Here is a 56394-nt window from a genome sequence, read left to right as displayed (position 1 = left end):
CGGCTGGAAGCTTTGAGGCGCGGCACCTTGCAGCAGGTCCCTTTGAAGCAGGCAGCGCTATGAGCAGCGTCGCTGCCGCCTTCAGGCTCGCCAGGGCCGGCTGGGTGTTGGTCCGCGAGGGCGTCGTCGCGGCGCTGCCGGGCGAAGAGCTTTCCGGAATGCCGAAATTCGGCTGGCGCGTGGCGCGGCTTTTCACCCGCCGCCGGGCGCTGAGCTATCAGCGGGGCGACAGGCTGGCGCGGGCGGTGGTGCGGCTCGGACCTTCCTACGTCAAGCTCGGCCAGTTCCTGGCGACGCGGCCCGATGTCGTCGGCAACGACATGGCGCTGGACCTCGCGCTTTTGCAGGACAAGATGCATACCTTCCCGAGAGCGGAGGCGGTCCATGCGATCGAAGCCTCTCTCGGTCGCAGGATCGACGATCTCTATTCGAGCTTCGGCGAACCAGTGGCGGCGGCCTCTATCGCGCAGGTGCACGGCGCCGAAATCGTGCGCGAGGGTAGCGCTTCGCAGGTGGCGGTGAAAGTTATCCGGCCCGGCGTGCGGCATCGCTTCTTCCAGGATCTCGAAAGCTATTTCCTTGCCGCCCGCCTGCAGGAGAAATACATCCCCGCGTCGCGTCGCCTGCGCCCGGTCGAAGTGACCGAGACGCTGGCACAGACCACCAGAATCGAGATGGATCTGAGGCTCGAGGCAGCCGCGCTTTCCGAACTCGGCGAGAACACCAAGGACGATCCGGGCTTCCGCGTGCCGGCGGTCGACTGGGAGCGGACCGGCCGCGATGTCCTCACCATGGAGTGGATCGACGGCATCAAGATGAACGATCTCGCCGGTCTTGCCGACGCCGGCCACGACCTCAAGGCGATCGCCGCCAATCTGGTCCAGTCGTTCCTCAGGCACACGTTGCGCGACGGCTTCTTCCATGCCGACATGCATCCTGGGAATCTGTTCGTCGAGGCGAACGGCACCATCGTCGCGGTCGATCTCGGCATTGCAGGCCGGCTCGGCAAGAAGGAGCGGCGCTTCCTCGCCGAGATCCTCTACGGCTTCATCGTGCGCGACTATCAGCGCGTCGCCGAGGTGCATTTCGAGGCGGGCTACGTGCCGCGCCAACACAATGTCTCGGCCTTCGCGCAGGCGATCCGCGCCATCGGCGAGCCGATCCACGGCCAGTCGGCGGAGACCATCTCGATGGCGAAGCTGCTGACGCTGCTGTTCGAAGTCACCGAGCTGTTCGATATGGCGACGCGGACCGAGCTGGTGCTTTTGCAGAAGACCATGGTGGTTGTCGAAGGCGTCGCCCGCACGCTCGATCCGGCCTTCAACATGTGGAAGACGTCCGAGCCTGTGGTCAGCGACTGGATCGCGGGCAATCTCGGCCCGCGCGGCATGCTCACCGACGCGCGCGACGCGGGCAGAGCCCTTGTGTCGCTGGCAAGGCAGGCGCCGGATCTTGTGGCCCGCACCGAGCGGCTCTCGCGCGAGATCGATTTGATGGCGGAAAACGGCCTGCGCTTCGACGAAGCGACCGCGCATGCGATAGGGAGAGCAGAAGCGCGCCACACCCGCTCCGGCCGCGTGGCGCTGTGGGTGATCGCGCTGACGCTGATCTACATAGCGTGGAAATTGCTCTGACCGCCACACGGCTTGTCGCCGATTGATTGCATTGCTATCATTGCAAGCGCTACCTCATGCGAGTGCAATCACATGGCCAGCATCACGATCCGCAATCTGGATGACGGGGTCAAGGACCTGCTCCGGCAACTCGCGGCCGAAAATGGCTGCTCGATGGAGGAGCAGGCACGAGCGATGATACGCGCCGCGGTCGAAGGCCGGGCAGGGCAGGCCGACCGCATCGGTCAGATCGAAGAAAAGCTGCGTGCGCTGACAGGCTCAAAGGAGCAGGCGGCGCCAGTTGTCACCGCATCCGCGAAATCAGTTTCGCGAGGCTCGCTCTCCGGAAAGCGCATCCTGCTCATTATCGGCGGCGGCATCGCGGCTTACAAGGCGCTCGACCTCATCCGGCGGCTGCGCGAACGGGGCGCGTCGGTGCGGGTGGTGATGACGTCGGCCGCGCAGGAATTCGTCACCACGCTGTCGGTCGGCGCGCTTTCGGCCGACCATGTCTTCACCGAGCTGTTCGACTGCAATGACGAGCACGATGTCGGCCATATCAGGCTGTCGCGCGAGGCCGACCTGCTGGTCGTTGCGCCGGCAACCGCGGACCTGATGGCGAAGCTCGCCAACGGTCATGCCAACGACCTTGCCTCGACGGTGCTTCTGGCCACCGACAAGAAGGTGCTGATGGCGCCAGCGATGAACCCGAAGATGTGGGGGCATCCGGCAACGCGGCGCAATCGGGCCACCTTGCAGAAGGACGGCGTCGCCTTTGTCGGCCCCGCCAAGGGCGAGATGGCCGAAAGCAACGAAGCGGGCGAAGGCCGCATGGCCGAACCGCTGGAGATCGTCGCTGCGATCGAGGCTATGCTCGACGAGAAGCCGAAGCCGCTTGCCGGCCGCAGGATCATCGTCACCTCCGGGCCGACGCATGAACCGATCGACCCGGTGCGCTACATCGCCAACCGCTCCTCGGGCAAGCAGGGCCATGCCATCGCGGCCGCGCTGGCTAAGCTCGGCGCCGATGTCAGGCTTGTCTCTGGCCCGGTCACCGTCGCCGATCCGGCCGGTGTCGCGACCATTCACGTCGAAACGGCCGCGCAGATGAAGCAAGCGGTCGAGAGCCTGCTGCCGGCGGATGCCGCCGTGTTTGTTGCCGCCGTCGCCGACTGGCGCACGGAAAACGCCGCCGGCGAGAAGATTAAGAAGGTTGCGGGCAAGGGACCGCCTTCGCTGCGGATGGTCGAGAACCCCGACATCCTCGCCGGCATCGGCCATCACGCGGAGCGACCAAGCCTCGTCGTCGGCTTCGCCGCCGAGACGCGGGATCTGATCGCCAATGCCGAGGCCAAGCTCAGGAAAAAGGGCGCGGACTTCATCGTCGCCAATGACGTTTCGCATGAAAGCGGCATCGGTCCATCCGGCGTGATGGGCGGCGACCGCAACAAGGTGCGCATCGTCTCCAGGGCCGGCGTCGAGGAATGGCCGGAAATGGGCAAGGACGAAGTGGCGGCGCGGCTCGCCGCGCTGATTGCCGAGCGGCTGCAGCAGACTGTCGTCGTCTGAGCCCGAGCGGCAAGCCGGCGCCTCGGCCGCGGCCGCCGTGACATCCCCGTCAACCCGCTGCCAATCTCGCGCGGTTTGTCGCTGAAAATATCCTCAGCGCCGCCAGGCAGCCGAACACGCCGAGGGGCACGAAGGCCAGAAACAGCCAGCCGGCGACGCCTGCGGCCGCTTCACGGTTCAGACCTTCCGAGAAGCCGCTGGCATTGGCGACGATGCCGGCAAGCGCTGCGCCTACCGCATAGCCGATGCGCTGCATGGTCGGCACGGCGGCCGAGGCGATGGTCTGCTCACCGTCGCGGGCCGAGGCGACGATGACGCGCGTGAGGAAGGGCCAGCAAACGCCGAAGCCGCCGCCCTGCAAAAGGGCGCAGAGCAGGATCAGCGGGATCGAGCCTGCCGGGATTGTGTAGGCGAAGCCGGCGAGGCCAGAGGCGATCATCAGGGCGCCGACGACGATGATCAGCCTCTCGCGCTCCAGCGGTGCATTGGCGATGAGGATCGACAGGATCGACCAGGCGATCGATTCTGCGGCGATGATGTAGCCGGTGGTCAGGATCGGAATGCCGTGCAACGTGGTCAGAAGCAGCGGCCCGTAAATGGTGAAGGTGCAGGTCGCCACGGAGAAAGCCGCAACCATCGTCATGCCGCTGCCAAGCGGCGAGCGCCATGAAAACAGAGGCGACGGGAAGAGCCGGGATTGCGGTCTAAGCGCATCCACGCGGAAGAAAAGCGCCAGGCCGGTCAGGCCGAGGAAGAGGAGCAGCGACGAGCGCAACAGGGCGATATCGATGCCGGCGGCGGCGATCAGCACGACGCTGAGGGCGAGACAGGCAAGCGCGGGATAGGGAAAGGGCGGTGCCTTGCCGCCGCTCGCCTGCGGCTTCCTCGCTTCAGGCGTGTCGAGCACGACGAAGCTTGCCAGCGCCATCGCCGCGCCGCCGAAGGTGAATACGCCGAAAGCCCAGCGCCACGACAGGAATTCGGTCATGAGAGCGCCGAGCATCGGGCCGCTGAAGGCGGCGACGCCCCAGATCGCGGACATGATGCCGAAGAGCTGCGGCCAGATATTGCGTGGAAACAGGCGCTCGACCGAGACGAAAGCCAGCGATACCAGCGCGCCGCCGCCAAGCCCTTCGACCAGTCGCCCGACGAGGAACAACGGCATGGAAGGCGCTGCGGCGCAGATCAGCGCGCCGGTCGCATAGAGCAGGGCCGCGACCATCATGTTGGAGCGCAGGGCGACATAACTGACCAGCCGGCCGGCCGCGGCGCCGGCGACGATCGCGCCGAGCTCGTAGATCGCCAGCGACCAGCCGACCAGCTGCACGCCCGCCAGTTCGCCGACCATGGCCGGCATCACCGTTGCCACCATTGTTTCGTTGGTGGCATGCAGCAGGATGCCGAGGCTGACGAAGCAGAAGCGCGCCAGGTCGCCGCTTGCCCACAGCGCCCGCCAATCCACCCTCTTGCTGGCCACCCTGTTGCTGGCCACCTTGTTGCCGCTCGCTGCCGTCACGCCGATCTCCTGCTTGTTTTGCGCACCTCATCCGCGTTGCGAACGAGGGGCAAGATCCAGTTCGGCAGGGCTTGTAGAACCTCAAGCGCAGTTGAGCTCAAGAGGCTTTTTCGCGGATTTCGAGGCAAGCCACCATTTGCGTCGAAGCGATCCGGCGTTCCAAAGCACTCGGCCCGGAACAGATGTTCCAGGCCGAGTGCGGCGCAATGAATTTGAAAAGCCGAGGGCTCACTTGTAGGAGTGGACGAGGTCCAGCGACGCTACCGTGACGGCCAGGTTGAGGCCGGTCTGTGCCTGGACGCTGAGCGGCTCCAGCATGAAGGCGCTGTCCAAGCCGCCGACCAGGACGTTGGCGCCGCCGCCGGTCACCACGCTCGCCTCGGCGTTGACGCCGTAATAGCTGCCAGCGAGATCGCCCGCGTCATGGCTGCGGGTGGCGGCAAGCACCGCCCAGACGAGCTGGCCCTGATGCGTCTTGCCCACGTCCACGCCGAGCTTGGAGATCATCCCGGTATAAATCTCGGCCGGGCCGTGATGGGAGGGGCGGAAGACGCAGGAGACGCCCTTGTTCGACGTGATGACATAGCCGACACCGCCGTCGATGGTGCAATCGAGCGTGCCGAGCCGGAGCGTGCCGGCGCTGACCGGAGAAGCGAGGACCGTGGCGGCAAGCGCGGCAGCGGCACAGGCAAGTGTCTTGATCATTGGAAAGTCCCTTTCGCGAAAATCTTGGCCCCGGCTTAAACGATCGAGGTGCACGGAGCGTTCCGCCGAAACTTTGACGCGAACATGGCAAGGGTTAACGCATTGCCCTGGGCGGTTAACGGATCGCTATCGGCGTCTCCGCAGCGCATCATCGCGGCCGCCGACGGCGACTGGGAACGACGCCTAGGCGCCGTGCAATACACCCTTCCGGCGTCGGCTTGATCAGCTGGCGTTGCCGCCGGTGCGCGACAGACCGTCCTTGGCCGGCTGGTAGTTGGGGTCGAGGTGGACAGCCTCGCGGTAGGACTTCGCGGCCCTTCCCTTGTCGCCGCGCTTTTCGTAGATCAGCGCCTGGTTGGCCCAGGCCTCGGCGTTCTTGCCGTCGAGCTTGATGGCCATGTTGAAGTCGGAGAAGGCGTTGTCCTCGTCGCCTGTCGCCAGATAGGAGAGGCCGCGGCCGTTGTAGGGCTCGGCGGCGTCCGGCGCCAGCGAGATCGCGGTCGAGAAATCCTCGATGGCGAATTTGTGCTGGCCCTGGCTCTGATAGATCAGGCCGCGATTGTGGTAGGCGCGGGCATCGGTAGTGTCGAGTTGGATCGCCTTCTGGAAGTCGTTGAAGGCATCCTGGGTGCGGCCCGCCTTGCGGTAGAGATTGCCGCGGCCGATATAGGCTGCGTCGTAGTTGGCGTTGATCTGGATCGAGCGGTTGTAGTCGGCCAAAGCGGCTTCCTGATTGCCGAGGAAGCGCTGGATCAGCGCGCGATTCGAATAGGCCTGGTAGAAGTTCGGATTGAGCTGGATCGCCTGGTTGAAGTCCTTGAGCGCCGCCTGGTACTGGCCGCCGCGGCCATAGGCCGAGCCGCGCACGTTATAGCCCTCGGGATCCTGAGGATTGCGCTGGATGACCGCCGAAAGCGAGGAGATGTTCTCGTTCGACGCCTGCGCCTTGTCGATCGAGTTGAACTCGCCCGTCGGGGTCGTCTGGCATGCTGCAAGCGTCAGACCCGAAAGCAGGGCCGCCGTCAGGGCGAAGCCGCGAAAAGCGGTTTTGCGCTCCACGGTAATTGCGTTCATCTTTGTCCTCACTGCCGCAGCGCCGTCAGTCCGTTCCCTCTCCGAACCGGCTCCAATACATAAACAAAAAGGTGGCGGCGATTCCGCATCGCGCCACCTTCGGTATCCTTCGAAAAGGACGAAAAATAGGCGTTATGAGCGCGGCGAGCGCGATGCGCCGGCGGCACCAGCCGGAGCCGGGCGCGGGGTCATCGGCAGCAGGCCTTCGCGCTGGGCGCGCTTGCGGGCCAGCTTGCGGGCGCGGCGCACGGCCTCGGCCTTCTCGCGGGCACGCTTCTCGGACGGCTTCTCGTAGTGACCGCGCATCTTCATTTCGCGGAAAATACCTTCGCGCTGCATCTTCTTCTTCAGCGCGCGAAGCGCCTGATCAACGTTGTTATCGCGGACGAGTACCTGCACGGGCAATCCTGTCTTCGGGTTTGAAATCATTAGGCAAACAGCCATAGCTGACATGCCTCCGCGGCGAATTGCACCGCGAATTGTGGCGGCTGATAGCAGAATCAGGCTGGGATGTCCACCTCCGATTGCGCGAAACGGCGATCAAAAACCCGAGCGCTGCGCGCGCATGTTTGCTCGCGCTACGCGGTCGCCAGATGGTGGCGCGCAAAGTCCTCGAAAAACTCACCATAATCGCAGGTGATTTCCTCGCCTGCAGCGATGTCGCGAATGGCTGTGGCGCCGCCATACTGCGAGAAATCCGTGTTCGGCCGCTCCGAATGGTTCATGAAGCGGCCATTGTCCACCTCATAAACCATGAAGCCGGGCTTGTCCTGGCTCGGATAGGCATAGCGGTCGAGCAACTCGCGCAGATGCGGCGGCGCCGCCTCATATTTATCCATCGGGATCAGCCGGTCGAAATCCGGATCGAGGCGCCAGATCGAAGCGCCCTTACGGATCGGCTCGGCGGCGAAGACCCCGACCCCTTCGATGGCGCTCTGGGCAACATAGGTTCTGATCAGCAGCATCGTTCCGGTCCGATTTCGACGGAAACGAAAATCGTCAAAATGAACGGGAATGCAAGGCCGCATCGCAACATTTTGGCGGATGGGCATGTCTGTCGTCTGCCAAAATAGATCATGTCCGGTTGATCGAGACACCGCCATCGGCAAACAGCGCGGTTCCGGTGGTGAAGCTCGACGCATCCGAGGCAAGGTAAAGCGCGGAGCGGGCGATCTCTTCCGGCTGCGCCATGCGCTTCAAAGCATGAATGCCTTCGACGAAAGCGCGCGCCTCGGGCGTGGTCGTGGTTGCGCCGGGCGTGTCGGTGCCGCCGGGCAGCAGTGCGTTGACGCGCAGCCCTTGCGGACCGTATTCGGCAGCGAGCACCTGCGTCAGGCCGATCAGTCCGGCCTTGGCAGCGGCGTAGGCCGCCATGCCCGGCATGCCGGCGGTGTAGCCGACGAAGCTCGAGGTGAAGATCAGGGAGCCGCCGCCGCGCTCCAGCATGGCCGGTATCTGGTGCCTTGCGGCTAGGTAGGCGCTGGTCAGATTGGTGTCCATCGTCTCATGCCAGGTGGCTGGCGCCATATCGGTCACTGGTCCCATCACGCCGACGGCGCCGGCATTGTTGAAGGCGATGTCGAGGCCGCCAAACCTTGCGACGGCGAATTCGACGAGCGCCTTCGTATAGGCCTCGTCCCTTACATCGCCGGCAAGCGCGGCTGCCGTGCCGCCGGCCGCTTCGATCTCGCCGACGAGCACATCGAGCTCGGCCTGACGTCGGGCCGCGACGACCAGGGATGCGCCTTGCTCGGCAAACAGTTTGGCGGTGGCGCGGCCGATGCCGGAGCTCGCGCCGGTGACGATGGCGACCTTGTTTGTAAGGGTGAACATGTCTTTGCATCCTTCCTCTGTACCGGGCTTGCCGGCGGTTGGATGCTTGGTCGCAGATGAGGATTACGGCGGCCACCCGAAACCGGCAAAGGCGCCATTGCCCTACTGCCGCAACAGCCAAGCCAGCCGATCCAGCGAGAAGGCGTAGCTGAAGGCAATCAGCAGAGCCATGACGATGCCAATGGCCGCGTGACCGGTCAGATAGAATCCCGCGGCGCCGCCGCACAGGATGACGAGTTCCAGCGCCAGCCTGAGGGCGCCGGGCACAGGCACCGGAGCTCGACCCGACCGGCTCGGATCATCGAGCACGGCGAAAGTGCCCCACAGCACCGCTGCGACGAGCGGCAAGAATCCAACGGCTGAAATCGACGGCAAAGCTCCAGCCGACCATGCCGAGCCCAAGCAGCGCTGCAAGTTCCAGCAGGAAGCGCAGGGTCAGATTCCACCAGGCATTACCCATTGTCGTCCTCCAGCATCACGCGGCAGGAGTGTCGCCGAACGGAATCTCGGAAGCCAGAGCAGACGCTTCGTTTTGACCGTGGCGCAAAACGGCAAGCGCCGTCGCAAACAGCGCAAGGATGACATCGCGGTTTCGCTAGTGATACACCTCGCGTGACGGGAGAGGCCCGAACGACATCCGCGATTTTTGGCGCGAGGCTTAACGTGAAGAAATACTCGGTATTCGCCATTGCCCGCGAGGCGATGCGCGGCCACAGAGGCTGGGAAGAGCAGTGGACGTCGCCCGAGCCGAGGAAGGAATACGACGTCATCATCGTCGGCGCCGGCGGACACGGCCTGGCGACGGCCTATTATCTGGCGAGCGAGCACGGCATCACCAACATCGCGGTGCTGGAAAAGGGCTGGCTCGGCGGCGGCAACACCGGCCGCAACACCACCATCATCCGCTCCAACTACCTCTATGACGAAAGCGCCGGCATCTACGACCATGCGCTGAAGCTGTGGGACGGGCTCAGTCAGGAACTCAACTACAACGTCATGTATTCGCCGCGCGGCGTCATGATGCTGGCGCACAACGTGCACGACGTCCAGGTGTTCAAGCGCCATATCCATGCCAACCGCCTCAACGGCATCGACAATGAATGGCTGACGCCGGAAGAGGCGAAGGAATTCTGTCCGCCGCTCAACATCTCCAGGGACGCGCGCTATCCGGTGATGGGCGCCGCGCTGCAGCGCCGCGGCGGCACGGCGCGTCATGACGCGGTCGCCTGGGGCTATGCGCGCGGCGCTTCGGCGCGCGGCGTGCACATCATCCAGAATTGCGAGGTCACCGGCATCAAGCGCGCGGCCAATGGCGCTGTGAGCGGGGTAGAGACGACGCGCGGCTTCATCGGCGCCAAGAAGATCGGCGTGGTCGCCGCCGGCCATTCCTCCGTCATCATGAACATGGCGGGCGTGCGCATGCCGCTCGAAAGCTATCCGCTGCAGGCGCTGGTGTCGGAGCCGGTCAAGCCGGTGGTGCCCTGTGTGGTGATGTCGAACACGGTGCACGCCTATATCTCGCAGTCGGACAAAGGCGAGCTGGTGATCGGCGCAGGCACCGACCAGTATGTCTCCTATTCGCAAACCGGCGGCCTGCACATCTTGCAGCACACGCTCGACGCCATCTGCGAGATGTTCCCGATCTTCACCCGCATGAAGATGCTGCGCTCCTGGGGCGGCATCGTCGACGTGACCCCCGACCGCTCGCCCATCCTGGCGAAGACACCGGTCCAGGGCCTCTACGTCAATTGCGGCTGGGGCACCGGCGGCTTCAAGGCGACGCCCGGCTCGGGCAATGTCTTCGCGCATACGATCGCGAGGGACGAGCCGCACGCGATCAACGCGCCCTTCACGCTCGAGCGCTTCCGCACGGGGCGTCTCATCGACGAGGCCGCCGCGGCGGCTGTGGCGCACTGACGATGGGCCAAATGACCCTTAAGCCGCTTTGCGATCAACCGGCCGGCGCCTGCGTCGGCCATGGCGAGTTGTAGGATCCACCGAAAATGCTTCTCATCCGCTGCCCCTATTGCGAGGAAGAGCGCCCGGAACTCGAGTTCCGCAATGCCGGCGAGGCGCATATTGCGCGCCCGACCAACATCGCCGCCGAGAGCGACGACGATTTCGAGAAATTCTTCTTCATCCGTGCCAACCCTAAAGGCGTCATCTATGAGCGCTGGCGGCACATGCATGGCTGCGCGCGGTTCTTCAACGCGGTGCGCGACACGGTCACCGACAGGTTCATCATGACCTACAAGGCCGGCGAGCCGAAGCCCGCGAAGCTGCCGGGAGCCTCAAAATGAACGCCGCGTTCCGCATTTCCGGCGCCGGTCGCCTCAGCCAGGCGAAGACTGCCTCCTTCAGCTTCGACGACAAGCCGTATATCGGCATCGAGGGCGACACGCTGGCCTCGGCGCTGCTCGCCAACGGCGTGCACCTGGTCGGCCGCTCGTTCAAATATCACCGTCCGCGCGGCTTCCTGTCGGCCGGCGCAGAAGAACCCAACGCGCTGGTGCAGATCGTGCGCGACGATGCGCGCAAGACGCCGAATGTGCGGGCGACAGTGCAGGAGCTCTATGACGGGCTGACGGCCAACTCGCAGAACCGCTGGCCGTCGCTTGCCTTCGACGTCGGCGCCGTCAACGACATCGCATCACCGATGTTTTCGGCCGGCTTTTACTACAAGACCTTCATGTGGCCGAAATGGGCCTGGAAGGATCTCTACGAGCCGAAGATCCGCGCTGCCGCGGGCCTCGGCGTTTCGCCGGACAAGCCGGATCCCGACCATTATGCCGCGCGCTATGCGCATTGCGAGGTGCTGGTGCTGGGCGGCGGCGCCGCCGGCATCGCGGCCGCGCTCGCCGCGGCCGAAACGGGCGTGCGGGTGATCGTCGCCGACGAGCAAGCCGAATTCGGCGGCAGCCTGCGCTTCGAGAGCGGCGCCAGGATCGACGGCCAGGACGGCTATGCGTGGGCGCAAGCGGCGATCGCGAAGCTCAAGGCGATGGACAATGTGCGCGTGCTGTCGCGCACGACCGCCTTCGGCTATTACGCGCAGAACTTCGTCGGACTGGTCGAGCGGGTCAGCGACCATCTCAAGAGCCCGGGCCGAGAGCTTGCGCGCGAGCGCCTGTGGCAGGTTCGCGCCAAACGCGTCGTGATCGCCACCGGCGCCATCGAGCGCCACATGGTCTTCGCCAACAACGACCGTCCGGGTGTGATGCTCGCTTCGGCGGCGCGCACCTACCTCAACCATTACGGCGTCGCGGTCGGCAGGAATATCGGCGTCTATACGGCCAACGATTCCGCCTACGCCGCCGCGATCGACCTCAAGAAGGCCGGCATCAACATCGCGGCGATCGTCGACCTGCGCGACAACCCGGCCGGACCGGTGATCGACGAGGCGAGAGCGCTCGGCATCGAGATCAATTTTGGCCGCGCGGTGGTCAGCGCCGGCGGCAAATTGCGTGTGTCGTCAATGAGCGTGCAGCCGAAGAATGGTGGCGGCGAGCGGACCATCCCGGTTGACGCGATCCTCATGTCGGCCGGCTGGACGCCATCGGTGCATCTGTTCTCGCAATCGCGCGGCAAGGTCGCCTTCAACGACGAGACCAAGCGCTTCGTGCCGGGCACCTACGCGCAGGACTGCGTCTCGGTCGGCGCCTGCAACGGTACCGACGGGCTGGCCGCCTCAGTTGATGAGGCTTACGCGGCGGGCGCCAAGGCGGCGAAGGAGGCCGGTGGCAAGGTTGGCAAGGGCGCCAAGCCCAAGGTCGACGCCGGCGAGAGCTGGTCGCGCGGTATGTTGGGGGCCGCGCCCGGTGCCGGCCCGGGCACGACGGTCAAGGCCTTTGTCGATTTCCAGAACGACGTCACCGCCAAGGATATCCGCCAGGCGGTGCATGAAGGCATGCACTCGATCGAGCATGTCAAGCGCTTCACCACCAACGGCATGGCGACCGACCAGGGCAAGACGTCGAACATGCATGGCCTGGCGATCGCCGCCGAGACGCTCGGCAAGCCGATCCCGCAGGTCGGCCTCACCACCTTCCGGGCACCTTACACGCCGGTGACGTTCGGCTCGATCGTCGGCCACGCGCGCGGCGCGCTGTTCGACCCGACCCGCCGCACGGCCACGCATGGCTGGGCCGCGTCGCATGGTGCCGTGTTCGAGGATGTCGGCCATTGGAAGCGCACCTGGTATTTCCCCAAGGCAGGCGAGGACATGCATGCCGCCATCAACCGCGAATGCGTGACGGTGCGCAAGGCCGCCGGCCTGTTCGACGCCTCAACGCTCGGCAAGATCGAGGTGGTCGGGCCGGACGCGGCGAAGTTCATGGAGCTACTCTACACCAATCCCTGGGAGAAGCTGGAAACCGGCCGCTGCCGTTACGGCATCATGCTGCGCGAGGACGGCTTCATCTACGATGACGGCGTCGTCGGCAGGCTGGCGCCGGACCGCTTCCACGTGACGACCACCACCGGCGGCGCGCCGCGCGTCATGAACCACATGGAGGATTACCTCCAGACCGAATTCCCGCATCTCAATGTGTGGCTGACCTCGATCACCGAACAATGGGCGGTGATCGCGGTGCAGGGGCCCAAGTCGCGCGACATCATCGCGCCGCTGGTCGAAGGCATCGACATGTCGGACGAGGCGATGCCGCATATGTCGGTGCGCGAGGGCAAGATCTGCGGCGTGCCGACAAGGCTGTTCCGCATGTCCTTCACCGGCGAGCGAGGCTTCGAGGTCAACGTGCCGGCCGATTACGGCGAGGCCGTGTGGGAAGCGCTGTGGGCCGAAGGCCAGAAGCATGGCGCGACCGCTTACGGCACCGAGACGATGCACGTGCTGCGCGCCGAAAAGGGCTACATCATCGTCGGCCAGGATACCGACGGCACGGTGACGCCGAACGATGCAGGGCTCGACTGGGCGGTCGGCAAGAAGAAGACCGATTTCGTCGGCATCCGCGGCCTGACCCGGCCGGACCTTGTAGCCAAGGGCCGCAAGCAACTGGTCGGCCTGAAGACCAAGGACCCGAAGGTCGTGCTGGAAGAGGGCGCGCAGATCGTCGCCGACCCGAAGCAGGCGATCCCGATGAAGATGATCGGCCACGTCACCTCCAGCTATTGGTCGGAGAATTGCGGTCGCTCGATCGCGCTGGCGCTCGTCGCCGGCGGCCGCGACCGCATGGGCCAGACGCTCTATGTGCCGATGCCGAACGGCACGATCGAGGTGGAAGTCACCGGCATGGTGTTCGTCGACGAGAAGGGAGAACGCCTCAATGGCTAAGGCCGCCGCCAAGACAAAAGCCGCTGCTGCTTCCGCCTCCGTCGAGCGTCGGCCCGCGCTTGCCGGCCGCACGCTGTCGGCGCCCGGCGTCAAGGTCGAGATGCTGCCGCCGGCTGAACGCATCTCGCTGCGCGCCCCCCAGGCGTCGCTTGCCGCGCTTTCCAAGGCGCTCGGCCTCACGCTGCCGACAAAGCCCAAGACTTCGGCGACCAAGGACGGGCGCACGGCGCTGTGGCTCGGGCCCGACGAATGGATGATCATCGACGAGGCGGGCAAGGATCCGCTCGCCGACTGCGCCAAGGTGACAATGCTGCATTCGGCGGTCGGCATCTCGCACCGCAATGTCGGGATTTCGGTTGTCGGGCCGGCGGCCGCAGCGGCGGTCAATTCGGGTTGCCCGCAGGACCTGTCGCTCGAGGCCTTCCCGGTCGGTGCTGCCTCGCGCACCATCCTCGGCAAATCCGAGATCGTGCTGCTGCGCAGCGCGGCCGATGCGTTCCGGGTGGAATGCTGGCGTTCCTTCTCGGACTATGTCTTTACTCTGCTGTCGGAAGCGGCGGGCGACGCGGCGAACTGAGCTTCGCGGCGTCGTTTCCAAGGAACCATCGCCAGTCCATGCCGTTTCTGCGGCTTGCGAGGGAGATTGCCGATGCCGCCCAAAACCGCGCCGAAGTCATCCAAGAAGACAGCTGCAGTTCGCTCGTTGGAGCAGGAGCGGCGCCATGAGGTCGAGGAAGAGGAACTCGAGGAAGGCCTCGAGGACACATTTCCGGCCAGCGACCCGGTATCGATCACCAGCACTTCCATCCCCGGCGGACCGGCAAAGCCGAGTAAGGCCAAGGCCGCGGCAGGAGCGAAACCGCGCAAGAAATAGTCTCGAGCAGGTCCTCAGGGGCGCGGGCAGAAACGAAAAAGGGCGGCCAAATGCCGCCCGTTTTCGTTCGAAGTCTTGCCAATCGTGCTCAGAGGCCGGGCACAAACCAGGGGCTGACATCGATGCCGAGCCGCGGGCTCTTCGTCGTCTTGTTGGCGTCGGCCTTTTCCACCGAACCGGTCGGGGTGCAGTCGAGCTTCACGCTCGCGTTGGTCTGAGCGCAAGCCGCGGGGGCATGCTTGGCCGGCTGGCTTGCGCCAGCGAAAGCGATACCCGAGAAAGCCAGCACGGTGGCGAGAGCAAGGATGGTGTTCTTCATTTTCCGTCTCCAGTCAATCTTTTCCGTACGCGTACGGTGCGATGTACAAATACGGTTAACGAAGTCGGAATTCAAGGAGGAATCTGTACGTGTACGACAAATTTTTTTGAACACAGGAATTCGCCGCCGCAAATCAGCGAAGCGATGCGAGCCGACGATCAAAGAGATCAGCAGTTGACGGGCGTTGCGGTCAGCGGCGGAATATCCTGCGCCTGCAATCCCGCCAGCGTGAAATCGCACATGCGCTTCACATAGGCCTGGGCGTCGCCGAACGGATAGAAGGGAAAGGTGATCAAGAGCGAGATCGTACCGTGGCCGACGGTCCACAGCATGGTGGCGATAGCGCGCGGGTCGCCCTTGAGCCTGCCGGCGGCAACGCAGGCCTCGACGCGTTTGATCAGCACCTTCATGGCCGGATTGCCTTCTTCCATGTCCGCGTAGCTGCGTCCTTCAGGCAGCTTGGTCTTCTCGGTCATGAAGACGGTGCGATATTCGTTGGGGTTGCCGAGCCCGAAAGCCGCGTATTCGGTCATCACCGCCTTGAGCGCCTCGATCGGATCGTCCGCGGGATGCTCCTCGATGCGCCGCGCGAGCGTTTCGAAGGCGTCTTCGGCGAGCGCGAACAGAATGTCCTGCTTGTCGGCGAAATAGGAATAGACCGACATCGGCGCGTAGCCGACCCGCTTGGCGAGCTTGCGGATGGTCAGGCCCTCATAGCCTTCTTGCTGGACCAGCTTGTGGGCCGCCGCGACCAGTTCGGAGCGAAGCTCCGCCTTCTGTTTTTCGCGGCGTTTCTGAACGCTCAGCGCCAATATACGCCTGCCTTTGTGATTGGTTGCCTGACGAAATTATATACGCTGTACGGAAACGGACAAGAGCGCCTCCGGTTCCCTTGCGTGCGCTCTCCGTTTTGACGCAATCCGGATGGAAACAGCTAAGGCCCTTTCCTGGAATCGCTCAGATCGCGCCAATGCCGCCGTCGAGCGCCAGAGCGTGGCCGGTCATGAAGGAATTGGCCGGGTCGGCGAGGAACAGGATGCCGGTGGTGATCTCGTCGACCTCGCCGACACGCTTCATCGGCACGCCGCGCGTGAGCTCGGCCAGCGCTTCAGCTTCGGGCGCTCCGGTGAAACGTACGAAGCCGTCGACCATCGCGGTTTGGGTGTGGGCCGGGCAGACCGCGTTGATGCGTATGCCCTTGCTGGCGTATTCCACGGCAGCCGAGCGCGTCAGCCCGACGACGCCGTGCTTGGCGGCGGCATAGACCGAAAGCTTCGGCGCGCCTGAGAGGCCGGCGACGGAGGCGATGTTGACGATGACGCCGCCCTTGCCGCTTTCCCTGAATTGCCGTTCCAACTGAGGAATCTGCTGTTTCATGGCATAGAAGACGCCGAGCAGGTCGACCTCCACCACGCGGCGCGCTTCCTCCGAGGTGACCTGCGGCAGGCGTACGAAGGAGTGGACGATGCCGGCATTGTTGACGGCAATGTCGAGCCGGCCTTTTGCACGGCCAGCTTCACCAGATCCTCCGAGAGCTTTTCGTCGGCGATGTTGCCGGCAAGGTGAGCCGTCTCGGCGTCGAGCGTTGCGGCGAAATCGCCAAGCGCAGACTCGTCGAGGTCGGACAGAACGAGCCGTGCCCCTTCCGCGGCGAAGGCCTTTGCCGCGCCGCTGCCGAGACCGCCGGTCGCGCCGGTGATCAGCACCGTCATCCTATCGAAACGGCCCATTGCCCGGCTTCTCCGCGTTCAGCTGTTCTCGTCAACCAGTTCCACCGCGAGCGCGGCGAGCAATTTTACCGCCTGGCCGTAGGTCCTTGCCTTTTCCGGATTGGAGGCGTTGCCGTCCAGCGCGCGGCGGTAGACGCCCTGGCAGATCGCCGCCAGCCGGAAGAAGGAGAAGGCGAGGAAGAAGGTCCAGTTGTCGATCTTCTCGATGCCGCGCCGTCTGCAGTAGGCCTCGACATAGGCTTCCTCGGAAGGCAGGCCGGCAGCGGCGCGGTCGATGCCGCCGAGGCCGCGAAAGCCCGAGGCGTGCGGCAGACGCCATTGCATGCATTGATAGGCAAGGTCGGCGAAGGGATGCCCGAGCGTCGACAGCTCCCAGTCGAGCAGCGCGATGATCTTCGGCGCGCCGGGCGCGAACATCATGTTGTCCAGCCGGTAGTCGCCATGGACAAGCGAGACCCGGCCGTCATCGGCCGGCATATGCCTTTCGAGCCACGCAATCAGCCTGTCCATGTCGGTTATGGTTTCGGTTTCGGAGGCCTTGTACTGGCTGGTCCAGCGCGCGAGCTGGCGCTCGAAATAGCTGCCGGGCCGGCCGAAATCGCCAAGACCGACGGCGTCCACATCGATATCGTGCAAGGCGGTGAGCGTCGCATTCATGGCATCGTAAATCGCGGCGCGCTCGTCATTGCCGGATGCGTCCGGCAGTGACGGATCCCAGAAGATGCGGCCGTCGAGATATTCCATGACGTAGAACATGCGGCCGATCGGGGAGTCCTCGCCGGACAGATGCAGCATGCGCGGCACCGGCACCGCCGTGCCGGCAAGCGCCTGCATCACCCGGAATTCCCGGTCGACCTGATGCGCGGATTTCAGCAACTGTCCCGGCGGCTTGGCGCGCAACACATAGCGGCCGCTGGCGGCGGTCAAAAGATAGGTCGGATTGGACTGCCCGGACTTGAATTTTTCAATCGCCGACAGGCCGGCAAAACCCGGGATATGCGCCTCGAGGTAGGGCGCAAGGGCCACCTGGTCTATGCCACCGGCCTCGCCGCTCATGCGTTCTCGGGTTGGCGCTCGATCAGCGTCAAGGTCAGCCAGCGCGCCGTCAGCGCCGGCTTCTTCGAGCCCTCGATCTCGATGGTCACGTCATGTGCCGTCTGCACCCAGCCGGACGGCCTGACCTTGACGTCCGCCAGCACGAAGCGGGTGCGGATGCGCGAGCCCGTCTTCACCGGCGCCAGGAAACGCAGCGTGTCGAAGCCGTGGTTGACGCCCATCTTGCTGTTTTCCAGCGGCGGCATGGTCTCGAAGGTCATTGCCGACAAAAGCGACAGCGACAGGAAGCCATGCGCGATGGTGCCGCCAAACGGCGTCTCGCGCGCGGCGCGCTCAGGATCGCAATGGATGAACTGATGGTCGTCGGTCGCATCGGCGAACTGGTCGATCATGCGCTGCGTCACCGTTCGCCAGGGCGAGACGCCGACCTCCTTGCCGACGCTTGCCAGAAGCGTATCGAGACTGATCGGTTCCACACTGATGTCCTCCGCAACCCGCCCGGATCGCGATTCCTCGAACCGGGCACCTTATTCCTTGAACAAAGTCATGCCATGCTGCACCGACTGGCCGCCGTCGATAGGCAGGATGGCGCCGGTGACATAGCTTCCGGCTCGGCTGCACAAATAAAGCGTTGCGCCGGCAATGTCATCCGCCACGCCGATGCGGCCGAGCGGAACATGGTTACCGACATGTTTCGCCTGCTCCTCGGTCGCGGTGGCAAAGGCCGTCATGCGGCTCTGGAAAGGACCGGGCGCAAAGGCGTTGACGGTGATGCGGCGGGCGGCGAACTCGATCGCCAGCGTGCGCGTCAAATGATGCACCGCCGCTTTCGAGGCGGCGTAGGAATAGGCGTCGTCGGCCAGCGGCTGGGTGCCCATCACCGAGCCGAGATTGATGACGCGGGCAGGATCCTCGTCGCTCGCGGCGGCATCGAGAAGCGGCAAGAGCTCCCGCGTCAAATGGAAGACGGCGGTGACGTTGACGCCGAACACCTTGGCCCAGGCATGGTAGGGGAAATCCTGCAGCGGCGCGCCCCAGGAAATGCCGGCATTGTTGACCAGGATGTGCAGGCGTTCCGTGCGTGCCTTGACCTCGGCGACCAGTGCCGCGATGCCAGCCTCGCTGGACACGTCGCCGGCAAAGCCCTCGGCATGGCCGGAGCCGCCGAGCGCGTTCAATTCGTTGGCGACTTTTGCGCAATCCTCGCCCTTGCGCGAGGCGATCATCACCTGAGCGCCGGCGCGCACCAGCCCGGTCGCCACCATGCGGCCGATGCCGGTCGCCGCACCCGTCACCAGCGCAGTCTTGCCGGCGACCGAGAACAGCTTGTCCAGATAGCTCATCGTGTTTCTCCGCATCCGGCCGGCCGGGACTCGCCCAAGGACTCGCGTTGACAAGGCTAGCCGAAGTACGGTCATCCTTGCCACGGGTAAAGGTTTATCTTCGGAAAGGCCGGAAGCGATGGCGGACATGAATCTCGGCATGACCGAGCGGCTGAAGCCGCTCCATCAGCGCGTGGCGGCGATGGTGCGCGACGAGATCGCGCCGCTCGGCGAAGAGTTCCTCGCCGAAGTCGGCAAGAATGGCGACCGCTGGGCCTATACGGCCAGGCAGACGGAAATCCTGGACGGCTTGAAGAAGACGGCGCGCGAGCGCGGCCTGTGGAACTTTTGGCTCACCGATTCCAAGCGCGGCTACGGCCTTTCCACCGTCGAATACGCCTATCTGGCGGAGGAGATGGGCAAGGCGCATCTCGGCGCTGAGACCTTCAACTGCTCGGCGCCCGACACCGGCAACATGGAGGTGCTGGAGCGATACGGCTCGGAAGCGCACAAGCGCGACTGGCTGGAGCCGCTGCTCGAAGGGAAAATACGCTCGGCCTATCTGATGACCGAGCCGGACGTGGCGTCCTCGGACGCCACCAACATTTCGATGCGCTGCGAGCGCCGCGGCGAGCACTATGTGCTCAATGGCGAGAAATGGTGGGCTTCCGGGGCGGGCGATCCGCGCTGCGCCATCTATATCGTCATGGTCAGGACCGGATCGGACGAGGAGCCGCAGCATCGCCGGCATTCGATGATCCTGGTGCCCTCGGACAGCAACGGCATCGCCAAGCTGCGGCCCATGCAGGTCTATGGCGATGACGACGCGCCGCATGGGCATATGCATCTGAGATTCGAGAATGTGCAGGTGCCGGCGGAGAATTTGATCCTCGGCGAGGGCAGGGGTTTCGAGATCGCGCAGGGGCGGCTCGGGCCTGGCCGCATCCATCATTGCATGCGCGCCATCGGCCAGGCCGAGATGGCGCTGGAGATGCTGTGCCAACGCTCGGTGCGGCGCGAGGCCTTCGGCCAGCCGCTGGCAAAGCTCGGCGCCAATTTCGACATCATCGCCGAATGCCGGATGGAGATCGAGATGGCGAGGCTCTTATGCCTCAAGGCTGCCTGGATGATCGATCAGGGGGACGCTCGCGCGGCCGCGCCCTGGATCAGCCAGATCAAGGTGGTGGCGCCGCGCGTCGCGCTGAAGGTCACCGACGAGGCAGTCCAGATGTTCGGTGCGCAAGGCATCAGCCAGGACACGCCGCTCGCCCGCTCGTGGACGCATTTGAGGACATTGCGGCTGGCCGACGGGCCGGACGCGGTGCACCGGCGGCAGGTGGCGCGCACGGAACTGAAGAAATACACGCAGGAGAAGGTCTGACGGCCATGACGCTTCCTTCGCAGATGCAGGGTCTGTTGCTTGTCGGCGAGGGTTACACCAGGACGCCGTCGGCGGCTGCGCTGGAAGCGATGGAGCCTTACCTCCAGCCCGGCAGCATCGAGGTGCCGGCGCCCGGTCCGTCGCAGGCGCTGATCAAGGTCAGCCTCGCCTCGATCAACCCGTCCGACATCGCCTTCATCAAGGGCCAGTACGGCCAGCCGCGGGTAAAGGGCCGGCCGGCGGGCTTCGAAGGTGTCGGCATCGTCGTCGCCACGGGCGACGATCCCTATGCAAGGAGCCTTGCAGGGAAACGCGTCGCCTTCGCCACCGGCGTGTCGAACTGGGGCGCATGGGCGGATTACGCGGTTGCCGAGGCCGCATCCTGCATTCCGCTTCTCGATACCGTGCGCGACGAGGACGGCGCAGCGATGATCGTCAATCCGCTGACCGCCTTGGCCATGTTCGACATCGTCAGAGAGGAGGGCGAGAAATCCTTCATCATGACCGCGGGCGCCAGCCAGCTCAGCAAGCTGATCATCGGGTTGACGAAGGAGGAAGGTTTCCGGCCGATCGTCACCGTGCGTCGCGACGAGCAGATCTCGCCGCTGAAGGAGCTCGGCGCCGCCCATGTGCTCAACGAGAAAGCGGCGGATTTCGAGGCGGCGTTGCGCGAGGCGATGAAGGCCGAGCAGCCGCGCATCTTCCTCGACGCGGTCACCGGCCCGCTGGCTTCGACCATCTTCAATGCCATGCCGAAACGCGCGCGCTGGATCGTCTATGGAAGGCTCGACGCCGAGCCGACGGTGATACGCGAGCCCGGCCAACTGATCTTCCAGCACAAGCGTGTCGAAGGGTTCTGGCTGGCCGAATGGATGCGCCAGTTCCGCGACAGGCTGGGCCCGGCGGTGCTGGAAGCGCAGAAGCGCTTTTCCGATGGACGCTGGTCGACCGATGTCACCGCGGTCGTGCCGCTCGAGGAAGCGATGGCGAGGCTGCCGGCCGAGCTCGCCAAGCCAAATGGAAAGGTGTTCATCAGGCCGTGAGGCAATCCGAGCGCCGATCGCAGCTGTTCAGACCAGACCAAAGCCTTGAACACAAAGCTGTGATCGACCCGACAGCGGCGGAAAAAAGCCTCTGTTGCGCCGTCATTGCCTCGCGCCGGTAACAGCCACGTTCGGATGTTTTATTCCATTCGATGTGATATCTCGCCGGCGGTAAAAAACCAGGCGGCGATGGGAAAGCCGTCCTGGTCGGAATTCGGGGTGCGCTATGATGGTAACCAAGCCGGTTTTCGACCGTTTGGGGCTTTGGCTTTGGGTCGGGTCGTTTCTACTTGTGCTTGGCCTGGCGCTATGGTCGCCCGATGCGCGTTCGGTGGTCCATATCTACAGGCATGGCAGTGAAGCTTTTCTGGATCGCCAACCGCTGTATCAGGTCGAAGTTGCCATGGGGTATCTATACGCTCCCGCCTTCGCCGTCCTCTATGTTCCCCTGCTGAAGCTCGGGCCGTATCTGGGCAATATTTTGTGGCACATGCTGGGCTTCAGCGTCCTGACCTTTGCCGCAATGCGTCAGGTGCGCAAGCTTGGCGGCCAGGAACAGACATGGCTGCTGTCCTTCGGTCTTTTTCTTGCCTTGCCGGTGGCGCTTGCAGCGCTTCGCAACGGCCAGGCGACGATCCTGCTCACAGGGGCATGCTGGTTTCTTACGTTGTCGACGCTTGAGGGGCGCCGGGCCGAAAGCTTCTTCTGGGCCATGCTTGCGATCATCGCCAAGCCGACCGCGATCATCATGCTGCTTCTGGCGGGAGCGCTGCGCCCCAGGCTGATACCGGCGCTGGTGCTGGCGGTGCTCGTCGCGCTCGCCATCCCCTATGGCTTTGCGTCGACCGACTACGTCAACGCGCAATATCACGATTTCGTCCGACTGCTGACTTCGATGACGGTCGACCCGACCGGCCCCTTCGTCCCGGCCGACTTCACGGCGCCTTTCATGCGATTTGGCATCCCGATTTCCAAGTTTGACGCGACGATCGTGCGCGTCGTCGCGGGTTTGCTCACGCTTTGGCTGGTGCTCCAGCTCGATCGCAGGCTGGACGCCAACATCAGCGGACTCGCCATCTTCCTCGCCGCGGCATTCTACATGTGCGTCTTCAATCCGCGGGTCGAGCAGAACACTTACGCCATGGTGGCGGTGCCTGCCGGTCTCTCCATCGCCTTGCTTTGGCGGGAGAAGGGAGCCGGGGCCATGTGCTGGTTCTTGGCGGCGTTCCTCTTCGTCACCGGACTGACCAGTGCCAACCTGCAACTGCACGATCTTTTCCACCCGTGGTTCCGGCCGATCAGCGTCAGCATAATCGCCTGCGTGCTCGTCGGCTGGTTCTGGACGCAAGACAGACAGAAGGTGCCTGCCGCCGGGGCCGTCGCGCATGGCTGAGATGCTCGACATCATCGCGCCGTTTTTCAACGAGGCCGAATCCGCCATCGCGTTTGTCGGGCTGCTCGACAGGCTGGAAGTGGCCGTGGCGGAGCGCTTCGGCATGACGGTCCGCAAGATACTCGTCGACGACGGCAGCCGCGACGGCAGCGCCGAGACGTTCGCGGCCGCGCTCTCCGGCTCCTGGGAGATCGTGCGGCTCAGCCGTAATTTCGGCAAGGAAGCGGCGGTGCTCGCCGGGCTCGATCATTCCCGTGGCGACATGGTCCTGATCATGGACTCGGACCTCCAGCATTCCATGGATATCAGCCTGAGGATGATCGGCGAGCTGGTCGAGCATCCGCAGATCGATGTCGTCTACGCGCAGAACGACCGGCGCGAGGGGAGCTGGCGGCGCAGCCAGCTGGCGCGGCTCTTCTACAGGCTGATCAACAGCAGCCAGCGCTTCGATATTCCCGAGAATGCCGGAGATTTCCGTGTCATGCGTGGCGCGGTGGCGCGTGCCTTGACCAGCGTGCGCGACAAGCGCCGCTTCAACAAGGGTCTGTTCGCCTGGGCCGGCTTCCGCCAGAAGGCTGTGCTTTACTCGCCGGAAAACCGCGGCGGCGGCACCTCGAAATGGACAAGGTTCAACCTGATCGCGTTCTCGCTTGAAGGGTTCACCTCGTTTTCCGTAATCCCGCTGCGCGTCATCAGCCTCATCGGATTGCTCGCGGCATTCGCGGGTCTGGCCTATGGCGTGAAGGTGCTGTTCGAAGTGCTGTTCTACGGCATCGCCGTGCCTGGCTACCCCAGCATCATGGTCGCCGTCGTGCTTTTTGGAGGCCTCAACCTGGCGCTGCTCGGCCTGATCGGCGAGTATGTCTGGGTCACGCTCAGCGAAAGCAAGGACCGGCCCGTCTACATCGTGCGCGACGTGCTGCATGGCAATGCCGCCGAGCAGGTTGTTGCCGGCAAATGACCCGGCCGATCCGCCTGATCGCCGACGATTACGGGCTTGCGCCGGGGGTATCGAGCGCGATCCTCGACCTCATCGAGCGCGGCCGCCTGACCGGGACCAGTTGCATGACCGGGTTTGCCGAATGGGAAGAGGCGGCGGCGCGCATCAGGCCGTTGCGTCAACGGGCCGCCATCGGGCTGCACCTGACCCTCACCGATCAGACCGCCGCAACCGGCTCGTCCAGCCTGGCGCCAGACGGCAAATTGCCTGGGCTCGCCTCTCTTGCGCTGCCCGTACGGCGCGGGCGCATCGACGAGCGGGACGTTCATGCCGAGCTCGACGCCCAGTACGACCGCTTCACCGAAGCGCTGGCTGGCCCGCCCGATCACATCGACGGGCACCAGCACGTGCATTTTCTTCCCGTGGTACGGAATTGGTTGCTCGCCCGGTTTGGAGGCAGCGCACACAAGCCGGCGCTGCGCGGCGCGCCCGGGCTTGCCGGCCTGGACGCGGCGGCAAAGATCGCGGCGATCGCCACGCTGGCCGCGGGCTTCAACAGGTCGATGCAGCGGGCCGGCTTTAACGTGATGACGCCGCTCTGCGGCATCTATGACTGGCGGCAGCCGCAAAAATTCGCTCCGACGCTGCGCGCCGCGGTCGACACCTTGCCCGAACAAGGGGTGTTCATGTGTCATCCGGGTCAAGTCGATGACATTTTACGGGCGCGAGACCCGATGCAGGGCGCGCGTGAGGTCGAGTTCACGATTCTCAGTTCTGAGGATTTCGGCGCCAGCCTCGAACGGGCCGGAGTGCGCGTCATGGACGGCAAAGCATGAGCGCCGGTCAGCCGCGGCGTTCGACCGGCAACAAGATCGTCCGCTTCGCCTTGGTCGGGCTGATCAACACCGGCATCGATCTCATTGCATTCTTCCTGCTGCTCAAGCTCGTGGTGCCGGCTCTGGCCGCCAATGTCGGTGCCTGGTTCGTCGCGGTGCTCTTCTCCTTCGTAGCGAACCGCTTCTGGTCGTTCGAGCGGGACCCGGACATCCGGCTGCATCGGTCCTTCCTGCGTTTCGTCTCGCTCGGGGCGCTGATTTCGCTCGGTGTTTCGAGCCTGTCGATCGCTGTACTGGCGGGGGTTGTCGGCGTCTGGCCGGCCAAGATCGTCGGCGTCGTCGTGGCCGCCGTGCTGAACTTTTTGGCGGCGCGCTGGTCGATCGAGGGCAGGATCGTAAAGTAGCTGCTCGGCCGGCTCCGCGTTGATATAGGCGGCTTGGAGACGGATTCAGATTTTAGGTCTGTCCGACCTGAAATCATCCGGCTCTACCGCAAGCTCTCCAGGTCGCGCATGCGCTTGGCGCCGGCGGCTTCCAATTGCCTCGTCACGGCGGCGATCAGCGTTTCTGCGACGACGAAGAGCGCGGCGGACGAATCCCAGGCCGAGGGCACGGCGGTGCGCCCGGCGATCACGTGGCGGGCGAAGCGGGCGATCGGCGAAAGCCACTGGTCGGTAAAGAGAATGATCTGCACGCCGCGGTGGTGAGCCTTCTCGGCAAAGCGCACGAGACTTTCCTGATAGCGGCGGATATCGAAGATCACCAGGACGTCGCGCTTGCCCATGTCGATCAGCCGGTCGCGCCAGATGCTCTCCTGGCCGGCGAGGTGATAGACATCCGGCTGGATGATGGCCAGGTGAGCGGCCATGTAGCGCGCCAGCGGATCGGTGAAACGGCCGCCGATGAGGAAGGTCTTGCCGCGCCGCTCGGCAAGTCTCGTGGCAATGTCTGCCAGCTGTCTGTCGGTGAGGTGCCGGAAGGTCTCGCGCATGTTGTCGAGCGTTGCCTCAAGCATCGGCGAGACGGCGCCGCCGGCCGAGCTTGGATCGAGCGTGCGCGAAGCGGGCGACTGCAATTGCGCCGCCAATTCATCCTGCAGCGCCGACTGGAATTCAGGGTAGTTCTGGAAGCCGAGCCTAGCGACGAAGCGCAGGATCGTCGGCGAGGACACACCGGCTGCGGCCGAGAATTCGGCGACCGTCTTCAGCCCGGTCAAGGGATAGTTGGCAATCAGCGTCTGGGCGGCGCGGCGCTCGCCGGCCGGCATCGTCCCGATGCGGTCCGAGATCAGTTCGGCAATGCTGGAAATCATGGTTTTCCCCCGCCTGTTCGCCCGTCGCCGCCGTTTTCCCGAATTCGCGTTTGACAAAGCCGGCCAAACTGTATGAAATCATTCATAGGGACGCAATGAGACAAAATACGTAACATTCGATACAGCGCTCCCCAGGGGACGGCAGTATGGAGAGAGCACGGCCCGCCAGCCTTGCACCGTCTGAAACCGTGAGGGTGACGAACCCCGGCGGCTCAAGCCCCTTTGTCTTCACCTGCGACCATGCCTCCAACGTCCTCCCCGCCGAGTTCGGGACGCTCGGCCTGCCGGCCGAGGACCTTTCGCGCCACATCGCCTGGGATCCGGGCGCGCTTCCCGTCGCCCGCCGCATGGCCGAGACGCTCGATGCCACCTTGATCGAGACCCGCGTGTCGCGGCTCGTCATCGATTGCAACCGGCCGCTCGACGCGCCGGACCTCGTGCCGCCGATTAGCGAGACGACGGCCATCCCGGGCAACACAGATCTTTCCGACAAGCAGCGCGCCGCGCGCGTCGACCTTGCCTGGCGCCCGTTCCACGACACAATCGCCCAGATCATCGACGAGCGGCTGGCGCGCGGCCAGGAGACGCGGCTGGTGTCGGTGCACTCCTTCACGCCGGTCTACAAGGGCAAGAGCCGGCCATGGCATATAGGCATCATCCATGACGAGGATCGCCGGTTGGCGGCGCCGCTGATATCGGCGCTGCAGCGGCTCTCCGGCGTCACCGTCGGCGTCAACGAACCCTATTCGCCGGCCGACCGCGTCTATTTCACGCTGGAACGGCACGCGCGTTCGCGCGGCCTTGCCTGCGCGATGATCGAAATCCGCAACGACGAAATCTCCGGCGAGACCGGGCAGCGGAAATGGGCGGACCTGCTCACCGGCATATTCTTGAATCTGGAGCCTGACGAGGCCAGGGGCTCCCGACAACGCGCAATGGGAAAGTCAGTGCAATCGGCCAGCTAAGAACCAGATAGGGGACTTCCAAAATGAGACCTGAAGAAATCGACAAGTCTGAGGACGTAAAAGTCCTTCACAGCATGGGATATGCCCAGGAATTGGCTCGCCGCATGAGCGGCTTCTCCAACTTTGCCATTTCCTTCTCGATCATTTGCATCCTGGCGGGTGGCATCACCTCGTTCCCGCTGGCCATGGCCACCGGCAGCGGTTTCGAAGCGACCATCGGCTGGGTTATAGGCGGTCTGTTCGCCCTTGTGGTCGCGGCTTCGCTCGGCCAGATCGGTTCGGCCTATCCGACCGCCGGCGGGCTTTACCATTGGTCGTCGATCTTGGGCGGGCGCGGCTGGGGCTGGGCGACGGCCTGGATCAACCTGCTTGGGCTGATCTTCGTTGTCGCTTCGGTCAATGTCGGCGTCTATGCGCTCTTCAAGGACCTCGTTTGGGCCGGCGTGTTCGGCCACGATGTGTCGGCTTGGGGGTATCAGGAGCAGGTGATCGGGGTCGTGATCATCACGGTGACGCAGGCGCTATTCAACCATTTCGGCATCAAGTTGACCACAGCGCTGACCGACTTTTCGGGCTATCTCATCCTGGTCGTTGCGGTGGTGTTGACCGCGATGTTCCTGATCTGGGGCGCGAGCTGGGATTTCTCGCGACTGACCACTTTCGTCAACAACACGGGCGATGCGGGTGGCGGCTATGTGCCGACGGCACGGACGGCGCTGGTCGCCTTCCTGATCGGTCTTCTCTATCCACTATACACCATCACCGGTTTTGACGCCTCCGCCCATACCTCGGAGGAGACCCACAACGCGCGGGTGGCAGTGCCGCGCGGCATGATCCATTCGGTCCTCTGGTCATTGGTCTTCGGCTTCGTCATGGCCGTCTCTTTCGTGCTGGCAAGCCCGGATCTGGCGGCGACTGCCAAGGACGGCGCGAACGCCTGGTTCAATCTCTTCAACAATCTGCCGGCGCCGTTTTGGTTGAAGAGCATCATCGCCATCGCGATCGTGGTAGCAAACTACATCTGCGCGCTGGCTGGACTGACCTCCACCTCGCGCATGATATTCGCCTTCGCGCGTGATGGCGGGCTGCCCGGCTCCTCCATGTGGAAAACCGTCAGCCCGACATGGCGCACGCCGGTGGCGGCGATCTGGCTTGGAGCCGTCCTCTCGGTCGCAGCGACGCTTTACTCGCCGGCTTTCGCGGCTTTGGCGGCCGGCTGTGCCCTGTTCCTCTATGTGTCCTATGCGATGCCGGTGGCGGCTGGCCTTCTTGCTGAAGGCAAAAGCTGGACCGAATTCGGCCCGTTCCGCCTGGGCGTGTGGTCCAAGCCGTTCGCCATCATCACCATCCTCGGCGTTCTGGTGTTGATGTACGCGGGTATCCAGCCGCCCTTCGATATCTTGATCAACTATGCCATAGGTTTGATCATCCTTCTCGCGGTGCTGTGGTTCGGCATAGAATCCAAGCGGTTCAAGGGCCCGCCGATCGGGGCCGATATTGCTCGCCGTCAGGCGGAAATTGCAGCAGCCGAAGTGGCGGTCGGCGAGACCGGCCACTGATACTTCGCTTCATGGCCATGGCCGGCGCAACGCCGACCATGGTTTTGTTTCTCCCTTTTCAATCGACAAGCGCTGGAGTGCCAAAGGAATGGCCGGGAATTTCTCGTTCGATCAGTTGAAGAAAGCGGTCTCTAACGGCGAGATCGACACGGTGCTGGCCTGCATCGTCGACATGCAGGGTCGGCTCTCGGGAAAACGCTTCCTGGCTCAGTATTTCGTCGATTCCGCGCATGGCGAGACGCATGGCTGCAACTATCTCTTGGCCTGCGACATCGATATGGAGCCGGTGCCGGGCTACAAGGCGGCGAGCTGGTCGAAGGGCTATGGCGACTTCGTCATGAAGCCGGACCTGTCGACGCTGCGGCGCATTCCCTGGCTGGAGAAGACGGCGCTGGTCATCTGCGACGTGCTCGACCATCACGACCATGAGGATTTGGCACACTCACCCCGCGCGATCCTGAAGAAGCAGGTCAAGCGCCTGCAGGAGCGCGGCTATATCGGCTATTTCGCCTCCGAGCTCGAATTCTATTTGTTCAGCGAAACCTACGATTCCGCGCGCAAGAAGCACTGGCAGGGGCTCGACAGCGCCTCGCCCTATATCGGCGACTACCAGATCGGCATCACCAGCAAGGAAGAGGGCGTCATGCGCCGGCTTCGCAACGAGATGGAAGCCGCTGGCATTCCGATCGAGAATTCCAAGGGCGAGTGGGGTCCCGGCCAGGAAGAGATCAATGTGCGCTATGCCGAAGCGCTCGAGATGGCCGACCGCCACGTCATCCTGAAGAACGGCGCCAAGGAGATCGCCGATTCCGAGGGCAAGGCGATCTCCTTCATGGCCAAGTACAATTACGGGCTGGCCGGCAATTCCAGCCATATCCACAATTCGCTGTGGAGCGCGGACGGCAAGACGCCGCTGTTCTTCGACAAGACGGCCGACTGGACGCTGTCGAGCCTCGGCCAGCAATGGGCGGCCGGGCAGCTCAAATACGCCAAGGAATTCACCTGGTTCCTAGCGCCCTACATCAACTCCTATAAGCGCTTCCAGGCCGGCACCTTCGCGCCGACCAAGATCATGTGGAGCGAGGACAACCGCACCGCCGGCTTCCGGCTGTGCGGCGAGGGCACCAAGGGCATCCGCATGGAATGCCGCATCGGCGGCGCCGATCTCAATCCGTATCTCGCCTTCGCCGCCCTGATCGCGTCCGGCCTTGCCGGCATCGACGAGAAGCTGGAGCTGCAGAAGCCGTTCGTCGGCGACGCCTATCAGGCCTCGCGTCTGCCCGAGATCCCGAAGACGCTGCGCGACGCCACCGAGACACTTTCGAAGTCGAAGATGCTGAAGCAGGCCTTCGGCGACGACGTGATCGAGCACTATGTGCACACCGCCCGCTGGGAGCAGTTCGAATATGACCGCCGCATCACGGATTGGGAGCTGCACAGGGGCTTTGAGAGGTACTAGAAAGATAGTAAGATACTATTGAAAACTTGACCGGAAGTGCGGACCGAACTAAATTTATCAGATGACCGAAGGAACCAAATATCATCCGCTGTTCGAGCATCTGCTGTTCTCGGGCCAGGGCCATTTGTCGATGAGCTTCGGCGAGATCGAACAGATAATAGGTGGCCGTTTGCCACCGTCGGCGCGACGGCGCGAGGAATGGTGGGCGAATAGCCCGAGCGGCCACAGCCAGGCGCGCGCCTGGCTGCGCGCAAATTACAGGGCGTCTCATATCGATCTCGCGAACGAACGGGTCGACTTCAATCTGGAGGGGTGGCCCGAGGGCTATCGAAAGCCGAATATGGCTATCGCGGATAAGGGTCGTCCGGGAATGGCGGAATCAACGCAGGCCAGCTACGAATCTCCGCGCGAAGCCACCGACCATCCGCTCTTCGGCATATGGACCGGCAAGGTTACACTCCGCGAAGGACATGATTATACCAGACCGGCCTTTGAGCCGGACGTGTTGCCGTGACGCATAGGCTGCTGCTCGACACCTGCGCGATCATATGGATCGCGCTGAACGAGCCGATAAGGCCGGAAGCCAAGATCGCCGTCAACGAAGCGGCCGCCGTTGACGAGAAGATCCGGGTCTCGCCGATTTCGGCCTGGGAGTTGGGCCTGCTGAGCTCCAAAGGCCGGCTGGCGGCGACAAAGTCGCCGGCAGCCATTTTCGGCGAAGTGATCGCCACGCCCGGCATCAAGGTAGAGGCTCTTTCGCCGGAGCTGTTGATTGAATCGTCTTTCCTGCCGGGATCGCTTCATGGCGATCCGGCGGACAGAATACTGATCGCAACAGCGCGGGCGTTCGATTTGACGCTCGTGACACGCGATCAGTCGATACTTGACTATGCAAGAGCGGGGCATCTTCGCGCCCTTGCCTGCTGATGCCTTACCTTTCGATAGCTGGAGAGCGTTTAATTGGAAACCGTAAAACTCAAATCCCCCATCGACGGCTCGATCTATGCCGAGCGGCCGGTCGCGAGCGACCAGGCGATCAACGCGGCGGTCGAGCGCGCCAGGGCGGCGCAAGAAAAATGGGCCGAGACGCCGGTCGTCGAGCGCGGCAAATACATGTTGGCAATGCTGGAAACCCTGGTTGCGATGACCGACGAGATAGTGCCCGAGATCGCCTGGCAGATGGGCCGGCCGGTGCGCTATGGTGGCGAGTTCGGCGGCGTCAAGGAACGCACGAACTACATGGTCGAAATCGCCGAAGCCGCGCTGAAGCCGGTGCTGGCCTCCAACCCGAAGGACGGCTTCCGACGCTATGTGAAGAAGGTGCCGCTCGGGGTCGTGCTGGTGATCGCGCCTTGGAACTATCCGTATCTCACAGCGATCAACACGATCGTGCCGGCGTTGATGGCGGGCAGTGCCGTTATCCTCAAGCATGCCGCGCAGACGCTGCTGGTCGGCGAGCGCTTCCAGCAGGCTTTCGACAAGGCCGGCCTGCCAAAGGGGCTGTTCCAGAACCTGGTCATGAACCACGCCCAGACCGAGAAGCTGCTCGGCTCCGGCAAGATCGACCATGTCAATTTCACCGGCTCGGTCGGCGGCGGCCGCGCCATCGAGAAGGCCGCGGCCGGCACCTTCATGACGCTCGGCCTCGAGCTCGGCGGCAAGGACCCTGCCTATGTGCTGCCCGACGCCAAGATGGATCATGCGGTCGCCAATCTGGTCGACGGCGCTTTCTTCAATTCCGGCCAGTGCTGCTGCGGCATCGAGCGCGTCTATGTGCACGAGAAGGTCTATGACGCGTTCGTCGAGGGTTTTGTCGCCGAGACCAGGAATTATGTCGTCGGCAATCCGCTGGAGCAGGCGACGACCATGGGGCCGATGGCGCAGCCACGCTTCGCCGATCTGATCCGCGAGCAAAAGGCCGAGGCGCTGCGCAAGGGCGCCAAGGCCCATATCGGCATGAAGGTCGAGAACGACAGGCCAGGCTCGCCCTATCTGGCGCCGGAAGTGCTGACCGGGGTCGACCACCAGATGAGCGTCATGCGCGAGGAAAGTTTCGGGCCGATCGTCGGCATCATGAAGGTGCGCAATGACGAGGAAGCGATCGCGCTGATGAACGACAGCCCCTACGGACTGACGGCGTCGATCTGGACGCGCGACACGGGGCGCGCGGTGGCCATCGGCGACCGCGTCGAGACCGGCACGGTGTTCATGAACCGCTGCGACTATCTCGACCCGGCGCTGGTCTGGACCGGCGTCAAGGACACCGGCAAGGGCGCCGCACTCTCGGCCATCGGCTATGACAATCTGACCCGGCCGAAATCCTATCACCTGCGCGAAGCAATCTGACTTTTTGAAAGACAAGACATGTCCAAGCTGATCTCCAAATGGAACTACCCCACCACCGTCCGTTTCGGCGCCGGGCGTATCAAGGAACTGCCGGACGTGCTGGCTGCCGCGGGCATCAAGCGCCCGCTCTTCGTCACCGACCCGGGCCTGGCAAAACTTCCGGTCGTCGCTTCGACGCTGAAGATCCTCGACGACGCCAAGGTCCCCTACGGCGTTTTTTCGGAGGTGAAGCCGAACCCCGTCGAGTCCAATCTCACGGCCGGCATCGCCGTGTTCAAGAAGGGCAAGCATGACGGTGTCATCGCCTTCGGCGGCGGCTCGGCGCTCGATCTCGGCAAGCTGATCGCCTTCCAGGCCGGGCAAACGCGCCCGGTATGGGATTTCGAGGATGTCGGTGACTGGTGGACCAGGGCCAACTCGGACGCGATCGCGCCGATCATCGCGGTACCGACCACGGCGGGAACCGGCTCAGAGGTCGGCCGCGCCGGCGTCATCACCAATGAGGAGACCCACACCAAGAAGGTCATCTTCCATCCGAAGCTTTTGCCGGCGATCGTCATTGCCGATCCGGAGCTGTCGGTCGGCATGCCGGCCTTCATCACCGCCGGCACCGGCATGGATGCGCTTGCACATTGTCTCGAGGCCTATTGCGCGCCGGGCTATCACCCGATGGCCGACGGCATCGCGGTGGAAGGTATCCGGCTGGTGTTTGAGAACCTGCCCAAGGCTTTCGTCAACGGCAAGGATCTGGTTGCCCGCGCCCATATGATGAGCGCCGCCGCCATGGGCGCTGCCGCCTTCCAGAAGGGGCTGGGCGCCATCCATTCGCTGTCGCATCCGATCGGCGCGCTCTACGACACTCATCACGGCATGACCAATGCCGTGTTCATGCCTTATGTGCTGGCCTTCAACCGCGAGGCGATCGACGAGCGTATCGCCAGGCTCGCCGCCTATTGCGGCATCAAGGGCGGCTTCGACGGCTTCGCCAAGGCGATCGTCAAGCTGCGCAAGGAACTCAAGGTGCCGCATGCGTTGCCCGGCCTGATCAAGGGCCTCGACATGGACAAGAAGCGCAAGACGCTGATCGCCAACATGGCGGTAGTCGACCCGACCGCCGGCGGCAACCCGGTCAAGCTCACCAAGAAGGCGGCGCTGACGCTGCTCGAAAATGCGATCGCCGGCTCCGTCTGAGAGCCGGCTTTCAATGCCGAAGAGTTGACTGAAGAGGCGTTCCAAAGGGGAAGGGAGAGGGCAAAGGGCAAGGTGAATAACCATTAGCCGGAAAATTAAGCGCGGGCTAATTGCTACAGTCCGTTAAAAAGAGTTAACTTTTTTCGCCGCGGGGATCGGGTTTCAAAAAGCCTTCATCCGGCTGTCACACGAAAACGATACCCGCATCGCAGGCGCTAAACGCGCCAGTTCAACGGAGAGAACACATGTTCAAGTTCACGGGGAAAGTGCTTTCCCTCTCGGCCGCGGCGCTCTTTGCGTCGACGGTGATTTCGTCCGCGGATTCGCTGGACGATCTCGTCAAGGCCGCGAAGGCTGAAGGCCAGCTCACCACCATCGCGCTTCCGCATGACTGGTGTGGCTACGGGGCAGTGATCGACGGTTTCAAGGCTAAGTATCCGGGGATCACCATCAACGAGCTCAATCCCGACGCCGGCTCGGGCGACGAGGTCGAGGCGATCAAGGCCAACAAGGACAACAAGGGCCCGCAGGCGCCTGACGTCATCGACGTCGGCCTGTCCTTCGGCCCGACCGCCAAGAAAGACGGCCTACTGATGCCCTACAAGGTGTCGACCTGGGACTCGATCCCGGACAGCGCCAAGGATGCCGATGGTGCCTGGTATGGCGATTATTACGGCGTGCTCGCCTTCGAGGTGAACAAGGATCTGGTCAAGGAATCGCCGACCGACTGGGCTGACCTGCAGAAGCCGGAATTCGCCAACTCGGTCGCGCTTGCCGGCGATCCGCGTGCTTCGAACCAAGCCATTCAGGCCGTTTATGCTGCAGGTCTTTCCGGTGGCGCCGCTGCTGGTGAAGCCGCGGGCACCGCCGGCCTCGAATACTTCAAGAAGCTCAATGCGGCCGGCAATTTCGTGCCGGTCATTGGCAAGACGGCGACGCTCGCCCAGGGCCAGACGCCGATCCTCGTCACTTGGGACTACAACGCGCTTTCGGGCCGCGACACGCTGAAGGGCAACCCGCCCGTCGACGTCATCGTGCCGAAGACCGGCGTCGTCGCCGGCGTCTATGTGCAGGCGATCAGCGCCTTTGCGCCGCATCCGAACGCCGCCAAGCTGTGGATGGAGTATCTCTATTCCGACGAAGGCCAGATCGGCTGGCTGAAGGGCTACTGCCATCCGATCCGCTTCAACGATCTCGCCAAGAACGGCAAGATTCCGGCGGACGTGCTGGCCAAGCTGCCGCCGGCGGAGTCGTACGCTTCCGCCGTGTTCCCGACGCTCGACGAGCAGGGGAAGGCCAAAGAAACCATCACCAAGAATTGGGACGCCACTGTCGGCGCCAATGTGAAGTAACAGGATGATATAGACCGGGCGGCCCTAGCCGCCCGGCCTCGTTTCAGAACGGTAACCGGCGCATGACCGATCTCTCGCTCTCCAATAAGGCTATTGCGGGAAAGACCGCGCCGCCGGCAGAGGCTCGGAGCCTGAGGCTGCCGACGCAGTGGCTTGGCGTCACGCCTTTCTTCATCTTCGCCGTGATGTTCCTGATCCTGCCCACGCTCTATCTGATGCTGGGCGCTTTCCAGAATGAGGCAGGCGAATTCACCTTCGCAAACATCGTCGCGCTCTTTTCAGCCAACATCGTTGCCGCTTATTGGATCTCGATAAAGGTCAGCCTGGCGTCATCACTCATCGGCGCCTTAGCCGGCCTTGCCATCGCCATCGCCATCGTGCGCGGCGGGCTGCCCGACTGGATACGTTCAGCGACACTGACCTTCTCGGGCGTCGCATCCAATTTCGCCGGCGTGCCGCTCGCGTTTGCTTTCATCGCGACGCTTGGGCGGGTCGGTCTCGTCACTGTCTTGCTCAACACGCTGGTCGGCCTGAACCTCTACGCGCATGGCTTCAACCTGCTATCGTTCTGGGGTCTGACGATCACCTATGTCTATTTCCAGATTCCGCTGATGGTGGTCATCATCGTGCCCGCGATCGACGGGCTGAAACGGGAATGGGGCGAGGCCGCCGCCACGCTCGGCGCCACCCAGGCGCAATATTGGCGCATGGTGGTCATTCCGGTGCTTTGGCCGAGCTTCCTGGGCACCGTCATTCTGCTCTTCGCCAATGCGTTCGGAGCAATCGCAACCGCCTATGCGCTGACCGGCTCGTCGCTTAACATTGTTCCGATCCTGCTCTATGCGCAGATCCGCGGCGACGTGCTGCACAATGCCCATCTCGGCTATGCGATCGCCTTCGGCATGATCTTCATCACCGGGCTTGCCAACATCTTCTACATCTGGTTTCGGACCCGCTCGGAGAGGTGGCTCAAATGAAGGCTGGCAAATTCTGGGCCTGGGCCGTCTTCATCCTCGGCGCGGCCTATTTCTTCATACCGCTGATCGCGACAGTCGAGTTCTCGCTGCGCATGCGGCGCGGTGTCTATTCCTTCGATGCCTACAAGGTCGTGCTGGGCGACAGCCAGTTTCAGGCTACCTTCATATTTTCCGTGGTCGTCGCCATCTTGACGATTCTCCTGGGTGTGCTGATCGTGGTGCCAACCGCCTATTGGATCCGCCTGCGCCTGCCCCAATTGCGCCCGGTGGTCGAGTTTATCACCTTGTTGCCGTTGGTTATCCCAGCCATCGTCATCGTTTTCGGCTATATCAGAATGTATGGCTCGAATTCGCCGCTGCCGTTTCTCGGGTCGAATTTGGGAGCGAACGCGCTGCTGGTCATCGGCTACGCGGCACTCGCGCTGCCCTATATGTACCGGGCCGTGGACACCGGTCTTCGCACCATCGACGTTCGCACGCTGACGGAGGCTGCGCAGATTCTGGGGGCAGGCTGGGGTACGATCATCACTCGGGTTATTCTGCCCAATGTGCTGATCGCGGTGCTGTCGGGCGCGTTCCTCACCTTCGCCATCGTCATTGGCGAATTCACCATGGCCAGTCTGCTCAATCGCCCTGCCTTCGGTCCGTATCTGCAGAACCTTGTGGCTAATCGCGCCTACGAACCGGCCGCGCTGTCCATCATCGCCTTCGTGATAACCTGGGGCTGCATGTCCCTGATCCAGATTCTGTCGCGTTTCGCGCCAAGATCGGCGAACCGCCCCAACTGAGCGAAGAGCATCGAAAGAAAAAAGCCATGGCCGAGCCGTTCCTCTCCATCCAGCATGTGCGAAAATCCTTCGGCGCCACAACAGTGGTCGAGGACTTCAATCTCGATGTCGCGCCGGGCGAATTCGTCTCCTTCCTGGGGCCGTCCGGCTGCGGCAAAACCACGGTGTTGCGTATGGTCGCCGGCTTCGAGGAGCCCTCGGCCGGCAAGATCGTCGTCGGCGGCAAGGACATAACCAGGCTGAAGCCCAACCAGCGCAATGTCGGCATGGTGTTCCAGGCCTACGCGCTGTTTCCGAACCTGACGGTGGCGCAGAACATCGCCTTCGGGCTGAAGGTCGGTGGCATGCCGAAGGCCGATGCCGACAGGCGCGTCGCCGAGATGCTCGACATCATCAAGCTGCCGCAGATGGCCGATCGCTATCCTTACCAGCTTTCCGGCGGCCAGCAGCAGCGCATCGCGCTCGCGCGGGCGATTGCGCCGAAGCCGAAGCTGCTTTTGCTCGACGAGCCGCTGTCGGCGCTCGACGCCAAGGTGCGCGTGTCGCTGCGCGAGGAAATCCGATCGATCCAGAAGAAGCTCGGCATCACCACCATCTTCGTCACGCATGACCAGGAAGAGGCGCTGTCGATCTCCGACCGCATCGCGGTGATGTATGGCGGCAAGGCCGAGCAGGTCGGCACGCCGTTCGAGATCTACAACCGGCCGGCCACCAAATTCGTCGCCAATTTCGTCGGCACGCTCAACGTGCTGGAAGGCAAGGTGACCGACGCCGCGTCCGGCAAGGTGCAAGTCAACGCCCAGGAAGTGTCGCTCAAGGGCAAGCTCAACGGCTCGAAGTCAGGCGACACGCTGTCGCTGGCGCTGCGGCCCGAAGCCATCTCGCTGGGGCGCCAGCCTGGCCACGACACCAGCCTGTCGGGCGAGATCGCCGAAGTGCATTTCCTCGGCTCCGTCATCCGCGTGCGCGTCGGCATTGGCGGCAACACGGTATCGCTCGATACCTTCAACAACTCGGCGACACCGCCCCCTGCCGTAGGCGACAAGGCGGACATCTCCTTCTCATCGGGCGACATGCTGGTTCTGCATTAGGGAAAGAGTGAATGGTGAATGGCGATCAGCACTTTACGTGCTCGAGATCTTCTGATGATTCACCATTCACCATCACTTTTGCAGTGCCAAACGCCTGGTTCCATCGTTACGATGAGCCATGGCGCTGTTCGAACTCACTCTTGTCCTGCTGCTCATCGCCGTCGCGCTGACGGCGGTATCGCGATGGCTGGAGGTACCTTACCCGTCGCTGCTGGCGCTTGCCGGCGTTGGGCTTGCCTTCGTGCCGGGCGCGCCGACGATCGAGATCGATCCGGAACTGGCGCTGGCGCTGTTCATCGCGCCGGTGCTGCTCGATGCCGCCTATGACACTTCACTGCGCGACCTGAAGCGCTACCGGCTGTCGCTTGCCCTGCTGGCGCTTGGAGCGGTCGTCTTCACCGCGGTGGTCGTTGCCTTTGTCGGCTGGAAGATGGCCGGCCTGCCGATCGCGGCGGCGATCGCGCTCGGCGCCATCGTCGCCCCGCCGGACGCAGTCGCGGCAAGCGCGGTGCTCAATCAGTTCAAGGTGCCGCACCGTCTGACTGCGATCCTGCAGGGCGAGAGCCTGCTCAACGATGCCACGGCGCTGCTGATCTACCGGATATCGGTTTCAGCCGCCATCGGCACACTCATGCTCAAAGACGCAGTGCCCGTCATCCTGCTTGCAACGGTCGGCAGCGTTATCGCCGGCTATCTGTTCGGCCGAGTGTCGCGGCTCACGCTGACACGCATCGAGGACGCGGCAAGCAGCACCGTGGTGCAGTTCGCCGGAACCTTCGCCGTCTGGATCATTGCCGACAAGCTCGGCCTCTCCGCCATCATCACCATCGTCGTCTATGCCATCACCATCGCGCGCACCACGCCGCGCCGCATGTCGGCCAGACGCCGCGTCAGCGCCTATTCGGTCTGGGAATCGGCGGTGTTCGTGCTCAATGTGCTGGCGTTCGTGCTGATGGGCCTGCAGGCACGGTCGATCATCGGCCGGCTGGCCGGCGATGGGCAAGGCGAGGCATTCGTCTTCGCCGCGACGGTTCTTACCGTCGTCATCGTGGCGCGCCTCGTCTGGGTGGCGGGGTATGTCGCGATCATCCGATGGTTTGCCCGCAACGACAGCGAGGAAGAAAAGCAGGATGCGCCGACATTTGCCGGTGCCGCGCTTGTCGGCTGGTGCGGCATGCGCGGGCTGGTGACGCTGGTCGCCGCCATTGCCTTGCCGGCCGGCTTTCCCGGGCGTGACCCGATCGTGCTTGCCGCTTTCGCGGTCGTGCTCGGCACGCTGGTGCTGCAAGGCATGAGCCTGAAGGTTCTGCTGCGCTGGCTCAATTTCCCGCGCGATACGACGATCGATCGCGAGGTGGCCGAAGCGCGCGTCGCCATCATGCAGGCCGCGCTCGATGTGCTGAGCCGCAAGACCTCGTCGGCTGCCGCCGTCGTGCGCGAGCAGTACGAGGCGCAGCGGCGGATCGCCGAAAATCCCGACGACGCGCAGGCCGCGACGGAATACGACCGGTTGCGCCTCTACGCCATCAAGCGGCAGCGCGACACGCTGGAGGAACTGCGCAGCAACGGCACGATCGGCGACGAAGCCTATCACCGGCTGGAGGAGGAGATCGACTGGTCGGAACTTGCGGCGTCGCCCGCCGGAAGCTTCCAGCCGCTGACGACTTATTAGAGCGCCGGTTCGCCGATTTCCACTGGACTATTCCGCTTGCCCCGCCGGTCCATTGCAACGCAAGGGGCGGGGCGCTACTGCGATCACCAGAAGTGAGCCGGTTAATCAATGAAGCTGATCAGCTACAATATCCAGTATGGCTACGGCAGCGACGGGCGCTACGATCTCAGCCGCTGCGCCAGGCTGGTGGACGGCGCCGACATCGTCGCGCTGCAGGAGGTGGAGCGGCATTGGCAGCGCAGCAACGAGGACGACCAGCCCGAGATCCTGTCCAGCTTGCTGCCCGGCTATTACTGGGCCTACGGCCCCGCCTTCGACATGGATGCCAGCGAGAAGCGTGATGGCCGCGTCGTCAACCGGCGGCGGCAGTTCGGCACGATGATGCTGTCGAAGCTGCCGATTGTCTGGTCGCGCCTGCACACTTTGCCGCTGCGGCGCACGCTGAGGCCGCTCAACACCCGCAATGCGGCGCTCGAATGCATGATCCGCACGCCGGCGGGGCCAGTGCGGGTGCTTTCGTTGCATCTGGCGCATATCGCGGCTGAAGAGCGGCTGGAGCAGATCGACTACCTGCTTGCCGAACATCGCCGCGCGCCGTCCGACGGCGGCCCCTGGAGCGGCGTCGACGACGAGCCGCAGCGCAACTGGGCGAACGGCCAGCCGGAACCGGAAAACCCGTTGGCGGCGATCTGGCTGGGCGACTTCAACATGGAGCTGGGCAGCGCCGAATACCGGCGCATCGTCGGCGATACGCCCTACCATCGCGGCGCTGCCTATATCGACGGATTCGTCGATGCCGCGGCCGTCGCCGGCGAGCCGGGGCCGGACTTCCATACGCACGAAAAGATCATCGACGGCAGGCTGGCGAAACGACGGCTCGATCATTGCTTCGTCGGCGGCATGCTGGCCGGGCGGGTGCGTTCTGTGAGCGCCGATATCGGCGAGGTGGCTTCCGACCATTTCCCGCTGAGGGTCGATATCGATCTTGAAATGCCGGGCATCGCCTCCAGCCCGGCGGTCAGGTGAGGCAGGCATGACGCTGTTCGTCGTCCTGGCGGTGCTTTCGGCGGCGGCCATGCATGCGATCTGGAACGCGTTGGTCAAGGTGCATCTCGACCGCTTCCTGTCGATCACACTGATGACGCTCGGTATGGGCTTTGCGGCGCTGGTCGCGCTTCCCTTCGTCGAGGTGCCAAAGGCCGAAGTTTGGCCCTACATCTTCGCCTCGTTGATCTTCCACATGGGCTACCGCACTTTCTTGATCGGCGCCTACAAGGCCGGCGATTTCGCCCAGACTTATCCGCTGGCGCGCGGCACCGCACCATTGCTCTCGGCGCTCGGCGGCATCGTCCTGATCGGCGAGGTCCCGGCGCCGTTCGCCATCCTCGGCATCGTGCTTCTGTCGGCGGGCACGCTGGTCATGTCGTTTCGGGGCGGGGCGCATCTGGAGAAGCTCAATTTGCGCGCGGTCGGCTTTGCGCTCGGCACATCGATCTTCATCGCCAGCTACACGCTCTCCGACGGCAGCGGCGCGCGGCTGGCGGCAACCGCGCAAAGCTATGCGGCCTGGCTGTTCGTCTGCGACGCGACGTGGGCGCTTTTGCTGTGCATCTTCTTTCGCGGGCTGCGGTCGCTGCCTGTGCTGGCGCGCGACTGGAAGGCCGGGCTGTTCACCGGCGTGCTCAGCGGCGCGGCCTATTGGATCGTGATGTGGGCAATGACCAAGGCGCCGATCGCCTCGGTCGCGTCGCTGCGCGAGACCTCGATCCTGTTTGCCATGCTGATCTCAGTGCTGGCGCTGGGCGAGAAGATGACCGTCTGGCGCGCGGCCGCGGCGCTCGGCATCGTTGCCGGCGTCGCGGCGCTCAGAATGGGTTGAAGACAGACCCTCAGCCGAGGACGGTCATTACCTGGCCGCGCTTTTCCGGACTGAAGCGGATGACGACGACGATGCAGACGGCGACCACGCCGGCAAACAGGGCCAGCGCATAGCCGTAGCTGCCTCCCGGCGCTTCGGCGATGCCGGCCTGATAGGGACCGCCATAGGAAGCGGCGAGGTTGCCGGCTTGATAGATGAAGCCGGGCAAGGTCGCCCGCACCGAGCCTGGCGACAATTCGTTGAGATGCACCGGGATGACGCCCCAGGCGCCCTGCACCGCGACCTGCATGATGAATGCGCCGATTGCCAGCATGAAGGGCGTGGTCGTGTAAGCCCAGAGCGGGATTGCCGGCAGGGCGATCACGCAAGCGAGCGTGATGGCGTTGATGCGGCCGATCCTTTCCGATAGCGCGCCGAAGGCCAGGCCGCCGACGATCGCGCCGATATTGGCGACGATGGTGATCCAGCTCACCGTGTGCGGATCAAAGCCGTGCTCCTTTTTCAGGAAGGTGGGATAGAGGTCCTGCGTGCCATGGCTGAAGAAGTTGAAGAACATCATCAGCACCACGGCATAGAGCGCAATGCCCCAGTGCTTCTGCAGCGTTTCGAGGAGGCCGGGTCGTGTCTGGGCGCGGCCCTCGACGAAGGCCGGCGATTCCGGCACATGCGAGCGGATGAAGAGCACGACCAGTGCCGGCACGAAGCTGAGCAGGAACATGGCGCGCCAACCGAAGGTGAAGTCGCCGATCTTCTGCCCGTAGAGCAGCCCGTAGACCACCGCGGCCAGCAGATAGCCGGCCGGATAGCCGCATTGCAGGATGCCCGAGACCGTGCCGCGCGCGCTTGGCGGAATGGATTCCATGGCGAGCGAGCTGCCCAGACCCCATTCGCCTCCCATGGCTATGCCGAACAGGGCACGCAGCGCCAGGAATATGCCGAGATTGGGCGAGAAGGCGGCCAAGGCGCCGATCACCGAATAGCTGACGATATTGAGCATCAGAATGGGCTTGCGGCCGTATCTGTCGGCAAGCACGCCGAAGAAGAACGCGCCGATGAAACGCGTCGCCAGCGTCAGGAACAGTGCTTTGGAGACCGCCGGCACGTCGGTCTGGAATTCAGCGGCAATATCGGTGAGCAGGAATGTCAGAAGGAAGAAATCAAAAGCGTCGAGCGTCCAGCCGAGGAACGATGCGGTTACGGTTTTCTTCTGCTCGGGGGTGAGGTTCAAGGCAGTGCTCCTTTTGCATCCCCCGAAAGCACGATATGTTCCAGGGCGGGCAAAAGAGAACGGGACGGCCGCCGGATTTGAGCCGGCGAGCGGTCACATTTGCGTCACCTCCAGATCGATGACCATCAGCCCGTCGGTGCCGCCTTCGAGCGCGGCGACCAGGCGCGCGCCGGCGCGCTGATGCGCCTCGTGAACGAGGTAGGCGTCGCGGGCGGCGGCATCGCGGAAGTCGATGGTGAAACCGTGACCGAAGCCGCGCCCGAACGGCTCCGGGCTGACATTGGCGCTGAATTGGACCCTGTCCATGCCGGCGATAACGGCGCGCAAGGCTTCGAGATCAGCGTGAATCGCCGCGCGCTCGATTTCAGGGACGTCGTCGCGAAAGCGGACAAAGACGCAATGCCGGATCATCGTTGATGCCTCATGCCGCCTGGTTGCCCTTGAACACGGCCGGCGGCAGCGGCTCGCGGCCGAGGATGAGGTCGGCGCCCTTTTCACCGACCATGATCGTCGGCGCATTGGTGTTGGAGGAGGGAACGCGCGGCATCACCGACGCATCGCAGACGCGGAGACCTTCGATGCCGCGCAGCCTCAAATCCGGCGTCACCACGGCCATCGCATCATGCCCCATGCGGCAGGTGCCGACGGGGTGGTGGTCGGTCTTCGACGTGCGGCAGGCGTAGTCGAAAAGGTCCGCGTCGCTTTGCAGGGCAGGGCCGGGCAGCACCTCGCGCAGCACATAGGGCTGCAGCGCCTTCTGCCGCATGATCTCGCGGGCCAGCCGCAGGCCCTTGATCGACATGTCGCGGTCGTAAGGATCGGACCAGTAGTTCGGATCGATCAGCGGGTGGTCGGCCGGGTCGGCGCTCTTCAGTCGCACCGTGCCGCGCGAGCGCGGGCGCAGGAAGGCGGAGTTCAGCGTCACACCCGGATTCTTCAGCTTCTCGACGCCGGCCTCGATGCCGGAGCCGAGGCCGAGATGGAACTGGATGTCGGGCGAGGCGGCGGTCGGGTCTGCGTACCAGAAGCCGCCGGTCTCGAACAGGCTCGAGGCGACGGGGCCCTTCTTGAGCAGCAGATATTGCAAGCCGGCCCACATCGTGCGGTGCAGCTTGGCGTAATTGTCATAGGTGTGGTCGCCGGTGCATTCGGCGATGACGAACAGGTCGAGATGGTCCTGCATGTTGGAGCCAACGCCGGGCAGGTCATGCACCGGCGTGACGCCGACCGATTTCAGATGGTCGGCCGGGCCGATGCCCGATTGCATGAGGAGCTTGGGCGAGCCGATCGCGCCCGACGAGACGATCACCTCGCGTTCGGCGCGCAGGATCGTCTTTTCGCCACCCGGCTTGCCGACGATCTCGACGCCGACGGCGCGACCCTTCTCGACGACGACCCGGGTGACGAGCACATCGGTCCTGACCGTCAGGTTCTTGCGCGTGCCGATCGGCTTCAGATAGGCCACGGAGGCTGATGAACGCCGCGCATCCTTCTGCGTCAGCTGATAGTAGCCGACGCCTTCCTGGCTGGCGCCGTTGAAGTCGGAGTTGAACGGAATGCCCATTTCCTGCCCGGCGCGAAAATAGGCCTCGCAGATCGGCAGCGGCGAGATCGGGTTGGAGACGCCAAGCGGACCCTGGTCGCCGTGATAGTCGTTGGCGAAGCGCTGGTTGTTCTCGGCGCGCTTGAAATAGGGCAGCACATCTCGATAGCCCCAGCCGGCCAGTCCCTCTTCCTTCTCCCAGGCATCATAGTCGCGGGCATTGCCGCGCGTGTAGATCTGGGCGTTGATCGATGAGCCGCCGCCGACCACCTTGGCCTGCGTGTACCAGAAGACGCGGTCCTTCATGTGCCTCTGCGGCACTGTCGACCAGCCCCAGGAGGCGATGCCCTTGGTCATCTTGGCAAAGCCCGCCGGCATATGGATCAGCGGATGCCAGTCCTTGCCGCCGGCCTCCAGAAGCAGAACGGAATTGGACGGATCCTCGCTCAGCCGGTTGGCGAGAACGCAGCCGGCCGGACCGGCGCCAACAATGATGTAATCAGCCATTGTTCCTCACAAGCGTGGCACGGAGAGCGCGCCGTCGACATCGATGACCGATCCGGTCGAAAAGGCGAACTTTCCGGAGGCAAGCGCGGCCACGACAGTGCCGATATCGCCTGCCTCGCCCCAGCGTTTTGCCGGCACCAGCCCACCCTCGATCAGCGCGTCATATTTGGCGGAAACGCCAGCCGTCATATCGGTTCGGATGATGCCCGGCCGGACCTCGAACACGCCGATATTTTCGGGTGCGAGCCGCAGCGCCAGGTTCTTCACCCACATCGAAAGCCCGGCCTTGGAGATGCAGTAGTCGGCACGTTCCGGCGAAGCCATGGCGGCGCTCACCGAGGTGATGGTGATGATCGATCGGACGGCGTTTGCGGGTGCCGCAAGCATGACCTTGGCGACGGCCTGGCTGAGGAACACTGTACCGCGCAGGTTGATATCCAGAGCGCGGTCGAAATTCTCCGGCTTCAGCTCCAACAGATCGCCGCGCACGACGGCGCCGACGCCGGCATTGTTGACCAGGCAATCGATGCCGGCGAAGGCGTTGATTGCAGCACCAAGGAGCGCAGGGTGGCTTGCGAGGTCAGCGATGTCGCATTGGGCGTAAGCGAACTTCGCGCCGCGCGTATTGATGTTTTCGGCGAGTCCGGCTGCAGGCTTCTTCGCAAGATCGGCGATCAAAATGTCGAAGCCGGCATCCGCCAGCGCTTCGGCGCAAGCGAGGCCGATGCCACGCGCGCCGCCGGTGACAATGGCCGCGGGGCGGGTCATTGGAGACTGGCCTTTTGGATGCCAGCGCCGCCCCTCATCGCCCTACCGGGCACTTCTCCCCGTATAGTGACGGGGAGAAGGAAGCCTTTGTCGCCGGCTTCGCCAATCGCCAGAGCTGCAGAGTGGGTGCCGGCGTTGCGGCCAGCCTTCTTCTCCCCGTTTACGGGGAGAAGGTGCCGGCAGGCGGATGAGGGGCGGCGCCGGCCTATCATGAAGAAAGCTCCGTCCTGCGGAGATAGTCGGCAACCCGCAGCGCCTGCGCGGCGATCGACAGCGCCGGGTTGACGGCGGCCGATGTCGGCAGGAAGCCGCCGTCGACGACGAACAGGTTTGGATGGTCCCAGGCACGGCAGAAGGGGTCGAGCGGCGATGTTGCGGGGTCGTTGCCCATCTTCACGGTGCCGCATTGGTGCGACGGCGTGCGCTTGTCGAAGGGCCGCGACAGCACGATCGGATAGCCGCAGGCGCGAAGGTTCTCGCGCATGACCTTGGTCAGGCCATCCAGCGACTGCATGTTGGAGCGCCGCCACTGCATGATGATCTCCTTGCCATCGACCATGATGCGGCTTTCGGGATCGGGCAGGTCCTCGCACATCAGATACCAGTCGACGGCGTGGCCGGCCATGAAGTCGAGCACGAATTTCGGCATCCTCTTCACATTGGCCTTCAGCATGTTGCCGTCGATCTTGCCGAGCAGCTGCACATTGCCGAGCGGCTTGCCGCCCTTGCCGTCCGACAGATAATAGTCGTTGAGCATCAGCGTCTTCTGGTAGACGCTATCGTTGCGGCGGCGCGGGTCGATCGCCAGCATCGCGCTCGAATTGTGGTTCATGAAATTGCGCCCGACCTGGTCGGAGCCGTTGGCGAGGCCGTTGCCGGCAGCGGAGGGCGAGCGCAGCAGGATGGCGGCCGAATTGATCGCGCCGGCGGACAGGATGACGAGCTTCGGCGACAGCGTCTTGTGCGCGCCGTTCTGGGTATAGTGGATGGCGGCGATCGACCTGCCGTCCGGCGCGGTTTCGAGCCAGTCGACATGCGCGCCGGTTTCGAGCCGCATGTTCTTGTCGGTGAGCGCCGCCGTCAGCGGTCCGGTCTGGGCGTCGATCTTGCCCTGGCCGGTGTTGGGGAAGGCGTCCCAGCCCGTCTTGCCTTCTTTCAGCCAGGCCTCGATGTCGACGCCGAGCGGCAGCGAAGCGGGGTGCAGTCCAAGGCTCTTCAGTTCGGCGCGGGCGCGCGCGATCGGCGGCTCGTCCGGCACCGGCTTGAAGGCATAGGGGATCGAATGGAACGGCTCGGTCGGGTCTTCGCCCAGCGCGCCGCGAACCCGAAACAACTGCTCGGCCTTCGAATACCATGGCTCGAATTCGTCATAGGAAAACGGCCAGGCCGGCGAGACGCCGCCGAAATGCTCGAGCTCGGAAAAATCCTCCTTGCGATAACGGATCAGGACCGCGCCGAAGAACTTCGAATTGCCGCCGACATAGTAGTAGTTGCCCGGGTTGAAGGCAGCGCCGCCGGCCTCGCGCCACATCTCCTTCGGCCGGTAGTGCTCGTCGATGAAGATGGAGCGCGTCGAGCGCGCATGCGGCGTCGCGGGCAGCGGCTCGCCACGCTCCAGGATCAGGATCGAGGCGCCGCTGCCGGCCAAGCCGGAGGCGATCGTGGCGCCGCCGATGCCGGAGCCGATGATGACGATATCCGGGTTTGCCATAGCTTTTAAAGAATGCGCTTCTCGGTCGCCGGGTCGAAGAACACCGCCTTGCTGAGGTTGAAGGCCAAAGGCGTGCTGGTGCCGGGCTGGATATTCGCATCAGCTCTCAGCCGCGCCACCACGCCCTTGCCGCCCAGATTGGTGACGGCGAAAGTGTCCGAACCCGCCGGCTCGACCACTTCGATGTGACAGTCGGCGGTGGCGATATTGGAGCCATTGCGCTCGGCGCCTTCCGGGTCGGTCAGCGCTTCGGGGCGCACGCCGAAGATCACCGGCTTGTCCTTGAAGGCCGCAAGGCCGGTGGGCGCGCCGGGCATCGGCAGCACGATCGGCTGGCGCGCTTCGCGGTCCAGAACCACCGACAGCCCGCTGCCGTTAGCATCGATCTTGGCCGGGATCAGGTTCATCGCCGGTGAGCCCATGAAGTCGGCGACAAAGATGTTGGTCGGGTTGTTGTAGATTTCGGCCGGCGTGCCGAATTGCTGCACCTCGCCGTCGCGCATGACGGCGATCTTGGTCGCCAGCGTCATCGCCTCGATCTGGTCATGCGTGACGTAGACAATGGTCGTGCCGGTCGTGGCGTGCAGGCGCTTGATCTCGATGCGCATGTCGACGCGCAGCTTGGCGTCGAGATTGGAGAGCGGCTCGTCGAACAGGAAGAGCTTTGGGTCGCGCACCAGCGCCCGGCCCATGGCGACGCGCTGCCGCTGGCCGCCGGAAAGCTGGCTGGGCTTGCGGTTGAGGAGATGGCCGATCTGCAGGATCTTCGCCACCTTGTCGATCGCCGCCTGGCGTTCCGCCGCCGGCACGCCGCGCATCTCCATGCCGAAGGCGATGTTGCCGGCAACCGTCATATTCGGGTAGAGCGCATAGCTCTGGAACACCATGGCGATGTCGCGCTTCGAAGGATGCAGGTCGTTGATCGCGCGGCCGTCGACGCGGATCTCGCCCTCGGTGATCTGCTCCAGACCGGCAATGGTGTTGAGCAGCGTAGACTTGCCGCAGCCGGAAGGGCCGACGAGCACCAGGAAGCCGCCCTTTTCGAGCTCGACATCGATGCCCTTCAGGATCTCGACATTCCCGAAGCGCTTCTTCAGCCCATCAATTTCCAGAAAAGCCATGGTCGTTCCTTCCGAATGTGGTCAGCCCTTGACCGCGCCCGCCATCAGCCCGCGCACGAAATAGCGGCCGGCGACGACATAGACGATCAGGGTGGGGAGCGCGGCAATCATCGCCGCCGCCATGTTGACGTTGTATTCGACCACGCCGGTCGAGGTGTTGACGACATTGTTCAGCGCCACCGTCATCGGCATCACGTCGCCGGAGCCGGCATAGGCGGAGGCGAACAGGAAGTCGTTCCATATGTTGGTGAACTGGTAGATCACCGTCACAACGATGATCGGCAGCGAATTGGGCAGCATGATGCGCCGAAATATCTGGAAGAAGGACGCGCCGTCGACCTGTGCCGCCTTCACCAACTCGGTCGGAAAGGCCTCGTAATAATTGCGGAAGAACAGCGTTGTGAAGCCGAGGCCGTAGACCACATGGACGAAGACCAGGTTCACGGTGGAATTGCCGAGACCGAAGTTGAACCCGGTCGCGTTCTGCAGGGTGACGCCAAAGCGGCCGAGGCTGCCGAGGATCGTGGCCATCGGCAACAGCACCGACTGGAACGGGATAAAGCAGGCGAACAGCATCATGGCAAAAACCAGCGTATGGCCGCGGAAGCGCCATTTGGTCAGCACATAGCCGTTGAGCGCGCCGAGCAGCGTCGAGATCGCCACCGCCGGCACGACCATCTTGATGGAGTTCCAGAAATAGCCCTTCATGCCGACGCAGGTCAGGCCCGAGCAGACTTCGCTCCACGCCTTTATCCATGGCGCGAAGGTCGGCGCATGCGGCAGCGACAGCATGTTGCCGTTCTGGATCTCGTCCATGGTCTTGAACGAGGTGACCAGCATGACGAAGAGCGGCATCAGATAGAAGATCGCGAACAGCGCCAGCAGGCCGTAGATGACGATGCGGTTGAGCGTCCTGGCGCGGGCGCCGCTTGCGGCTTGGCTGGCGGGTGAAGCGACGGCGCTCATCGCGACTTCTCCCTGAGCTCGGAATAGAGATACGGAACGATGATGGCGGTGATGGTCATCAGCATGATCACCGCGCTTGCCGAGCCGACTGCCATTTCGTTGCGCTTGAAGGTGAACTCATACATGAAGTTGGACGGCAGCCAGGCTGAGCCGCCGGGCCCGCCGCTGGTCAGCGCCACGACAAGGTCATAGGACTTGATGGCCAGGTGCGCGAGCACGATGAAGGCCGATAGGAAGACGGGCCTGAGCAGCGGGATGACGATGCGGCGGTAGAGCTGGAAGGTGGACGCGCCGTCGATCTGCGCGGCCTTCATGATCTCGCCGTCGATGCCGCGCAGGCCGGCCAGGAACATCGCCATGACGAAGCCGGACGCCTGCCAGACGCCGGCGATCACCACCGTGTAGATGACGAAATCCTTGTTCTTGATCCAGTCGAAATGAAAGCTCGTCCAGCCCCACTGATGCAGCGTCTGTTCCAGCCCGAGGCCGGGATCGAGGAACCATTTCCAGGCGACGCCGGTGACGATGAAGGAGAGCGCCATCGGGTAGAGGTAGATCGGCCTGAGCACGCCTTCGCCGCGGATCTTCTGGTCGAGCAGGATGGCCAGGAACAGGCCGAGCGCCAGGCAGATCAGGATGTAGAGGAAGCCGAATATGCCCATATTGGTGATCGAGGTGTACCAGCTCGACGGCGGGTCGCTCTCGAAGGTCCAGCGCCACAGCCGCTGATAGGCGCGGGCTCCGGTGACGGCATAGGACGGGAATGTCTTGGAATTGGTGAAGGACAGATAGATCGTCCACAGGATGAAGCCATAGACGAAGACGATCGTCGCCGCGAAACTCGGCGCCAAAACGATCTTCGGCAACAGGTCCTGCAGCCGCGACCGGACCGACGCGCCAGGACGGGCGTCATGCTCTGGTGTCAGCTTGATCTGGGTTTCGGCGACTGTGCTCATAGGCTCGTCCAGTACCGGTTGGTCGGAAACCGCCCGGCGCGAAACGCGCCAGGGTCTTTCCCGCACCTTTTGTCGACGGAGAACCTCCCCCGCCGAAGCGGGGGAGATCCGAGTTCAAGCAACGGCTTACTTGGCGTCGTCAATCGCCTTGACCAGCTCGGTCACGGCTTCGTCGGAGGTCTTGATCTGACCATGGACGAACTTCGACACGACATCCTTGTAAGCGTTGGCGACGGCCGGCGGGGCGCCGTAGCCCTGCGCCAGCGAGCCGAACAACGTGCCGCCCTCATTGGCCTTCTTCAGGTCGGCGATGCCCTTCTTGCCGCAAGCATCGAAGTCGGTATCAGGCACGTCGGTGCGGGCCGGGACCGAACCCTTCACGACGTTGAAAGCCGACTGGAAGCTCTTCGACAAAGTGGCGGTGGCGAGTGCCACCTGAGCGGCCTTGCGGTCCTCCGGCACGTTGAACATGCCGAACATGTCGGAGTTGTAGATCACCGAGCCGTCGGTGCCCGGGAAGCGGTAGCACAGGAAGTCGGTGCCCGGGGTCTTGTTGGCGGCGTGGAACTCGCCCTTGGCCCAGTCGCCCATGACCTGGACCAGCGCATCGCCCTTGATGACCATGGCGGTGGCGAGGTTCCAGTCGCGGCCCGAGAAGTTCGGGTCGACATATTTGACGAGCTTGGCGAGGTTGTCGAACGACTTCTTCATCGTGTCGGACTTGAGCGACTCTTCGTCGAGGTCGTTCATCGCCTTCTTGTAGAATTCCGGTCCGCCGGTCGACAGCACGACGGAATCGAACATGGTCGCTTCCTGCCAGTTCTGGCCGCCGAGTGCCAGCGGGATGACGCCCGCGGCCTTGGCCTTGTCGAGCAACGCCACGAAGTCGTCGAAGGTCTTCGGCTCGGTGCCGCCGATCTTCTCCATCACCGCCTTGTTGATCCACAGCCAGTTGACCGAGTGGACGTTGACCGGGGCGGCGACCCATTTGCCGTCATAGACGGAGAACTTCTGCAGGGCGGCCGGAACCGACTTGTCCCAGCCTTCCTTCTTGGCGGTCTCGGTGAGGTCGCCCATGACGCCGGCGGCGGCATAGTCGAGCACGGTGTAGCCGAGCATCTGCGAGGCGGTCGGATAGTTGCCGGCCGCGACCATCGCCTTCAGCGCGGTCATGGCGGCATCGCCGCCGCCGCCGGCCACCGGCACGTCCTTCCAGGCATAGCCTTCCTTGGCCAGATCCTGCTTCAGCACGTTCAGAGCAGCCGCTTCGCCGCCCGACGTCCACCAATGCAGCATCTGCACTTCCTTGACGTCCGCGGCGTGCGCCGAGAACGCAAAGCTCGTCGCAAGAGCCGTTCCGATAAGCAGTTTGCGCAACATGTACTACCTCCCTTGTTGCATTCACAGAACCGGCGGGTGTCCGCCGGGGTCTCCCAACTCAGCCGACCCACCATCCGGTGCGCTGGCCGCGATGAAACTGGATAGTCTTTTCCTCGGTATAATCCTCGACAGCGCGTTTGCCGAGTTCGCGTCCCAGACCCGACTGCTTGTAGCCGCCGAAGGGCAGTTCGGGATAACCTTCCATGAACGTATTCACCCAAACCGTCCCCGAACGCACGCCGCGCGCCACCGACATGCACGTGTCGATACCGGCGCTCCACACCCCTGCAGACAGACCATAGGGCGTGTTGTTGGCAATGCGCAATGCCTCTTCAATCGTTTCAAAAGTGAGCACGGACAGCACTGGTCCGAACACTTCCTCGCGCGCGATCGCCATATCCTCCGTGACGTCACGGATGATGGTCGGATCGAGATATTGACCGGCGTTTGATGGAAGCCGCGCGCCACCGGCGAAAACGCTGCCGCCGTCGGTCTTCGCCGCTGTCACATAGCCGGCTACCTTTTCCATATGGTCGGCCGAGATCATCGCGCCGACCTTGGTGCGGTCGTCGAGCGGATCGCCGACGCGGACCTTCTGGGACAGCGCCTTGACCGCGTTGAGGAAGTCGTCGGCGATCGCCTCATGCACGATCAGGCGGCTGCCGGCATTGCAGCATTCGCCGGCGTTGAAGAAGCCGCCGAACACTGCGGCATCCGCAGCGGCCTCGAGGTCGGCGTCAGGGAAGACGATCTGGCCGTTCTTGCCGCCGAGTTCCATCGAAACCTTCTTCAAGGAATCGGAAGCGGCGGCCATGGTTGTCTTGCCGACACGGGTCGAGCCGGTGAAGGAGACCATCTCGACCAGCGGATGGGCGACCATCGGCGCGCCGACATCGGCGCCGTAGCCTGCGAGAATGTTGACGACGCCGGCCGGCAGCCCGGCCTCGAGCAGGATGTCGCCGAGCACGAAAGTGGAAGCGGACGTCATCTCGCTCGGCTTCACCACCGCCGTGCAGCCGGCGGCGAGCGCGAAAGGCAGCTTTTGGCTGACGATCAGGAAAGGGAAATTCCACGGCGTGATGATCGAGACGACGCCGATCGGCTCGCGCAGCACCACGCCCAGCATGGAGTCGCCCAGATTGGCATAGCTTTCGCCATGCAGCGTGCGGGCAAGCGAGGCGGCATAGCGCCAGATGTCGATCGCGCCGCCGATCTCTGCGCGCGCCTGGGCGATCGGCTTGCCGGATTCCAGCGCGTCGAGCCGCGCGATCTGCTCCAGCCGCGCCTCGATCAGGTCGGCAGCCTTCAGCAGAACCGCTGCGCGTTCCGATGCCTTCATGCGCGGCCACGGACCGGTCTCGAAAGCCTTGTGCGCGGCCTGCACCGCCGCCTCGACTTCCGCCGCGCCCGCTTGGGCATAACGGGACACGACGAAGCCGTGGCCTGGGCTGGCGCGCTCTATGCTGCGGCCGTCGCAGGAATCGACATGCCTGCCGTCGATCAGCAGCTTGTAGGCCTTCGGCGCCCCAGACGCCTCGGCCGGCATGGCAATGTTGAGGGGTGCGTTCATCGTCTCTTCTCTAGGATCTCGAAAAGGCCGGCTTCTGCTTGGCCTTGAAAGCGCCGATGCCGGCTTTAAGGTCGGCGGTGAGCGCGATGAAGCCGCTGGCCAGCGCCTCGGTCGCGGCTGCGTTTTCCTCGCCCTCGGCGATGCCGATCATCAGCTTGGCGGCCTCCGTCGCCAGCGGACCGCGCTCGGCGATCTTTTCGGCCCAGGCTTTGGCTTCGTCGAAAGCCTTGCCTGTTTCGACCAGTCGGTCGACGACACCGTGCGCGAGCGCGTCGGATGCCAGGAAAATCTCGCCGCCGATCGCCATCCGGCGCACGATCTGTGCGCCGAAGCGGAGTACCGCGCGCTGCGTGCCCGACCAACCGGGAACGACGCCGATCGAGGTTTCGGGGAAGCCGAGCTTGACCTGCATTTCGGCGACGCGGAAATCGCAGGCCGCCGCCAGTTCCAGCCCACCGCCCAGCGCATGACCGGAGAGCACGGCGATGGTCGGCTGCCTGAGCCGCGCCAGCCGATCGAAGACGCGGTGGCCGTAGCGCACCCATTGCACCTGGAAGTCGGCGGCGCTCATGGCACCCCAGGCCTCGACGTCGCCGCCGGCGCAGAAGCCCTTGCCTTCGCCGCGGATGAGCACGGCGCGAACGCCCTCGGCCAGTTCCGCTTTGTCGAGCGCCGCTTCGAGCGCACGCAGCATCGGGATGTCGAGCGCGTTGAACTTTTCCGGCCGGCGCAGCGTGACGATGCCTATGGCGTCGTCCCGCTCGAAGGTGACAAGCTCAGCCATGCGCGCCTCCGAGCGAAGCGCCGCCATTGAGCGACAGGCCGATCGGCCGGTCCCGATAAAGCGCCGCAGGCGTGACCTTGAGGTCGTTCGCCACAGCGAGCGGGATCTCGGCCTGCGCCAGCACATCGCGTTCGAGGTCGATGCCGGGCGCCAGTTCCGTCACCATCAGCCCGTCCGGCGTCAGCTTCATCACGCAGCGCTCGGTGACATAGGTGATGTCCTGCCCCTGGGTGACCGCCCGCTTGCCGGAGAAGGAGATGTGCTCGACCTCCGCGACCACCTTCTTCACCTTGCCTTCCTGGTCGATGCGGATCGCGCCTCCAGCCAGCGACAGCTTGGCGCCGGCATTGAAGAAGCCGGAAAAGACGATCTTCTTCGCGCGCGCGGTGATGTCGACGAAGCCGCCGGCGCCGGCGGTCACATGCGGCCGCGCCGAGAGCTTCGAGACGTTGACCGAGCCGTGGCGGTCGATCTGCAGGAAGGACAGCAGCGAGGCGTCGAAGCCGCCGGCCTGGAAATAGATGAACTGGTGCGGCGAGGGCATGATCGCCTCGGCGTTGGAGGCACAGCCGAACTTGAAGTCGAGCAGCGGCACGCCGCCGACCGCGCCCTGCTCGATCACCCAGGTGACCTTGCCGTGCTGGCCTTCCTCGAGAAGGATGCGCGGCACATTGGCCGAGATGCCGAAGCCGATGTTGACGGCCATGCCGTCGCGCAATTCCATGGCGACGCGCCGCGCGATGACCTTCTGGATGTTCATCTCCGGCGTGCGGAAGGTCGACAGCGGCCGGAAGATCTCGCCCGAGATCGCCGGGTCGTAAGGCGTCTGCGTCGTCTGCAACTGGTCGGGCGCCACGACGATATGGTCGACCAGCACGCCGGGCACCCGCACATCGTGCGGCTTCAGGGTGCCGTTCTCGACGACGCGCTTGACCTGCGCAATGACGATGCCGCCATTGTTGCGGGCGGCCAGCGCCTGCTCCAGCCCGCCGAGATAGGCGCCCTCATGCTCGTAGGTGAGGTTGCCGCGCTCGTCGGCCGTCGTGGCGCGGATGATCGAGACGTTGGGCACGATGGCGCGGAAATAGAGCCATTCCTCGCCGTCGAACTGCTCAACCGAGACGATCGGCTCGCTGGCCGCGGCGTTCATGGCGCAACCCTGGTGGCGCGGATCGGCAAATGTGTCGAGGCCGACCTTGGTCAGCACGCCGGGACGTTTGGCGGCGGCCTCGCGATGCATGTCGAACAGGATGCCGGATGGCACGTTGTAGGCGGCGATCGAATTGTCGCCGATCATCTTCCAGATCTCCGGCGGCTCGGCTGAGGAGGGGCCGGACGGATAGGAGCCGCAGAGCGTGCGCTTGAGCAGGCCCGGCTTGGCGAGATGGTCGATGCCCTTGATGCCGTACATGTCGCCGGCGGCGATCGGATGCAGCGTGGTGATCGCCTGCGGATGGCCTTCCGCGTCGAAACGCTCGCCGATCGCGGTAAGCACGGCGTCGGGGCAGCCGAGCCCGCTCGACGACGACACCGACACGACCATGCCGTCCTTGATCAGGCTGGCGGCATAAGCCGCCGAGACGAGCTTGCTCACGCGATGCCCCCAAGTTGCGGGTCGATAGCGACGGCCTTGCCGGTGTTCGACGATTGCAGTGCTGCTTCGGCCGACGCCAGCGACCAGACGCCGTCCTCGCCGGTGGCGGCTGGCTGGCCTTCGCCGCGGATCGCGGCATGGAAGTGGCGCAGCGAGCGGGTGTAGAGATCCTCGCGGTCGAAGCTCAGCTCTTCTTCTCCGCTCGCCCTGCGCAGATGCACCGAGCCGACCGGCTTCTGCGTCATCACATTGGCGGCGATCAGCGAGCCTTCCGAGCCATGCACCTCGAAGCCGGTGCCAGCGAATTTCGTGGTGAAGCCCTCATGCGACTGCGCGATGATGCCGGACTTGAAGCGCCAGATGCACATAGCGCCATCCTCCAGTCCGCCGCCGGCCATGCCGGCGGCTTGCGTGAAGGCCGAAATCTCGACGGGGTCGTCGTCCAGCACGAAGCGCAGCGTGTCGGCATCATGCACGGTGATATCGAGCACAACGCCGCCGCCGGCCTCGGGCTTGGTTATGCGCCAACCCTGCAGGTTTTCCGGCAGATAGACGGAATGAAAGACGCGCGCCGCGATCGGCTTGCCGATGCGGCCGGCGGCGATTGCCTCCCGCATGGCGCGGTGGGCGCCGGCATTGCGCAAATGGTGGTTGGTGCCGAAGACGATGCCGGCAGCTTTCGCGGCGACAACCATCTCACGCGCATCGGCGCTGGTCAGCGCCAGCGGCTTCTCGCACAGCACATGCTTGCCGGCCTTGATCGCGGCAAGCCCCTGCTCGAGGTGCAATTCGTTGGTGGTCGAGATGTAGACGGCGTCGATGTCCGAGTTGAGCAGCGCGTCGAGAGACGAGACGGCACGTGCGATGCCGTTTTCCCTCGCATAGGTCTCGGCCCGTTCCGGGCTGGAGCTCATCACGGCGGCGACCTCGCCGTCGGCCTGCGCGCGGATGGCATCGATCATGAACTGTCTGGCGATCGTGCTGGCGCCGATCAGTCCCCATCGCACGCTCACGCCGCGTCTCCCACTTGGCTGTTGCGGTCCGGGCCGCTGCTTTCCCGCACGACCAGGCTGACGGCACCGATATGGTTCTCGGCGCGCGTGGTGCGCGACTGGATCATCTTCAGCATGACGTGCGCCGCGCGCTCGCCGAGGCCCGCGGTGTCGACGGCGACGCTGGTC

Annotated in this window: 56 protein-coding genes and 1 pseudogene (2 of these 57 cut by a window edge); 28 read left to right on the top strand and 29 right to left on the bottom strand. The window is 64.0% G+C overall.

Annotated features, from left to right (window positions below; all coding sequences use genetic code 11):
- The 3 genes from ubiE to coaBC form a co-directional block, all read left to right on the top strand.
- Positions 1–16, top strand: partial view of a bifunctional demethylmenaquinone methyltransferase/2-methoxy-6-polyprenyl-1,4-benzoquinol methylase UbiE gene (gene ubiE, locus FJ423_RS13110; RefSeq protein ID WP_140842260.1) — the final stretch only. The gene continues 761 nt to the left of window position 1, outside the view; only the last 16 of its 777 coding nucleotides appear in the window; the start codon falls outside the window, past its left edge; the stop codon is at positions 14–16.
- Positions 17–59: 43 nt separating this feature from the next.
- Complete coding sequence (ubiB, locus tag FJ423_RS13105) at positions 60–1634, top strand: 2-polyprenylphenol 6-hydroxylase (protein ID WP_140842258.1); 1575 nt, start codon at positions 60–62, stop codon at positions 1632–1634.
- Between the two features lie 72 nt (positions 1635–1706).
- Positions 1707–3182, top strand: a complete 1476-nt coding sequence (gene coaBC, locus FJ423_RS13100; protein ID WP_210239557.1) for a bifunctional phosphopantothenoylcysteine decarboxylase/phosphopantothenate--cysteine ligase CoaBC — start codon at positions 1707–1709, stop codon at positions 3180–3182.
- A 49-nt stretch (positions 3183–3231) separates the two neighbouring features.
- Here coaBC and FJ423_RS13095 read toward each other — a convergent pair whose 3' ends face one another.
- From FJ423_RS13095 to FJ423_RS34140, 8 genes are all read right to left on the bottom strand, one after another.
- Complete coding sequence (locus FJ423_RS13095) at positions 3232–4698, bottom strand: MFS transporter (protein ID WP_246680158.1); 1467 nt, start codon at positions 4696–4698, stop codon at positions 3232–3234.
- A gap of 228 nt (positions 4699–4926) precedes the next feature.
- A complete protein-coding gene (locus FJ423_RS13090; RefSeq protein WP_140541919.1) occupies positions 4927–5403 on the bottom strand; it encodes a DUF992 domain-containing protein in 477 nt (158 codons plus the stop codon).
- Positions 5404–5625: 222 nt separating this feature from the next.
- On the bottom strand, positions 5626–6477 hold the full coding sequence (locus FJ423_RS13085; RefSeq protein ID WP_140842256.1) for a tetratricopeptide repeat protein: 852 nt from the start codon (positions 6475–6477) through the stop codon (positions 5626–5628).
- A 132-nt stretch (positions 6478–6609) separates the two neighbouring features.
- Positions 6610–6876: a 30S ribosomal protein S21 gene (rpsU, locus tag FJ423_RS13080; RefSeq protein WP_027165252.1), complete on the bottom strand. Its 267-nt coding sequence runs from the start codon at positions 6874–6876 to the stop codon at positions 6610–6612.
- Between the two features lie 179 nt (positions 6877–7055).
- The gene (locus tag FJ423_RS13075) at positions 7056–7442 is read right to left on the bottom strand and encodes an SET domain-containing protein-lysine N-methyltransferase (RefSeq protein ID WP_140842254.1); all 387 of its coding nucleotides are present in this window, start codon (positions 7440–7442) and stop codon (positions 7056–7058) included.
- Between the two features lie 109 nt (positions 7443–7551).
- Positions 7552–8310 carry an SDR family oxidoreductase gene (locus FJ423_RS13070; RefSeq protein ID WP_140842252.1) on the bottom strand — a complete coding sequence of 253 codons (759 nt, stop codon included), beginning with the start codon at positions 8308–8310 and terminating at the stop codon, positions 7552–7554.
- A 102-nt stretch (positions 8311–8412) separates the two neighbouring features.
- Positions 8413–8658, bottom strand: coding sequence for a DUF2568 domain-containing protein (locus FJ423_RS13065; RefSeq protein WP_246680157.1), 246 nt, complete (start codon positions 8656–8658; stop codon positions 8413–8415).
- Positions 8609–8770 (bottom strand): hypothetical protein, encoded by a 162-nt coding sequence (locus tag FJ423_RS34140; RefSeq protein ID WP_246680156.1) that lies wholly within the window; start codon positions 8768–8770, stop codon positions 8609–8611. Before FJ423_RS34140 ends, FJ423_RS13065 begins: the two co-directional genes overlap by 50 nt.
- Before the next feature lie 203 nt (positions 8771–8973).
- Here FJ423_RS34140 and FJ423_RS13060 point away from each other — a divergent pair, with 203 nt between their 5' ends.
- From FJ423_RS13060 to FJ423_RS13040, 5 genes are all read left to right on the top strand, one after another.
- A complete protein-coding gene (locus FJ423_RS13060) occupies positions 8974–10227 on the top strand; it encodes a sarcosine oxidase subunit beta (RefSeq protein ID WP_140842250.1) in 1254 nt (417 codons plus the stop codon).
- Positions 10228–10313: 86 nt separating this feature from the next.
- Complete coding sequence (locus FJ423_RS13055) at positions 10314–10610, top strand: sarcosine oxidase subunit delta (RefSeq protein WP_140842248.1); 297 nt, start codon at positions 10314–10316, stop codon at positions 10608–10610.
- Positions 10607–13600 (top strand): sarcosine oxidase subunit alpha, encoded by a 2994-nt coding sequence (locus FJ423_RS13050; RefSeq protein ID WP_140842246.1) that lies wholly within the window; start codon positions 10607–10609, stop codon positions 13598–13600. The genes FJ423_RS13055 and FJ423_RS13050 overlap by 4 nt, the downstream gene beginning before the upstream one ends.
- Complete coding sequence (locus FJ423_RS13045) at positions 13593–14177, top strand: sarcosine oxidase subunit gamma (RefSeq protein ID WP_140842244.1); 585 nt, start codon at positions 13593–13595, stop codon at positions 14175–14177. The genes FJ423_RS13050 and FJ423_RS13045 overlap by 8 nt, the downstream gene beginning before the upstream one ends.
- Before the next feature lie 72 nt (positions 14178–14249).
- The gene (locus FJ423_RS13040; RefSeq protein ID WP_140842242.1) at positions 14250–14474 is read left to right on the top strand and encodes a hypothetical protein; all 225 of its coding nucleotides are present in this window, start codon (positions 14250–14252) and stop codon (positions 14472–14474) included.
- Positions 14475–14562: 88 nt separating this feature from the next.
- On the opposite strand, the gene FJ423_RS13035 is transcribed toward FJ423_RS13040, so the two are convergent.
- The 6 genes and pseudogenes from FJ423_RS13035 to FJ423_RS13010 form a co-directional block, all read right to left on the bottom strand.
- On the bottom strand, positions 14563–14793 hold the full coding sequence (locus FJ423_RS13035; RefSeq protein ID WP_140842240.1) for a DUF680 domain-containing protein: 231 nt from the start codon (positions 14791–14793) through the stop codon (positions 14563–14565).
- 167 nt (positions 14794–14960) lie between these two features.
- On the bottom strand, positions 14961–15605 hold the full coding sequence (locus FJ423_RS13030; protein WP_140842238.1) for a TetR/AcrR family transcriptional regulator: 645 nt from the start codon (positions 15603–15605) through the stop codon (positions 14961–14963).
- 145 nt (positions 15606–15750) lie between these two features.
- A pseudogene (locus tag FJ423_RS13025) lies at positions 15751–16505 on the bottom strand (SDR family oxidoreductase).
- A 36-nt stretch (positions 16506–16541) separates the two neighbouring features.
- Positions 16542–17579: a phosphotransferase family protein gene (locus tag FJ423_RS13020; protein ID WP_140842235.1), complete on the bottom strand. Its 1038-nt coding sequence runs from the start codon at positions 17577–17579 to the stop codon at positions 16542–16544.
- Complete coding sequence (locus tag FJ423_RS13015) at positions 17576–18061, bottom strand: MaoC family dehydratase (RefSeq protein WP_280950883.1); 486 nt, start codon at positions 18059–18061, stop codon at positions 17576–17578. Before FJ423_RS13015 ends, FJ423_RS13020 begins: the two co-directional genes overlap by 4 nt.
- A gap of 45 nt (positions 18062–18106) precedes the next feature.
- The gene (locus FJ423_RS13010) at positions 18107–18922 is read right to left on the bottom strand and encodes an SDR family oxidoreductase (protein WP_140842233.1); all 816 of its coding nucleotides are present in this window, start codon (positions 18920–18922) and stop codon (positions 18107–18109) included.
- Positions 18923–19040: 118 nt separating this feature from the next.
- Here FJ423_RS13010 and FJ423_RS13005 point away from each other — a divergent pair, with 118 nt between their 5' ends.
- The 6 genes from FJ423_RS13005 (at position 19041) to FJ423_RS12980 (ending at position 24898) form a co-directional block, all read left to right on the top strand.
- Complete coding sequence (locus FJ423_RS13005) at positions 19041–20282, top strand: acyl-CoA dehydrogenase family protein (protein ID WP_140842231.1); 1242 nt, start codon at positions 19041–19043, stop codon at positions 20280–20282.
- Between the two features lie 5 nt (positions 20283–20287).
- Positions 20288–21325, top strand: a complete 1038-nt coding sequence (locus tag FJ423_RS13000; protein WP_140842229.1) for a zinc-binding dehydrogenase — start codon at positions 20288–20290, stop codon at positions 21323–21325.
- A 403-nt stretch (positions 21326–21728) separates the two neighbouring features.
- The gene (locus tag FJ423_RS12995) at positions 21729–22718 is read left to right on the top strand and encodes a glycosyltransferase 87 family protein (RefSeq protein ID WP_246680155.1); all 990 of its coding nucleotides are present in this window, start codon (positions 21729–21731) and stop codon (positions 22716–22718) included.
- On the top strand, positions 22711–23679 hold the full coding sequence (locus tag FJ423_RS12990) for a glycosyltransferase family 2 protein (RefSeq protein WP_140842225.1): 969 nt from the start codon (positions 22711–22713) through the stop codon (positions 23677–23679). Before FJ423_RS12995 ends, FJ423_RS12990 begins: the two co-directional genes overlap by 8 nt.
- On the top strand, positions 23676–24494 hold the full coding sequence (locus FJ423_RS12985) for a ChbG/HpnK family deacetylase (protein WP_140842223.1): 819 nt from the start codon (positions 23676–23678) through the stop codon (positions 24492–24494). Before FJ423_RS12990 ends, FJ423_RS12985 begins: the two co-directional genes overlap by 4 nt.
- A complete protein-coding gene (locus FJ423_RS12980) occupies positions 24491–24898 on the top strand; it encodes a GtrA family protein (RefSeq protein WP_140842221.1) in 408 nt (135 codons plus the stop codon). Before FJ423_RS12985 ends, FJ423_RS12980 begins: the two co-directional genes overlap by 4 nt.
- 83 nt (positions 24899–24981) lie before the next feature.
- Here FJ423_RS12980 and FJ423_RS12975 read toward each other — a convergent pair whose 3' ends face one another.
- Entirely contained in the window at positions 24982–25806 is an 825-nt protein-coding gene (locus FJ423_RS12975) for a MurR/RpiR family transcriptional regulator (RefSeq protein ID WP_140842219.1), read from the bottom strand.
- 146 nt (positions 25807–25952) lie between these two features.
- On the opposite strand from FJ423_RS12975, the gene FJ423_RS12970 reads away from it, so the two are divergent.
- From FJ423_RS12970 to FJ423_RS12905, 14 genes are all read left to right on the top strand, one after another.
- Complete coding sequence (locus FJ423_RS12970) at positions 25953–26771, top strand: N-formylglutamate amidohydrolase (RefSeq protein WP_140842217.1); 819 nt, start codon at positions 25953–25955, stop codon at positions 26769–26771.
- Between the two features lie 23 nt (positions 26772–26794).
- The gene (locus FJ423_RS12965) at positions 26795–28330 is read left to right on the top strand and encodes an amino acid permease (protein WP_095766291.1); all 1536 of its coding nucleotides are present in this window, start codon (positions 26795–26797) and stop codon (positions 28328–28330) included.
- 88 nt (positions 28331–28418) lie between these two features.
- Entirely contained in the window at positions 28419–29789 is a 1371-nt protein-coding gene (locus tag FJ423_RS12960) for a glutamine synthetase family protein (protein ID WP_140842215.1), read from the top strand.
- Between the two features lie 61 nt (positions 29790–29850).
- Positions 29851–30303, top strand: coding sequence for a hypothetical protein (locus FJ423_RS12955; protein WP_140842213.1), 453 nt, complete (start codon positions 29851–29853; stop codon positions 30301–30303).
- Entirely contained in the window at positions 30300–30716 is a 417-nt protein-coding gene (locus FJ423_RS12950) for a type II toxin-antitoxin system VapC family toxin (RefSeq protein ID WP_140842211.1), read from the top strand. Before FJ423_RS12955 ends, FJ423_RS12950 begins: the two co-directional genes overlap by 4 nt.
- A gap of 33 nt (positions 30717–30749) precedes the next feature.
- On the top strand, positions 30750–32135 hold the full coding sequence (locus tag FJ423_RS12945; RefSeq protein WP_140842209.1) for an aldehyde dehydrogenase family protein: 1386 nt from the start codon (positions 30750–30752) through the stop codon (positions 32133–32135).
- An 18-nt stretch (positions 32136–32153) separates the two neighbouring features.
- Positions 32154–33326 (top strand): iron-containing alcohol dehydrogenase, encoded by a 1173-nt coding sequence (locus FJ423_RS12940; RefSeq protein WP_140842207.1) that lies wholly within the window; start codon positions 32154–32156, stop codon positions 33324–33326.
- 245 nt (positions 33327–33571) lie between these two features.
- Positions 33572–34678 carry an ABC transporter substrate-binding protein gene (locus FJ423_RS12935; protein ID WP_140842205.1) on the top strand — a complete coding sequence of 369 codons (1107 nt, stop codon included), beginning with the start codon at positions 33572–33574 and terminating at the stop codon, positions 34676–34678.
- A gap of 62 nt (positions 34679–34740) precedes the next feature.
- The gene (locus FJ423_RS12930; RefSeq protein ID WP_140842203.1) at positions 34741–35655 is read left to right on the top strand and encodes an ABC transporter permease subunit; all 915 of its coding nucleotides are present in this window, start codon (positions 34741–34743) and stop codon (positions 35653–35655) included.
- Complete coding sequence (locus FJ423_RS12925; RefSeq protein WP_140842201.1) at positions 35652–36443, top strand: ABC transporter permease; 792 nt, start codon at positions 35652–35654, stop codon at positions 36441–36443. The genes FJ423_RS12930 and FJ423_RS12925 overlap by 4 nt, the downstream gene beginning before the upstream one ends.
- Before the next feature lie 26 nt (positions 36444–36469).
- A complete protein-coding gene (locus tag FJ423_RS12920; protein ID WP_140842199.1) occupies positions 36470–37534 on the top strand; it encodes an ABC transporter ATP-binding protein in 1065 nt (354 codons plus the stop codon).
- Between the two features lie 118 nt (positions 37535–37652).
- Complete coding sequence (locus FJ423_RS12915) at positions 37653–39206, top strand: sodium:proton antiporter (protein ID WP_140842197.1); 1554 nt, start codon at positions 37653–37655, stop codon at positions 39204–39206.
- A gap of 108 nt (positions 39207–39314) precedes the next feature.
- The gene (locus FJ423_RS12910; protein WP_140842195.1) at positions 39315–40232 is read left to right on the top strand and encodes an endonuclease/exonuclease/phosphatase family protein; all 918 of its coding nucleotides are present in this window, start codon (positions 39315–39317) and stop codon (positions 40230–40232) included.
- Between the two features lie 7 nt (positions 40233–40239).
- Complete coding sequence (locus tag FJ423_RS12905) at positions 40240–41085, top strand: EamA family transporter (protein ID WP_140842193.1); 846 nt, start codon at positions 40240–40242, stop codon at positions 41083–41085.
- A 10-nt stretch (positions 41086–41095) separates the two neighbouring features.
- On the opposite strand, the gene FJ423_RS12900 is transcribed toward FJ423_RS12905, so the two are convergent.
- The 14 genes from FJ423_RS12900 to FJ423_RS12830 all read right to left on the bottom strand — a co-directional run.
- Positions 41096–42313, bottom strand: a complete 1218-nt coding sequence (locus tag FJ423_RS12900) for an MFS transporter (RefSeq protein ID WP_140842191.1) — start codon at positions 42311–42313, stop codon at positions 41096–41098.
- A 93-nt stretch (positions 42314–42406) separates the two neighbouring features.
- Positions 42407–42724, bottom strand: coding sequence for a Dabb family protein (locus FJ423_RS12895; RefSeq protein ID WP_095766302.1), 318 nt, complete (start codon positions 42722–42724; stop codon positions 42407–42409).
- Between the two features lie 10 nt (positions 42725–42734).
- The gene (locus FJ423_RS12890; protein ID WP_140842189.1) at positions 42735–44363 is read right to left on the bottom strand and encodes a choline dehydrogenase; all 1629 of its coding nucleotides are present in this window, start codon (positions 44361–44363) and stop codon (positions 42735–42737) included.
- A gap of 6 nt (positions 44364–44369) precedes the next feature.
- Positions 44370–45131 (bottom strand): 3-ketoacyl-ACP reductase, encoded by a 762-nt coding sequence (locus FJ423_RS12885; protein ID WP_140842187.1) that lies wholly within the window; start codon positions 45129–45131, stop codon positions 44370–44372.
- Between the two features lie 208 nt (positions 45132–45339).
- Positions 45340–46842, bottom strand: coding sequence for a GMC family oxidoreductase (locus tag FJ423_RS12875; RefSeq protein ID WP_140842185.1), 1503 nt, complete (start codon positions 46840–46842; stop codon positions 45340–45342).
- Between the two features lie 5 nt (positions 46843–46847).
- Positions 46848–47963 (bottom strand): ABC transporter ATP-binding protein, encoded by a 1116-nt coding sequence (locus tag FJ423_RS12870; RefSeq protein WP_095766306.1) that lies wholly within the window; start codon positions 47961–47963, stop codon positions 46848–46850.
- A gap of 21 nt (positions 47964–47984) precedes the next feature.
- On the bottom strand, positions 47985–48929 hold the full coding sequence (locus tag FJ423_RS12865; protein ID WP_140842183.1) for a carbohydrate ABC transporter permease: 945 nt from the start codon (positions 48927–48929) through the stop codon (positions 47985–47987).
- Complete coding sequence (locus tag FJ423_RS12860; RefSeq protein WP_140842181.1) at positions 48926–49885, bottom strand: sugar ABC transporter permease; 960 nt, start codon at positions 49883–49885, stop codon at positions 48926–48928. Before FJ423_RS12860 ends, FJ423_RS12865 begins: the two co-directional genes overlap by 4 nt.
- Before the next feature lie 126 nt (positions 49886–50011).
- Complete coding sequence (locus FJ423_RS12855) at positions 50012–51265, bottom strand: ABC transporter substrate-binding protein (RefSeq protein ID WP_095766309.1); 1254 nt, start codon at positions 51263–51265, stop codon at positions 50012–50014.
- Positions 51266–51323: 58 nt separating this feature from the next.
- A complete protein-coding gene (locus tag FJ423_RS12850) occupies positions 51324–52835 on the bottom strand; it encodes an aldehyde dehydrogenase family protein (protein WP_140842179.1) in 1512 nt (503 codons plus the stop codon).
- 10 nt (positions 52836–52845) lie between these two features.
- A complete protein-coding gene (locus tag FJ423_RS12845) occupies positions 52846–53619 on the bottom strand; it encodes an enoyl-CoA hydratase/isomerase family protein (RefSeq protein WP_140842177.1) in 774 nt (257 codons plus the stop codon).
- Positions 53612–55213 carry an acyl CoA:acetate/3-ketoacid CoA transferase gene (locus FJ423_RS12840; RefSeq protein ID WP_140842175.1) on the bottom strand — a complete coding sequence of 534 codons (1602 nt, stop codon included), beginning with the start codon at positions 55211–55213 and terminating at the stop codon, positions 53612–53614. The genes FJ423_RS12845 and FJ423_RS12840 overlap by 8 nt, the downstream gene beginning before the upstream one ends.
- The gene (locus tag FJ423_RS12835; RefSeq protein ID WP_140842173.1) at positions 55210–56226 is read right to left on the bottom strand and encodes a Gfo/Idh/MocA family oxidoreductase; all 1017 of its coding nucleotides are present in this window, start codon (positions 56224–56226) and stop codon (positions 55210–55212) included. Before FJ423_RS12835 ends, FJ423_RS12840 begins: the two co-directional genes overlap by 4 nt.
- Positions 56223–56394, bottom strand: partial view of a LacI family DNA-binding transcriptional regulator gene (locus FJ423_RS12830; protein WP_140842171.1) — the final stretch only. Its footprint extends 872 nt past the window's final position; 172 of the gene's 1044 nt are visible here — the last part of the coding sequence; its start codon lies beyond the right edge, outside the window; it ends in the stop codon at positions 56223–56225. Before FJ423_RS12830 ends, FJ423_RS12835 begins: the two co-directional genes overlap by 4 nt.

Source organism: Mesorhizobium sp. B2-8-9 (assembly GCF_006439475.1).
In the GTDB taxonomy this organism is placed as follows: domain Bacteria; phylum Pseudomonadota; class Alphaproteobacteria; order Rhizobiales; family Rhizobiaceae; genus Mesorhizobium.
The sequence above is the reverse complement of the archived record's forward strand: the minus strand, read 5'-3'. Positions and strand labels throughout refer to the sequence as shown.

What these genes read in the sequence shown, in the direction of transcription:
- FJ423_RS12925 (WP_140842201.1), top strand. Translation starts at nt 35,652, where the DNA reads ATGAAGGCTGGCAAATTCTGGGCCTGGGCCGTCTTCATCCTCGGCGCG.
- FJ423_RS13045 (WP_140842244.1), top strand. Translation starts at nt 13,593, where the DNA reads ATGGCTAAGGCCGCCGCCAAGACAAAAGCCGCTGCTGCTTCCGCCTCC.
- FJ423_RS13090 (WP_140541919.1), bottom strand. Translation starts at nt 5,403, where the DNA reads ATGATCAAGACACTTGCCTGTGCCGCTGCCGCGCTTGCCGCCACGGTC.
- FJ423_RS12975 (WP_140842219.1), bottom strand. Translation starts at nt 25,806, where the DNA reads ATGATTTCCAGCATTGCCGAACTGATCTCGGACCGCATCGGGACGATG.
- FJ423_RS12905 (WP_140842193.1), top strand. Translation starts at nt 40,240, where the DNA reads ATGACGCTGTTCGTCGTCCTGGCGGTGCTTTCGGCGGCGGCCATGCAT.
- FJ423_RS12885 (WP_140842187.1), bottom strand. Translation starts at nt 45,131, where the DNA reads ATGACCCGCCCCGCGGCCATTGTCACCGGCGGCGCGCGTGGCATCGGC.
- FJ423_RS13020 (WP_140842235.1), bottom strand. Translation starts at nt 17,579, where the DNA reads ATGAGCGGCGAGGCCGGTGGCATAGACCAGGTGGCCCTTGCGCCCTAC.
- FJ423_RS12990 (WP_140842225.1), top strand. Translation starts at nt 22,711, where the DNA reads ATGGCTGAGATGCTCGACATCATCGCGCCGTTTTTCAACGAGGCCGAA.
- FJ423_RS13070 (WP_140842252.1), bottom strand. Translation starts at nt 8,310, where the DNA reads ATGTTCACCCTTACAAACAAGGTCGCCATCGTCACCGGCGCGAGCTCC.
- FJ423_RS34140 (WP_246680156.1), bottom strand. Translation starts at nt 8,770, where the DNA reads ATGGGTAATGCCTGGTGGAATCTGACCCTGCGCTTCCTGCTGGAACTT.
- FJ423_RS12890 (WP_140842189.1), bottom strand. Translation starts at nt 44,363, where the DNA reads ATGGCTGATTACATCATTGTTGGCGCCGGTCCGGCCGGCTGCGTTCTC.
- FJ423_RS12930 (WP_140842203.1), top strand. Translation starts at nt 34,741, where the DNA reads ATGACCGATCTCTCGCTCTCCAATAAGGCTATTGCGGGAAAGACCGCG.
- FJ423_RS13050 (WP_140842246.1), top strand. Translation starts at nt 10,607, where the DNA reads ATGAACGCCGCGTTCCGCATTTCCGGCGCCGGTCGCCTCAGCCAGGCG.
- FJ423_RS12920 (WP_140842199.1), top strand. Translation starts at nt 36,470, where the DNA reads ATGGCCGAGCCGTTCCTCTCCATCCAGCATGTGCGAAAATCCTTCGGC.
- FJ423_RS12895 (WP_095766302.1), bottom strand. Translation starts at nt 42,724, where the DNA reads ATGATCCGGCATTGCGTCTTTGTCCGCTTTCGCGACGACGTCCCTGAA.
- FJ423_RS12980 (WP_140842221.1), top strand. Translation starts at nt 24,491, where the DNA reads ATGAGCGCCGGTCAGCCGCGGCGTTCGACCGGCAACAAGATCGTCCGC.
- FJ423_RS13075 (WP_140842254.1), bottom strand. Translation starts at nt 7,442, where the DNA reads ATGCTGCTGATCAGAACCTATGTTGCCCAGAGCGCCATCGAAGGGGTC.
- FJ423_RS12915 (WP_140842197.1), top strand. Translation starts at nt 37,653, where the DNA reads ATGGCGCTGTTCGAACTCACTCTTGTCCTGCTGCTCATCGCCGTCGCG.
- FJ423_RS12965 (WP_095766291.1), top strand. Translation starts at nt 26,795, where the DNA reads ATGAGACCTGAAGAAATCGACAAGTCTGAGGACGTAAAAGTCCTTCAC.
- FJ423_RS13035 (WP_140842240.1), bottom strand. Translation starts at nt 14,793, where the DNA reads ATGAAGAACACCATCCTTGCTCTCGCCACCGTGCTGGCTTTCTCGGGT.
- FJ423_RS12855 (WP_095766309.1), bottom strand. Translation starts at nt 51,265, where the DNA reads ATGTTGCGCAAACTGCTTATCGGAACGGCTCTTGCGACGAGCTTTGCG.
- FJ423_RS12850 (WP_140842179.1), bottom strand. Translation starts at nt 52,835, where the DNA reads ATGAACGCACCCCTCAACATTGCCATGCCGGCCGAGGCGTCTGGGGCG.
- FJ423_RS12960 (WP_140842215.1), top strand. Translation starts at nt 28,419, where the DNA reads ATGGCCGGGAATTTCTCGTTCGATCAGTTGAAGAAAGCGGTCTCTAAC.
- FJ423_RS13085 (WP_140842256.1), bottom strand. Translation starts at nt 6,477, where the DNA reads ATGAACGCAATTACCGTGGAGCGCAAAACCGCTTTTCGCGGCTTCGCC.
- FJ423_RS12870 (WP_095766306.1), bottom strand. Translation starts at nt 47,963, where the DNA reads ATGGCTTTTCTGGAAATTGATGGGCTGAAGAAGCGCTTCGGGAATGTC.
- ubiB (WP_140842258.1), top strand. Translation starts at nt 60, where the DNA reads ATGAGCAGCGTCGCTGCCGCCTTCAGGCTCGCCAGGGCCGGCTGGGTG.
- FJ423_RS12985 (WP_140842223.1), top strand. Translation starts at nt 23,676, where the DNA reads ATGACCCGGCCGATCCGCCTGATCGCCGACGATTACGGGCTTGCGCCG.
- FJ423_RS12995 (WP_246680155.1), top strand. Translation starts at nt 21,729, where the DNA reads ATGGGGTATCTATACGCTCCCGCCTTCGCCGTCCTCTATGTTCCCCTG.
- FJ423_RS12940 (WP_140842207.1), top strand. Translation starts at nt 32,154, where the DNA reads ATGTCCAAGCTGATCTCCAAATGGAACTACCCCACCACCGTCCGTTTC.
- FJ423_RS12875 (WP_140842185.1), bottom strand. Translation starts at nt 46,842, where the DNA reads ATGGCAAACCCGGATATCGTCATCATCGGCTCCGGCATCGGCGGCGCC.
- FJ423_RS12970 (WP_140842217.1), top strand. Translation starts at nt 25,953, where the DNA reads ATGGAGAGAGCACGGCCCGCCAGCCTTGCACCGTCTGAAACCGTGAGG.
- FJ423_RS12845 (WP_140842177.1), bottom strand. Translation starts at nt 53,619, where the DNA reads ATGGCTGAGCTTGTCACCTTCGAGCGGGACGACGCCATAGGCATCGTC.
- FJ423_RS12865 (WP_140842183.1), bottom strand. Translation starts at nt 48,929, where the DNA reads ATGAGCGCCGTCGCTTCACCCGCCAGCCAAGCCGCAAGCGGCGCCCGC.
- FJ423_RS12955 (WP_140842213.1), top strand. Translation starts at nt 29,851, where the DNA reads ATGACCGAAGGAACCAAATATCATCCGCTGTTCGAGCATCTGCTGTTC.
- FJ423_RS12935 (WP_140842205.1), top strand. Translation starts at nt 33,572, where the DNA reads ATGTTCAAGTTCACGGGGAAAGTGCTTTCCCTCTCGGCCGCGGCGCTC.
- coaBC (WP_210239557.1), top strand. Translation starts at nt 1,707, where the DNA reads ATGGCCAGCATCACGATCCGCAATCTGGATGACGGGGTCAAGGACCTG.
- FJ423_RS13005 (WP_140842231.1), top strand. Translation starts at nt 19,041, where the DNA reads ATGGCGGACATGAATCTCGGCATGACCGAGCGGCTGAAGCCGCTCCAT.
- FJ423_RS13040 (WP_140842242.1), top strand. Translation starts at nt 14,250, where the DNA reads ATGCCGCCCAAAACCGCGCCGAAGTCATCCAAGAAGACAGCTGCAGTT.
- FJ423_RS13000 (WP_140842229.1), top strand. Translation starts at nt 20,288, where the DNA reads ATGACGCTTCCTTCGCAGATGCAGGGTCTGTTGCTTGTCGGCGAGGGT.
- FJ423_RS13055 (WP_140842248.1), top strand. Translation starts at nt 10,314, where the DNA reads ATGCTTCTCATCCGCTGCCCCTATTGCGAGGAAGAGCGCCCGGAACTC.
- FJ423_RS13010 (WP_140842233.1), bottom strand. Translation starts at nt 18,922, where the DNA reads ATGAGCTATCTGGACAAGCTGTTCTCGGTCGCCGGCAAGACTGCGCTG.
- FJ423_RS12910 (WP_140842195.1), top strand. Translation starts at nt 39,315, where the DNA reads ATGAAGCTGATCAGCTACAATATCCAGTATGGCTACGGCAGCGACGGG.
- FJ423_RS12860 (WP_140842181.1), bottom strand. Translation starts at nt 49,885, where the DNA reads ATGAGCACAGTCGCCGAAACCCAGATCAAGCTGACACCAGAGCATGAC.